This window comes from Pseudomonas sp. DE0157 (genome assembly GCF_007678615.1).
Taxonomy (GTDB): Bacteria; Pseudomonadota; Gammaproteobacteria; order Pseudomonadales; family Pseudomonadaceae; genus Aquipseudomonas; species Aquipseudomonas parafulva_B.
The window spans coordinates 57,672-111,899 of the sequence record NZ_VEJN01000006.1; the positions used below are offsets into that span (position 1 = coordinate 57,672).

The following is a 54,228-nucleotide window of genomic DNA, read 5'->3' on the forward strand; positions in this document are numbered from 1 at the left end:
GGATCACCGAAATCGCCCTTATGCACGCGCTCGATCATGTCCAGCGTGCCCGGCTCGCAGTGCAGGCGGTAGGCAACCATCAGCTTGGCACCCGTGCGTTTCGAAACCTCGATCATAGCTTTGCAATCGGCTTCGCTGATGCCCATGGGCTTTTCGAGCAACACATGGATACCGGCTTCGAGGGCCGGCACTACGAACTCACGGTGACGGAAATTGGGCGTTGCAATGTACAGTGCGTCCACCTCCCGCGCAGCGAGCATCTGAGCATACTGGTCGTAATGGTAGGTGCGCAGGGCATAACGCTCGCCCAACTGCCGAGCTTTTTCCTCATCTCCGGTGACCAGGACGGTAATTTCCGAGTTGTCGGTTTGCCCGATACCGGGCATGAACGCACCCTGGGAAATCGAACCGCCGGCCACTACACCATAACGGACCTTGCGTGCTGTGCTGGGCATGACACCCCTCCTCTAGAACATGATTCAAAGCAATACCTCTGAAGTGGGCAAGCCGAGGCCGGGTGAGGTTCAAAAAAACGTTGGCGTACGCGCTTTCATCGCAAGGCGTGTCTGGGAAAGAGGATCGATCTGAACCCGGCTTCGACTGGCCGGTCCCACGAACAAACCAGGACCGAGGACCGTTCGATGGAGGCTTGGATCGATTGGCTGGAATGGCCGGCCATGGTGTTGACGGTAGTGGCAGCATGGTGCATAGGCTCGCGGCGACCCGCCCGGCGCAAGGTCGGCTTCTGCTGCTTCATTGCAAGCAACCTGTTATGGGCGGCCTGGGGTTGGCAAGCCGAGGCTTGGGCGCTGATCATTCTGCAGTTCACGCTGTGCGTCATGAATCTGCGGGGATGGAAGAAGAATACGATGATGGAGCCGGGTTGACGTGGGGCTGCTCAGGGTCTGCTCAAGGCAACGCATTGCCAAGGGTGAGCGGTCTTGCCAGAGCGCCAGACCTGCCCCGAGAACTCAAGGTGCGAAGCTGCAATATCAGGGCGGCGCTCAAATCTTGGGGCCGCTTTGCGGCCCATCGCAGCAACAAGTCGCTGGCTTGAATTTCAGGAAAGCACAGCGCATGCAGCAAAACGACCCCATCGCTTAACGATTCAAGCGCTTCTCCACGTTTTCAGTCTGCTGCTCGATCGCCCGGGTCTGCTCCTCCAGCTCCTTGATGGAAGTCGGGGTGATAGCCTTGTCGATGGCCTCGGTGGCCGGATCAGGGCGTTCCAACACAGGATCAGGTGACTGCTCGCCTTTTTGCGCTTCCCCTGAAGAAATCGGACGCGGAACTTTGTCGCCGGTGTGGGTGTGAGTGTCTTTCATGAGCGTCTCCTACGTGAACAGGGTGTCTTTATGAGCAGAGCGCAACGCTGGGGAAAAGTTTGATCCGCTTCGCTCAGCCCAGGTAACTGCGAACCGACAACCCATCGCCGACAGCGGCGCCACTGGCCGTGTTGTCAAAGATGCACCAAGTGATCGCCCCTTGGGCATGGGCGCGTTTCAATTGGACGGCAAGTTGCCTTAGGCATTGATCGGTATAAGCGCTCCGATACACCACCGGTACGCCGTGCAGCCGCCAATACGCTATGCCTGACCAGCCAGAGGGCTGGCCGTCTAGCTCGAATCTGGAGGGGCTTGCCCCCACCTGCCCTACCTGAAGGTCGATCAGCAGCGGTTGGGCTGAACGCCATGTCTCATGCCGAGGTTCGACGACTACTGGCTTGTCGAACCTGCACCGCAGTGCTTCGAAAAAGCGCCTGACGACAGCCTCGTCAAACCCTAGCGACGGTGGTAACTGGACGAGCAAGCAGCCCAGCTTCTCCCCCAACTCCCCGCATTGGGCCAGAAAGCTGTCCAGCGCCGTCTCACACCCTTGCAGACGCATTTCATGGGTGATCGCCTTGGGCACCTTGACCGAGAAGCGAAAGTCCTCAGGCGTCGATGCGGCCCAGCGCGCATAGGTCTGCGGGCGATGGGGCCGGTAGAACGAACTGTTGATTTCCACAGCACTCAGGCGCGCGGCGTAGCGCTCCAGATGGCCGCCTGCTTCGGGAAAAGCCGGAGCATGCTCCTTGGGCAGGCTCCAGCCTGCACAGCCTAGGTAGATCATCTCAGTAGCCCCTTGACCTCACTCGATGGTGGAGTCGCGTGAGTGTTCAGGCGTTCCACTTGGCAGATTCGATGGAACACCCGGCAACGGGCTGGGCACTAACGCAGCACATCCCAAGAGGAATCCACCATGACCGCCCCCACTCAACCAGACCCCTATGTGGACAACGTACCGCACAATCCGGGTGATCCCATTGAAGCACCTGAGCAGGAACCCACCGAACCGGCTCCCGAATGGCCGGAAGGCCAGGTACCACCCGAAGAGCAATCTGACGGCTGACCCTTACACACTTGGCGGCGCACATTGCGTCACCTGAAACGCTGCAATCACCAGGAGGGATCCGATGAAGTTCGCGCAGTTCTGTCAGTGGCTGTCCAACCAGGCCGGCCGCCCCAGCACGTTCTTGATGGCCATCGTGCTCATCATCATGTGGGCGGTTTCCGGCCCATGGTTCCACTACAACGATACCTGGCAACTGATCATCAACACCTCGACCACTATCATCACCTTCCTGATGGTGTTTCTGATCCAGAACACCCAGAACCGAGACAACGACATCATTCACGTCAAGCTCGACGAGCTGATCCGCGCCACTCAATCGGCGCAACGTTCGGTGCTGGACCTGGAGGCCATGGACAGCAAGGCCCTGCGCGAGCTGCGCAAGGAATACCGTGCACTGGCCGCACGTACCGGCACACCGCTTGAAGACGACGCGCCGCAGCCATGATGTGCCGCATCAGCGCATCGCTGGACCGGGCCCCACTTGTTGTCCACCGTGGACCAATCAATGGCCTACACGCGCACGGGCCCCTACCCGACCCGCACAGTTCATCTTTGACCGACGCGCACGGATCTGATCGACGTGCACGGATCATCTGATAACCATTCGCAGGGCAATTGTTTTGCTCGACGCCTGACACCTCGAAACCTTTGCTAGAGGAGGCAAGCCTTCATGAGCGATCGCATCATCACACTGTTCACCGATACCACGTTCTTCGGTATCTCCATTCTCAACCTGTTACTCGCAGTCACTGTGGCCGTAATGACGTTCCTGGTCGCCAGGGCAGCCATCAGTTTCGTACAGCGGCGCGTCAAGCACTGGTCCTCGCATTCCGGGGCCTTGAGCCATGTGGTGGAGAAGGTCCTGTCAGGCACCAGTAACTCCCTGCTGTTTCTGGCTTCGCTGCTGGTGGGGTTGAGCATGCTCGACCTGCCGGAGCGTTGGTTGAGCCGGGTTGGCAGCCTCTGGTTCGTCGTCGCAGCGCTGCAGATCGGCCTGTGGGCCAACCGTGCCATCGGCCTGGGCCTGGATCGCTACTTCACCCGTCACAACCCGGACGGTTCCCAGCAGAGCAGTGCCCTGGCCACGTTGTCGGCCTGGGGTGCGCGGGTGCTGTTGTGGTCGATCGTGCTACTGGCCATGCTGTCGAACCTGGGCGTGAACATCACCGCCTTCGTCGCCAGCTTGGGTGTGGGCGGTATTGCGGTCGCTCTGGCTGTGCAGAACATTCTGGGTGACCTGTTCGCATCGCTGTCCATCGCCGTGGACAAACCGTTCGAGGTAGGTGACTTCATCGTCATTGGCCCCCTGGCCGGCACCGTCGAGCATGTTGGCCTGAAAACCACGCGCATCCGCAGCCTGGGCGGTGAGCAGATCGTCATGGCCAATGCCAGCATGATCAGCAGCACCATCCAGAACTACAAGCGCCTGCAAGAACGTCGCATCGTGTTCGAATTTGGTCTGTCCTACGATACGCCTACCGAGGCGGTGAAGAAGGCGCCCGGGATCGTCGAGGAAGCGATCAAGGCTCAAGCCCAAGCACGCTTCGACCGAGCGCACTTGCGTGGCTTCGGCAAGGAGGCGCTGGAGTTCGAATGCGTCTACATCGTGCAGGACCCAGGCTACAACCTGTACATGGACATCCAGCAGGCCATCAACTTCAAACTGCTTGAGCGGTTCTCGAAAATCGGCGCCAAGTTCGCCGTACCGGTGCGGGCCATCAAGGTCACGGCGTTGCCGCAGGAGGCGAACGTGCATGCGCAAGGGCGAGACAACATGGGTATGCGGGGGGCGTGAACGCGTGACATGTAACGCTTGAACGTAGCAGCGGACCCGACGGTCCGCTGCCCTGCCGGTTCATATAGGCTCATCACCATTGACCTTGCCCAATTCGGCACCGGTCATTGGCTGCAGGTCGGGATTGGACTGGGTTCTCAGCTTCATGGCCTCCACTGCGTCTGCACTGGCCCCATCGAGCTCCACCGACGCCATACCATTACCGCCATCGACGGCCGGTTGCGGCTGATCCACGTAGACCCAATCCTGGCCTTCGTTCCATGAGCCGCGCACCTCCCCGCCGTGGGACATGTTGAAGTAGGTGCGGTTGAACTCGGGATCACCCGGCATTTTGCCCTGCGGGAAGTTAAGTTGGATGGAATGCAGCGCTTTCTCGAAAGACATCTGATGGGCAATTTCTCGGCTCATCAGAAAACCGAGCGCATCCTTGATGCCGGGGTCATCGGTCACGTTGATCAGACGCTCATACACGATCTTGGCGCGGGCCTCGGCGGCAATGTTCGAGCGCAGATCTGCCGTCGGCTCTCCAATGGTGTCGATGTAGGCAGCGGTCCAGGGAATGCCACAGAGTTCACCAGCGCAGCGCCACCCCCATACAAAAGGCTGGTGACATGCGAGTCGTTACCCGCGCCGGTGAGTGATCGATACAGTTCACCCTCGGCTTCCACCCCTTCGGCCAGACGGCCTTTGGCACCTTTGTTGAGCATCACCACGATCGATCCGATGATCTCAAGGTGGCTGAGTTCTTCGGTGGCGATATCGAACAACATGTCCTTGCGCCCTGGGTCATCCTCGGTCACGGCCTGGGTGAAATAGCGCATCGCGGCGGCAAGCTCACCCTGAGGCCCGCCAAACTGTTCGAGCAACAGGTTCGCAAGGCCAGGGTTGGGCTGGGAGACACGGACGGTGTACTGCAGACGTTTGTTGTGCATGAACATCGGTAAATCCTCACCATCGTGCCGGGGCGGCGGTCACTGCCTCGGCCGGTTCAACGTTGATCAACGATTCTCATCGCTCGAGCGGCCACCGCCGTGGCTGTTCTTGCCGTCTTCGCGGCCCGCCTCGGCGGCTTTCTGCGGATCATTAGCGAAGTTGCCTGGGTTGGTATTAGAGCTGCCGTCTTGGTTTGCATGCTTGTTGTCATTGCTAGCCATGACGTTCACCTCTTATGTGTTCACACAGGTTGGTCTGTGTTCATGGGTGACCCGCAGCAAACGGCGGCTGGCCAAAGCAATTTACTCCAGCCTGACGAATTGCGCGAAGTACTGTTGGTCGAGCGTTTGGGACCCTTGAGCTTGTCGCAATGTTGAGGTGCACTCAGGACGAAGGCGGACAAATGACTGTCGTGCCAGTAGTTACGGGCTCAGCTAAGCCCGTTCGTCGATTACCGGGCACGGCCGGCAGTCCAACCTGACGAACACTACGAGGACACCTCATAAAAGGAGCTTCATCATGACAATGCTAAAACCTTCCTCCCTGCTGCTTGCGCTCTGCCTGGGCGCATCTGCGCCGGTGGTCATGGCAGCAACCAACATGAATGATCAACACACCCCCAGCATGCAATCGGGCGATCACGGCACCATGAATGGCAACAGCGGCGCCACCGGTTCTGGCACCCCGGGCGATGGCATGGGCACCGGAAGCGGCACCGGCAGCAACGGCACCGACGCCACGGGGGGCGATGGCACTGCTCCCGGCTCGGGTACCGGTACCGGTAATGGGGCGAACACGGGCGCCGGCGGCACCGGGAGCGGCTCGGGCATGGGCGGCACCGGGAGTGGCGACATGGGCGGTAGAGGCGACATGGGCGGCAGCGGCGGTACCGGCATGGGCAGCGGGACCGGGAGCGGCGGCTCAGGTAGCGGTGCCGGCGGCGCAGGCGGCTCGGGTGGTGGCAGCTGATCATCCGGTGCATGTGACTCGCGCTATGGCTAACCAAGCCTGACACGTGGAATACAAGGGCTGCTGTGCAGCCCTTCCTTCAAACGACAGCTACAACAGACTTGAGGCTGACGTGGCGACTGAATCCAGACACCACACACACGCCAGTAGTCACGACCAGCGCTTCTACGACACGGATATCCCCGCCCGCCTCGATCGACTGCCATGGACACGATTTCACACGTTGCTGGTGGTAGCGCTTGGCATCACCTGGCTACTGGACGGTCTGGAAGTCACCCTTGCCGGGTCGTTGGCCGGCGCCTTGAAGGACAGCCCTGCCCTGGCCATGAGCAACCGCGATGTCGGCCTGGCTGGTGCCATCTATATCGCCGGGGCAGTGCTCGGCGCGCTCTTTTTCGGCTGGCTGACCGACCGCCTGGGTCGGCGCAAGCTGTTTTTCATCACCCTGGCGCTCTACATCGGCGCCACCGCTGCCACGGCATTTTCCTGGAACCTGTGGAGCTTCATGGTCTTTCGCTTTCTCACAGGCGCGGGCATCGGTGGGGAATATACCGCTATCAACTCAACCATCCAGGAGTTCACTCCAGCGCGCTACCGTGGCTGGGTCGACCTGACCATCAACGGTACGTTCTGGCTAGGCGCTGCGCTGGGTGCAGTGGGTGCCATCGTGCTGCTGAACCCTTCGATGGCGCACGGTGATCTTGGATGGCGCCTATGCTTTGGCATTGGCGCTGCGTTGGGCCTGCTGATCATGCTCATGCGGCTGTGGGTGCCGGAAAGCCCGCGCTGGCTGATGATCCACAATCAACCCGAGGCGGCTGAACGCATTGTGGCCGACATCGAGCGCAGGTGCCGCGATCAAGGCTTGGCACTGCCTGCACTTGACAGCCCGCCCCTGCAATTGCGAGCCAGGCACCACACGCCTTCGGCCGAGGTATTTCACAGCCTGTTCGTCGTCCACAGGCGCCGGGCCATGGTAGGCCTGACGCTGCTCACGGTGCAGGCCTTTTTTTACAACGCCATCTTCTTCACCTACGCCCTGGTGCTGACCGACTTCTACGATGTGCCCTCCTCCAGCGTTGGCTGGTATGTCCTGCCGTTCGCGCTCGGCAACTTCTGTGGCCCCTTGTTGCTCGGGCGGCTGTTCGATGTGTTAGGGCGGCGCATCATGATCAGCACCACCTATGCCCTGTCAGGCGTATTGCTGACCCTGAGCGGCTATCTGTTCGAACAGGGGATGATCAATGCCGTCGAGCAAACGATCGCGTGGATGGTCATCTTCTTCTTTGCCTCGGCCGCGGCCAGCTCTGCTTACCTCACGGTGGCAGAAACCTTCCCGCTGGAGATCAGTGCCCTGGCCATTGCCGTGTTCTATGCATTCGGCACGGGGCTGGGTGGCATGGTGGGGCCGACGTTGTTCGGTGCCTTGATCGAATCGGGCGAGCGTACCCAAGTCTGGTATGGGTACCTGCTCGGCGCTGCGCTCATGCTGGCAGCGGCAGTCGTCCAGGCCGTTTACGGGGTAGCCGCAGAGCGCCGATCGCTGGAGCACGTCGCCCGCCCCCTCTCTCAGATGGAATCCGCCGATTAAAGGGCCTGCCGTCCGTCCGCCCATCGGCACTCGAGCGTGTGCTGGCCTTCAACCCTAATACCCATCCAATGAGGAGCGACCACCATGGCACGCGGCGACAAGGACAAGTACACCCAAGAGCAAAAGCGCAAAGCCGAGCACATCGAGCAAAGCTATGAGGACAAGGGTTTGCTCAAGGACAAGGCCGAGGCGCGGGCCTGGGCCACGGTGAACAAGCAATCCGGCGGGGGCGACAAGAAAGGTGGCTCCGGTAGCAAGACGAGCAGCACCGACAAGAAAACTGCACGCAGCGACTCTGCCAAGCGAGCCGCCAAGTCCCGCGAGGGACACCCGCGCAACAGCTCAGCCTCGCTGGAATCCCAGACCAAGGAGAGCCTGCTCAAGGAGGCGCGCAACAAGGACATCAAGGGCCGCTCGACCATGACCAAGGCCGAGTTGATCGAAGCGCTGCGCAAGCACGGTTGATCTGCAAGGGCTATTTATCCCGGTCAGCTGAACCGCTTCAAGTCCGTTGAAACTTTAGTCTTCCCTGCCAAGTCCAGAACTTATCCGAGACGCGGCAGGAGAAGACGATGAGCGGCACTGTAGGCGATTTTCTGGTCGAACGGCTGTACCAATGGGGCGTACGCCGCATCTTTGGTTATCCAGGCGACGGAATCAACGGTGTGTTCGGCGCCCTGAACCGCGCGGGCGGCAAGATCCAATTCATCCAGGCCCGGCACGAAGAGATGGCCGCCTTCATGGCCAGTGCCCACGCCAAGTTCACCGGCGAGTTGGGCGTGTGCATCGCCACGTCCGGGCCGGGTGCCTCGCACCTGCTCACCGGCCTGTACGACGCGCGCATGGACCATCAGCCGGTCCTAGCCATCGTGGGCCAGCAAGCGCGTGCCGCCTTGGGCGGTCATTATCAGCAGGAGCTGGACTTGGTCTCGATGTTCAAGGACGTCGCCGGTGCGTTTGTGCAGCAGGCATCCACGCCGCAACAGGTACGTCATCTGGTGGACCGCGCCGTACGCACAGCCGTTGGAGAGCGACGCGTGACGGCCGTGATCCTGCCCAACGACCTGCAGGACCTGTCCTACGAAGACCCGACCCGTGCCCATGGCACCGTGCATTCGGGCGTTGGTTACAGCAAACCTAAGGTAGTCCCCTTCGATGCCGACTTGCAGCGCGCCGCTGATGTGCTCAATGCAGGACGCAAGGTCGCCATCCTGGTCGGGGCCGGCGCGCTGGGGGCCAGCAAAGAGGTAGCCGCCGTGGCAGATCAACTGGGTGCCGGCGTTGCCAAGGCCCTGCTTGGCAAAGGCGTTCTGCCCGATGAACTGCCGTGGGTAACGGGCGCCATCGGCCTGCTGGGGACCGAGCCGAGTTATAAACTGATGGCCGAATGCGACACGTTGCTGATGATTGGTTCTGGCTTCCCGTATTCCGAATTTCTGCCCAAGGAAGGTCAGGCGCGCGGCGTTCAAATCGACCTGCAGCCAGACATGCTCAGCCTGCGCTATCCCATGGAGGTGAACCTGGTCGGTGACGCCGCGCAGACGTTGCAGGCATTACTTCCATTGCTGCACACGCGTCCAGACCACAGCTGGCGCAAGAAAATCGAGAAATGGCGCGCAAGCTGGGACAAGACATTGAGCAAACGTGCGCTGGTCAAGGCCGACCCGATCAACCCGCAGCGAGTGGTGCACGAGCTATCCCCGCGCCTGCCAGATCTGGCGATCATATCCAGTGATTCGGGTTCGTGTGCCAACTGGTACGCCCGCGACCTGATGATCCGTGAGGGGATGCAGTGCTCCTTGTCGGGCGGCCTGGCCTGCATGGGCGCGGCCGTACCTTACGCCATTGCTGCCAAGTTCGCCCACCCGACCCGGCCAGTGATCGCCCTGGTGGGCGACGGCGCCATGCAGATGAACAACCTCGCCGAACTGATCACCGTGGCCAAATACTGGCAGCAGTGGGAAAGCCCCACGTGGATCTGCGCGGTGTTCAACAACGAAGACCTCAATCAGGTGACCTGGGAGCAGCGCGTGATGGAGGGCGATCCGAAGTTCGAAGCCTCTCAATCGATACCCGACGTGCCTTATCACTTGTTCGCCATCTCGATTGGTCTTGAGGGCATCTACGTCGAGCGCGAGGAAGATGTCGCCCCCGCCTGGGAGCGCGCACTGGCAGCTGATCGCCCGGTGCTGATCGAGTTCAAGACTGACCCCAACGTAGCGCCACTGCCGCCGCACCTGAAACTCGAGCAGGCCAGGAAGTTCGCAACCACCTTGCTCAAGGGTGACCCGGATGAGGCCGGCGTGATCGTGCAGACCGCCAAGCAGGTGCTGAGCGCGGTACTGCCTGCCAAGAAATGACAAGGGCCTGGCGCTTGGGATGAACGTTCCGGGCGCTTGACCAGTCGCACTCCATAGACACAGCCCACTGTGCGCAATCGAACCGTGAGGACCTACCATGACTGCACTCCCTGAACAGGGCACTGCACAGCAGACCCTGAACTTCACCCTCAATGGCCAACCCCAGGCCCTGACGGTACAACCCTGGACCACCCTGCTCGACTTGCTGCGTGAGCAGCTGGACCTGGTGGGCACCAAGAAAGGTTGCGACCATGGCCAATGCGGGGCCTGTACCGTGCTGCGCGATGGCCGCCGGGTGAACGCTTGCCTGACCCTGGCGGTGATGTGCGAAGGTGCCGACCTCGTCACCATCGAAGGCTTGGCCGAGGGTGACCAACTGCACCCCATGCAGCAGGCATTCATCAGCCAGGATGCCTTCCAGTGCGGTTACTGCACACCTGGCCAGATCTGCTCGGCCGTGGGCCTGGCCAATGAAGGACACGCCCATACCCGTGCCGACATCCGCGAGCAGATGAGCGGCAACCTGTGCCGCTGCGGCGCCTACAGCAACATCGTAGCCGCCGTCGAGCAGGCCCTGCCGCTGATCAAGAGGGCGCGCACATGACCCCTTTCAGCTACCACAAGCCGGCCTCGGTGGAAGAGGCGCTGCGCCTGACCGATGGGTCCTCGCGCTTCATTGCAGGCGGGACCAACCTGGTCGACTTGATGAAGGAAAATGTCGAGCGGCCCGAGCGACTGATTGACATCACAGGGCTGGAACTCAACCGCATCGAACCCAGCGACGCGGGCGGTGTGGTGATCGGCGCATTGGTCAGCAACGCGGACCTGGCGTGGGACCCGCTCATCCGCCAGCGCTACCCATTGCTGTCGCAAGCGATCCTGGCCGGTGCATCGCCGCAGCTGCGCAACATGGCAAGCACCGGCGGCAACCTGTTGCAACGTACGCGCTGCTACTACTTCTACGACACCGGTACGCCTTGCAACAAACGTGAACCCGGCAGCGGTTGCCCAGCACGCAGCGGCTTGAATCGCATTCATGCGATTCTCGGCGCCAGCGAGGCGTGCGTGGCGACTCATCCTTCGGACATGTGCGTGGCACTGGCTGCCCTGAAGGCCGTGGTGCATGTGCAAGGGCCTGCCGACAAACGCCAGATTCCGTTCGCCGAGTTCCATCGTCTGCCCGGCGATACGCCGCAGCAGGACAACCACCTGGCGCCTGATGAACTGATTACCGCCATCGAGCTGCCCGACCAAGGCTTTGCCGAACATTTCCGCTATGTGAAGGTGCGTGATCGAGCCTCCTACGCCTTCGCGCTGGTCTCGGTTGCCGCTGCCCTGCGCATCGAAAACGGGTTAATTCAAGAGGCCCGCATCGCCCTGGGTGGCGTGGCCCACAAGCCATGGCGCAACGAAGCTGTGGAAGCCACGCTGCACGGCCAGGCGCCCAGCACCGAGCTGTTCACCCAAGCGGCCACTGCCCTGCTGCAAGGGGCACAGCCCCTGAGCCAGAACGGCTTCAAGGTGCAGCTGGCTCAACAAGCCATCATTCGGGCATTGAACGAGGCCGCCGCCGGCGGCAGCCTCGAGGGGGACGCACAATGAGCAAAGTAGTAGGAACCCCAGCGGACCGCGTCGACGGCGCGGCCAAGGTCACTGGGCAGGCGCGCTATGCCGCCGATTACCCGGAAGAAGGCCTGCTGCACGGCAGCGTCGTTTCCAGCACCATCGCCCGTGGCCGGGTGGTCAAGGTCAACAGCGAGAAAGCGCTGCAGGTACCAGGCGTGGTGGCGGTGCTGGACCACATCAACCGTCCGCGTATTTCCAGCTACGACGATGACTACAGCGACGATGATGCAGCCGAGGGCTCGCCCTTCAGACCGTTGTTCAACGACCGCGTGTTCTACAGCGGCCAGCCCGTTGCACTGGTCGTAGCACAGACGCTGGAAATCGCCCGTCATGCAGGTTCGCTGGTCGAGATCCACTACAGCCAGGAAAGCCATGAGTCCGACCTTGAGAAGGTGCTGGGTCAAGCGCACGATGCGCCGGCTGAAACGCCTGAGCCCCGTGGAGATTTCCCAGGCCAGTACGCCAGTGCCCCTACCCGCGTGGACGCTACCTACTGGACGGCCAACGAGCACCACAACCCGATGGAGCCCCATGCCTCCACCGTGTGCTACCAACTCGACGGTAGCCTGGTCATTCATGACAAAACCCAGGGCACGCAGAATTGCCAGGAATACGTGCACAACGTCTTTGGCCTGCCCAAGGAAAAATTGCGCGTCAAGGCAGCCTTCGTCGGCGGTGCCTTCGGTTCGGGCCTGCGTCCACAGTATCAGCTGCCTCTGGCGGTCATGGCTGCCCTGCACCTGATGCGCTCGGTTCGCGTGACCTTGACCCGCCAGCAGATGTTTACCTTTGGCTACCGACCACGCACACAGCAGCGCCTGCGCCTGGCGGCCGATGCACAAGGCCGCCTGTCTGCCATTGGTCACGACGCCATTGGCCAGACGTCACGTTTTGAAGATTTTGCCGAACACGTCGTCGAGTGGAGCGGCATGCTGTACCAGTGCGACAACGTTGCGTTGAGTTACCGCCTTGCGCCATTGGACGTCTACACCCCGTTGGACATGCGCGCGCCGGGTGCAGGTTCAGGCGTGCTGGCGCTGGAGTGCGCCATGGACGAGTTGGCCTGCGCAGCCGGGCTGGACCCGGTCGAGTTACGGCGACGCAACTTTGCCAGCCACAACGGCAACGAGGGCAAACCTTACTCGAGCAAAGAACTGCTGGCCTGTTACGCGCAAGGGGCCGAGCGTTTCGGTTGGCACAAGCGTCAGGCTACGCCCGGCTCGATGCGTGACGGTAACCAGCGCATAGGCTGGGGCATGGCCGGTGGTGTATGGGAAGCCATGCAAATGCAAGCCAGCGCCAAGGCGCGCCTGGGCTGCGACGGGCACCTGACCGTCAGCAGTGCCACCACCGACATTGGCACTGGCACCTATACCGTCATGACGCAGATCGCTGCCGACGCCGCGGGCCTCGACATGGCCGATGTGACGTTCCTGCTGGGCGATTCCTCCTTGCCCAAGGCGCCTTTGCAAGGCGGGTCATTCACCGTGTCTTCCGTCGGCTCTGCCGTACGCAAAGCTTGCCTGGAGCTGCGCAAGCAGGTTGTCGAGCAGGCCAGGCAACAGCTCCCGAGCCTGGCCAGCCTGGACGATTCCGCGTTCGTGATTGCAGGTGGCCAGGTGAGCGCCGGTGAGCATTGCTTCGCCCTTGCCGACCTGCTGCCCAGTGCCCAGCAAGCCTGCTTCGAGGTGCAGGTCGAGGCAGGCCCTGACGACAAGCGCAAGCCCTACTCCACCGCCACCCATTCGGCGGTGTTCGTCGAGGTATCGGTGGACGAAGACCTGGGCACCGTACGCGTCAACCGCGTAGTCAGTGCGGTGGCGGCAGGCAGGGTCGTCAACCCCAAGACAGCGCGCAGCCAGATTCTGGGGGGCGTGGTGTGGGGCATCGGCATGGCACTACACGAAGAAACCCAGACCGACCATGCACTGGGCCGCATCCTCAACCACAATCTGGCCGAGTACCACATACCGGTGAACGCCGACATTGGCGATATCGAGGTGATCTTCGTCGAAGAGCATGATGATGTCGTCAACGAACTGGGTTCCAAAGGGGTAGGCGAGATTGGCGTGGTGGGGGTAGCCGCGGCCGTGGCCAATGCCATTTACCATGCCACGGGCAAGCGGGTACGCGAGTTCCCGATCACCTTGGACAAACTGCTGTAAACGGGCCCAGCCCTCTGGAGTATTTGCATGCCACGCCTGGGTTTCGCCTGCATGTACCGGCACCCCCACCGCAGCTTGTCGGTCAAGGAGCTGGAGACCATCGAGCGGACGTTCAACCCGCGCAGCACGACGCTGCGCTGGGTCTCGGGCGCCTCCCGCGAGGCGGCCCGGAACAAGTTGCTGGAACTGGTTGAACACAATCTCCAGGCCCAGCTGCGCTTGCTCGACTACGTGGCCCAGCTGCCCCAGGCGCTGCGCATGCTGCGCCTGAGCAGCGACCTGCTACCGCTGTACAGCCACCCTAGCGTGGCCCACGTGTACCGCGAGGCGGATTTCCAAGCGCTGATGACCGAACGTTTCGCCGCCATCGGCGCTTTCGCACGCGCCCGGGAGATACGCCTGTCGTTTCACCCTGGGCAGTATTGCGTGCTGGGCTCAGACCGCCCCGATGTGGTGGACAACAGCTTGGCCGAGTTCGAATACCATGCCGACATGATCCGCATGATGGGCTACGGACAGGTCTTCCAGGACTTCAAATGCAATGTGCACATTGCCGGCCGGCTGGGCGGTGCGGGTATTCGCACCGTATGGCCGCGCCTGTCCGATGTGGCCCGCAACGTGATCACCTTCGAGAACGACGAGAAGACCTATGGGCTCGACGACTGTCTGGCGCTGGCGGACCTGGCGCCGGTGGTGCTGGATATCCACCATTGCTGGATCCATGAGGGTGACTACATCGACCCGAACGATGGGCGAGTGGAGCGGGTGATCGAGAGCTGGCGAGAGGTACGCCCGACCATGCACTATTCTCAGCCCCCGGAACATCTGCAGGCGCTGGGTTTCGACCCTGATCGCAAGCTGGTGATCGATGAGTTGCTGGAACAGGTGAACAAACGCGACCTGTATGCCCACAGCGCTCGCATGTGGAACCGCTGGACGAACCGCTACGCACTGCAGTTTCTGGACAGGTTCGACATCATGTTCGAATGCAAGGACAAGAACCTGGCCACGCTGGAGTTCTTCAACGACTACCTGGCTTGATCGGCCCGGGCATGCCCTCAGCCGCTTCTGGTCAGGTCATCGGCCACTTCGCAGCCGTTACGACAGCTGCACTCGTATTCAGCTTGTGCGCGAGTCGGCAGGTTTAGACTCAGCCTGACCTTGTCCTGAGTGTCGTACAGGTCGTAGCCCTCCCCCAACGAAGATAGAAAGCCGAGTCGCCGTGGCAGCCATTCTTTGGTTTGCGGTACAGCTGGAACCACAACGAAGCGCATCTGCATGATCATCCCTCATCGGCCGTTCCTTAGTATTAGTCATGCTAAGAGAAAGAATCAAGTAGGCTCATGCGTGTTTACGTCGATCATGAAGTCGAATACGTAGATGACGTGATTACGTCCCCAAGCTAGCAATCTCCTCGTCGGAGCGGCCCTTGTGCCGCGACGGGCCGCGAAGCGGCCCCGGCAACGTCAGCGGCAAAGCTGAAATCCTGGGGCCGCTTCGCGCCCCGTCGCGGCACAAGGGCCGCTCCCACTCGAAACCTCATAGCCCAGAGATAGGGACAGCACCCATCCTGACTAACTGGCTCAAGCTGACTTGCGGCTACGCCGACTCCCCAGCTCGATCCAGGTCGGAGCATGGTCACTGGCCTTGGGTTCATTGCGCACCCAGGCATCGACGCCCGCACGCTTGAGGTATGGCGCCAAATCCCGGTTGAGCAGCAAGTGGTCTATGCGCAGGCCCGCATTACGTGCCCAGTGGTTGCGGAAGTAGTCCCAGAACGTAAATACCTGTTGTTGCGGATGCAGGTGCCGGATGGCGTCGATCCAGCCGTTGGCCAGCAAGCGCTCGAAGCAATCGCGCGATTCGGGTTGCAGCAGAGCATCCTTGCGCCAGGACTTGGGGTCGTAGATATCAAGGTCCGTGGGCACGACATTGAAGTCCCCAGCCAGGACGGTGGGGTGACCACTGCCCTGCAACTGCCGGGCATGCTCGATCAGGCACTCGAACCAACGCAGCTTGTAGTCGAACTTCGGCCCTGGTTGCGGGTTGCCATTGGGCAGGTACAAACACCCGACCAACACACCCTGTACCGCTGCCTCCAAGTAGCGGCTCTGGGTGTCGTCCTCCATGCCCGGCAAGCCTCGCCGTACCTCGAGCGGCTCGCTGTCGCGCGCCAGGATCGCCACCCCGTTCCAGGCAGGCTGACCCAGGTGCAGGCAACCGTAGCCAGCGGCCTCCAGGGCCCCACCCGGGAACTGTTGGTCGGGTGCCTTGAGCTCCTGAAGGCAGACCACATCGGGCTTTTCACGTTCGAGCCAGGCCAGCAGTGCTGGCAGTCGGCTGCGAATGCCGTTGATGTTGAACGTGGCGATCCTCAGCGCTTTCATGTGTCAGGGTCGATCACATGGGCGTGCACGGCATCTTCGAGGGCATGCACATGCGCCTGGTCGGCCAAGGCCTTGAGCGCCAGCCAATCGTCCCAATCGATGATGCCATCGTCACGCAACGCTTCGGCGGTACGCACCAGTTCGTGGTGGTAGGCATCGGGCGACTCACGGCGGTAGCTGATGTCGTCGTACTGAGCGTACCAGGCCGCAAGTTCAGGGATACTGCGTTCGATACTCATCACACTGCTCCTGAGAAACCCTTTGGGTTTGTGAGCCTGCCTTGAGCGCATCGTTCAACTCAGACGCTTCGGGTCAGGCCCCCGTCGACCCGGATATTCTGCCCGGTGATGTAGGCGGCGCCATCACTGGCCAGAAACGCGACCGTGGCGGCGATTTCGTCGCTACTGCCATAGCGCTTGAGCGGCACGCTGTCGCGACGCTGCTCGGTGGCCGGCAAGCTGTCGATCCAACCCGGCAGCACGTTGTTCATGCGCACATTGTGAGGTGCGTAAGTGTCCGCGAAGAGTTTGCTGAACGCAGCCAGTCCGGCACGCATCACGGCGGATGTGGGAAACAAATCGCTGGGTTCGAAGGCCCAGGCACTGGAGATATTCACGATGACCCCGCCGCCCTGGCGCTGCATCACTGGCGTGACCAGGCGTGTGGGCCGGATGACGTTGAGCAGGTAGGTGTCCATGCCGGCATGCCAGTCGGCGTCGCTCAGCTCCAGCACCGGCCCCCGAGGTCCGTGGCCCGCGCTGTTGACCAGCACGTCGATGCGGCCCCACCGCTGCATGACCTCATCGACCAAACGCTCAAGGTCCTCCGTGCACTGATTGCTACCCGTCACGCCCAGCCCGCCCAGCGTCCTGGCCAAGGCCTCGCCCTTGCCAGAGGAGGAAAGAATCGCGACCTTGTAGCCATCGGCGGCCAGACGCCTGGCTGCCGCCGCGCCCATGCCGCTGCCGCCTGCGGTGATGATTGCAACCTTTTCGATTGTCATGCTGCCTCCTGTGATGGGTCATCGAGTAGGTACAGGGCTCAGGCTACCAAATGGCAGAAAAGCGAGGGAGACAGCTGCCAATGCGTTAGCCAGTAGTTTTGCTATCACCGGCATCAGACCTGAGCCAGTCGATGACCCACTGCAGCAGCTGCGTCTCTCGCCCTTTGCGGGGCCATACCAGGTAGAACGCCTTGTCTGGGCGCAGGTGCGATTCGGCGACCTGGACCAGGCGCCCGGCGTCGATGTCCTGCGCAACGAAGGCGCGTTCCGCCAGCGCAATGCCCTGCCCGCCAATGGCCGCGTCGATGGCAAGCGACGTCTGGTTGAACTGGACAGACCTTGCACAGACGGCGGGGTGACCGGGATAGACCTGCGCACGGTAAGACGGCCACCAATCATGAGCATCACTCAGGGCCACATAGCGCTCCAGGCTTGCGAAGTCTTCAGGCGGGCCAAGCGCCGCTACCAGGGAGGGGCTCGCCACCGCGATGATGTCCGAGGCCATCAACAGTGCCTGCTCAAGCCCTGGCCCAAAAGGCGGGCGCCCGTAGCGCACGGCAAGGTCGACGCCGTCGGTATGAAAATGCGACAGCCGATCGGTGGCCAGTATTCGCACATCCAATGTCGGGTGGCGCTCGGCCAGTCCGCCGAGCCTGGGTATCAGCCACTTGGCTGCGAAGGTAGGAGTCACGCTGACAGTGATATGGGAAGGCGCAGGTCGCAGCCGGCGCGTCGCCTCATTGAGCATGCCCATCGCAGTGCGCACGGTTTCGCTATACCCCCGGCCAGCGTCGGTCAATGCCAGGCCTCGGGGCAGGCGTTCGAACAAGCGTACCTCCAAGGCGCGCTCCAACCCCCGAATCTGCTGAGCCACGGCAGCCTGGGTAACCCCCAGCTCTGCAGCAGCCAGGCGAAAATTGAGGTGCCGTGCCACGACCTCGAATACCCGCAGGGCGCCAAGGGACGGCAAGTCGGAAAAAAGGGCAGGCATAGGACGTTGTTCGATCCAGGCTGGGCAGATTGGCACGAGGCTAGCCCCATCCATGCAGGAAGTCGATGAGCGTTCAGGCCAAAGTGTCCGTTCGGCCGAGCAGGACTGACCGGCAACTCCCTCGCTGCACGCTCAGGCGGGCATGGATACATTCCTTTGCAATTGCCAGAAACAAGCGCTGGTACTATGACCTCACCGCTTGCCCACACGGACCGTCAGCATGCAGATACGCACACTTTCCCGCCATGAATTCAATGAGGCCAGCGCCTAGGGCATGAATTGGCATGCGGACACGCTCGTGCCTCTTCTGCCTGCACAGGGCATGGCGACAGAGGCTGATTGACTGGCCGATGCAACAGGCCTTGAGCACGTGGTGCCTCACGCAGGCCAATGACGCTGAGATTTTTGATCAGATGGACACTCGTTGTGTCTATGTAAAGGCGGGCACTGCTGGTGCAGTACCAGGACTGCCACGCCATTCGTTTTTCCCGGAGACACTGCATGCTTCATATCTTTGAGCGTAGGCTCGACCCATTCCCTCCCGATGAGGTACCGCCGCCTCCCGTTGGCCTCGTGCCGTTTCTGTGGGCGTGCACCCGTGGGGCGCGCGGCTACATTCTGGCGCTGGCCCTGCTCAGTGCCGGCGTGTCCCTGTACGAAGCCTGGTTGTTCAGCTTCCTTGGCCAGGTGGTGGACCTGCTGTCGGCCTGGCAGGCCGGCGACACCGCTGCCGCCCAGGAAAGTCACGTATTGTGGGGAATTGGCATCGTCCTGGTGATCAGCATAGGCTTGGTGGCGCTACGCACCATGGTCCAGCACCAGATACTGGCCATCAACCTGCCGCTGCGCCTGCGCTGGGATTTTCACCGGCTGATGCTGCGCCAGAGCCTGTCGTTCTTCTCCGATGAGTTTTCCGGGCGGGTCACCACCAAGGTGATGCAGACTGCATTGGCCGTGCGCGAGGTACTGTTCACGGTCATTGAGATCCTGCCTGGCATTGGCGTCTATTTCATCGCCATCATCGCCCTGGCCGGCGGCTTTGCCTTGAAACTGATGCTGCCGTTCATTGCCTGGCTGGTGCTGTTCGGGCTGGCAATGGTCTATTTCGTTCCACGCCTGGGCGCAGTGGGTGAAGAGCAGGCCCATGCGCGCTCGTCGATGACTGGGCGCATTTCCGACGCCTATACCAACATCACCACGGTCAAGTTGTTCTCGCACTCCAAGCGCGAAGCCCATTTTGCCCGGGCGGCCATGGAGGACTTCAAGCAGACCGGTTTCCGGCAGATGCGTCTGGTGAGCCAGTTCGAGATCGTCAACCAGGCGTTGGTGGTAGGGCTGATTCTCGGTGCAGGCGGTTATGCGCTGTGGCTATGGCACCAGGGCCAGGTGGGCACCGGCGCTGTGGCGGCCATCACCGCCATGGCCCTGCGCATCAATGGTATGTCGCACTGGATCATGTGGCAGATGACCTCATTGTTCGAAAACATCGGCACACTTCAGGACGGCATGGCCACCCTGACGCGCGGCCCGAAAGTGCAGGACGCCCCGGACGCCACTGCGCTGGTGACCCGTGGTGGCGCGGTAACATTCGACAAGGTCAGTTTCAACTACAACGGTGAACGCCAGGTACTGACCGACCTCAGCCTAGACATCAAACCGGGTGAAAAAGTGGGCCTGGTCGGCCGCTCAGGTGCTGGCAAGTCGACGTTGATCAACCTGCTGCTGCGCTTTTACGACGTGGACAGTGGCCAGATCTGCATCGATGGTCAGGATATCGCGAAGGTCACTCAGGACAGCCTACGCAGCGCCATTGGCATGGTGACCCAGGATACGTCCCTGCTGCATCGCACCATTGGCGAGAACATCGCCTATGGTCGGCCAGATGCCACCGAGGCGCAAATCCAGGCGGCCGCCCGTGATGCGCAAGCTCACGGGTTCATCAGCCAGCTCAGCGACCAACACGGTCGCACCGGCTACGACACCATGGTCGGGGAGCGCGGCATCAAGCTGTCCGGTGGGCAACGTCAGCGCATCGCCATCGCCCGGGTGATGCTCAAGAACGCACCCATCCTGCTGCTCGACGAGGCGACCAGTGCACTGGATTCCGAGGTGGAGGTCGCCATCCAGGAAAGCCTGGACGAGATGATGGAAGGCAAGACCGTGATTGCGATCGCCCATCGCCTGTCCACGATCGCCGCCATGGACCGTCTGATCGTGATGGATGAAGGGCGCATCATCGAGCAGGGTACGCATGCCCAGTTGCTGGAGAAGAACGGCACCTATGCGCGCCTGTGGCAGCATCAGAGCGGTGGCTTCCTTGGCGAAGACCAGGGTATGGCGCACGCGCTCAACTGAATGGGCGCGCGCTGATCCGTTGCCTGGACAAATAATGTTAGAGCGTTGACCCATCGCCCCTGTGTGGTTGACTCAGGAGCGATGGGTTTGCAATTACAAAGGCGCTGTTTGCGCTCGTCGCTCACATCACTGGCATGAACGACTTGGTCCAAACTCTTCTAGACGGTATCCTCCGGTAGCTTAAAGCCACCAGTTAGGCGTTCATTGTAAGCCCTCAAGGAAGAGCCTTTGCCCAGTCGATCATCTCGTCACACCATCGCCCGCCAATGGGAACTCCTCAAGCTACTGCCGGGCCGCCATCCCGGCATGAGTTGCACGCAATTACAGGCAGCGCTGTCCAGCGCAGGTCATGCCACGACTAAGCGAACGGTCGAGCGTGACCTGGTCGAACTGGCAGGGCTGTTCCCGTTGCAGCGCAACAGCGCGTGCATGCCCTATAGCTGGCACTGGCAGCCCGGAAGCAAGTTGCGCGACGGGGCAACGACCACGCAAGGTGAGGCCCCTGTCCACGTGGAATTGCATGCCTGGGTCGACGAGTCGCTCTATCATCATCTGGAGACGCATCCGCTGGGTACGGGCATGCGCCTCACACGCCTGCCCAATGGCGGTGCCATTTTGGTGACGACGGTAGCGGATGATCGAGCGTTGATGGGCTGGCTGCTGTCCCAGGCCGGGGCGATCCGCGTTCAGGGACCGCAATCGGTGCGCCTGGCCTTGCTGGAACACCTGCGTCAGAGCCTGGCACTGCACGACACTGGCGCTTGAGTAACGCCTAGGACGGCCGCCGGCGGGACAGGCAGGCGTAACCCAGCGCCAGCACGCTCACCCCCAGAACAGCCAACAGCCCCATCAGCTCTGTGCTGTAGCGGGCAACCCAGGCCGGGAAGCCGGTGACCGACTGATACACCTGAATGTCCGCCGTGCCTTCGGCGTAGCTGATACCGACCCCACTCTGGCGTATCTGCGAATAATCAGCATCGAAATACACCCAGACCTTGCTGGCGCCACCGGCCTCTATCGCCGGGATCTCAAGCTGAGCAGTGGCAGCTTCAAGCAAGGTGTCATTGCCGGCCGAATCGCGGATTTGCACCAGGCCTTTGGACGGCAAGCGAATCCTCACCTGGTCCACGGGTGCATTGCCGGTGTTCTGCAACTCGATGAGCAAGCCAGTCCGGTGGTCGACCAGGCCGGCCTCGAAAGGTTTTGCAAACAGCTGGGCATAAGGCGCCTGGGCTATCTCCACCAGCCGGTCGACCTGATCTCGGCTCAGTTGCCCTTGGCCGATCGTGTTTATGCGTGCACTCAACTGCTCGTACTTGAGCTGCTCGCTGGCTTTGCTGATGCGCTCGCTGAACTGCCCTGGATAGGTCAGGTAGGCATAGGTCAGCGACGCTTCCAGGCGCGGGCTGCCCACCACTGCCTTGTAGACGAACAACAGGGCCGCCAGCCCGATCAGAACGGCTACGAGGAGTTTCCCCACCTTGTCCCAGCTCAATGCACTCTTCCTTTTGTCGAGTTACAGGCGATACGCGCCGCCAAGGGTGCCAAGTTCGCAGCCCCCAGGCAAGCGCCTGACCGCTATCGTTCGACATCGTCCTCACGAACATTGCGCAACGCCTGCAATTGCCCGTCGATAAGGGCCTTGGCCATGGCGGCCAGGTAGCAGGTGGCAAGCATCGCGTTTCTGCGGTCTGCGGGCTTGTCGATGGCCTTGCGGGTAAGCTCGGTGATGCAACCCATGATGGTGGATGCTTCCATCAAGGCAGTACGCAAGGGCAACGCTGGCTTCATCTGGACCAGGTCGGAACCGGCGCTTGCGAAACGTCGGGCTGCGTTGACCACGGTGGGGCCTTGGGTTGGTAGGGTGGGTTTGTTGTCCATGCTGTTTGCTCCCTGTCTGGAGACCCGAGACTAGGCAGGTGCTTCCGTGAGCACAACGACCAGCAAGTGCATGCGCGCATTTTCAGAAAGGGCCTACATGATCGCTGCCTCTTGACCGTTTGCCCTCGGTCACCGAGGATCGAAACCCCGCCTACAAGGATGTCAACATGCTGCGCATACTGGGCAAAGCCTCATCGATCAACGTTCGCAAGGTGCTGTGGGCGTGCGCGGAGTTTCAGGTCCCGTTCGTGCGTGAGGACTGGGGATCGGGCTTTCAGGCAACCGACAGCGAAGCGTTTCTTGCGCTCAACCCAAACGCCCTGATCCCCGTCATCCAGGACGGCGACTTCACCTTGTGGGAGTCCAACAGCATCATTCGCTACTTGGCCAACTGCTATGGCGCAGCAGCGTTCTACCCAGTGGAGGCCCGCACCCGGGCCAGGATCGACCAGTGGATCGACTGGCAGGCTTCGGACCTGAACGCCTCCTGGCGCTATGCGTTCCTGTCGCTGGTTCGGCATTCACCTGCCCATCAGGACCCGCATGCGCTGGCCAACGGCTGTGCCGAGTGGGGGCGCAACATGCTCATTCTCGAGCGCCAACTGGCCCGCACTGACGCCTACGTGGCAGGGCGCGACTTCACACTGGCCGACATTCCCATTGGCCTGTCGGTCAACCGCTGGTTCGAAACACCGCTCGAACACCCTCACCTGCCTGCCTTACGCGATTATTACGAGCGCCTGAGCGAGCGCCCGGCCTACCATGAACATGGGCGTAACGGCACGCCCTGACCGCTAGCAGAGGCCTTGGCGCAGGCCCATGCCTCAGACCGCGACCTGGGTAACCTGGTGGCGACCCCGCCAGGCGAACGTCAGCACCATTATCAAGCCCAGCCCCGCAGTGCCAGCGCCGGCCAACGCGATGGCCGAGTAACCGAGGCCGCCGTTGATCACGGCGCCCCCTAAGGCAGCGCCAGTGGCGTTGCCCAGGTTGAAAGCTCCGATGTTCACAGCCGATGCCAGGTTCGGTGCGTCCTTGGCGGCCTCCATCACGCGCATCTGCAGGGGCGGCACGAGGGCGAAGCTGGCTGCGCCCCAAACCAGGATTGCGCCAGCGGTCAGCAGGGACGAGCCCAGCACCAGTGGAAACACCAGCAGCACTGCGATCAGCACGGCGAGCGAGACGATCAGGGTTCGATCTACGGAACGGTCCGCCGCCTTACCGCCCCACACGTTACCCAGGGTCAGGCCAACACCAAACAGCACCAGCATGGACGTGACGAATGCAGTAGAGGCGCCGGCTTCGTTTTGCAGGATGGGCGCGATGTAGGTAAACACCGTGAACATCGCGCTGGAACCCACCACGGTCAGGAGCAAGGCAGCCAACACGGGCCCACGGGTCAGCACACGTATCTCGGCCAGTGCACCGTCGCCTTTGGGCGATGGCACATTTGGCAAGGCATACCACAGCGTAGTCATCGCCACCAGGCCGAGCCCGGCTATGCCCCAGAACGCCGTGCGCCAGCCGAGCAACTCGCCAAACCAGGTCGCCAGAGGGACACCGCCGATGGTGGCCAGCGTCAGGCCCATGAACATTGCAGCCACGGCGCCGGCACGTTTCTCAGCGGGCACCACGCTGGCCGCGACGATGGCACCTATACCGAAGAAGGCGCCGTGGTTGAGCGAGGTCACCACCCGTGCGACCAACAGGCTGGCGTAGTCACTGGCCAGGGCCGACATCAGGTTGCCCAAGGTGAAGATGGCCATCAGGCCGATCAGCAGGTATCGGCGCGGTACGCGTACGGTTGCCAGGGTCATGAGCGGGGCGCCGATCAGTACACCCAGTGCATAGGCGCTGACCAACAGACCCGCGGCCGGAATGGAAACGCCCAGATCAGTGGCGATGCTGGGCAGCATACCCATGGGGGCGAACTCGGTAACCCCGATACCGAATGCGCCCATGGCGAGCGCTACAAGGGGTGGGTTGATACGCATGGCTAAACTCCTTATCTGTGCCGTAAATGCTACGATCTGTTTCACCAAGGCACTAGATAGCGATTGTGCGAACCACCTTTGCGTACGAGGCACAAATGGATCTGACAGGACGATCAGGCGAGATGGAAGTGTTCACCAAAGTGGCGCAAGCAGGCAGCCTGTCCGCCGCCGCCCGTGCACTGGGCCTGACCCCCTCTGCTATCAGCCGCATATTGGCGCGTACCGAGCAGCGTCTGGGTACACGGCTGATGCTGCGCACCACTCGCGCGCTTACCCTCACGCCAGAAGGCGAGGCATACCTGCGAGGGGCACGACGTGTACTGACCGACCTTCAGGAAGTGGAGCAGGCCATTACCGACCAGGGCGTGCCGCGCGGTCGGGTTCGCGTCAGCGCTGCACTTGGGCATGGCCGGCTGCGCATCGTCCCCTTGGTGGCGGCGTTCAGCGTGCAGTACCCGCAGGTACTGGTTGATCTCACCCTCAGTGACGAAGTTGCCGACGTACTCGGCGGGCAGGCCGATGTGGCCGTGCGCTTCGGAGCGCTGCCAGACAGTTCGCTGAATGCTCGGCAAATCGATGAAACGGGCCAAGTGATCGTGGCCTCGCCGGACTATCTGAGCCGGCGGGGCACCCCTTTGCTGCCCGAAGACTTGGCCAAGCACAACTGCTTGCGGTTCAACTTCAGGCGCGCCACCTCGGACTGGCCGTTCGTACGTGACGGGCGCGGGTTCGCATTGAAAGTAAGCGGCAACATCGAATGCAGCAGCGGCGAGGCTCTGGCCCAGTTGGCCAGGCTGGGCGCAGGCATCGCCCGGATAGGCACCTTCACCGTCGCCGATGACCTGGCCAGCGGGCGCCTGGTGTCACTGCTCGAGGCCTTCAACCCAGGCGACCGTGAACCGATTCACGCCGTCTTTGCCGGTGGACCGAACATGCCCGCACGCGTGCGGGTGTTCGTGGACTTCCTGGTCGCCAACCATCAGGGGATGTGCACACTTCCCTCGTGACCGCTCTCGCGATAACGCGCTCGCAAAACGCCAGCCAGGCACTGCTTGGCCTCAGGCTCTCCGTGTATCAGGCGGATATGCGACGGCCAGGCCTGCATGCGTGTGACGAAACCGACCAGATCTGCCTGATCGGCGTGGGCTGAATAGCCCTCCACGCGCTCTATTGCGGCACGGATGTCTATGCGCTCGCCGTCCAGCATGACGTAGCCGCCTTCCGGGCCGTGGGTCAGGATGTCCCGGCCAGGTGTGCCATGGGCCTGGTAACCGACGAAGACCACATCGTGCCGGGCATCACCCAGCATCGCCTTGAGGTAGTTGACAATACGCCCACCCGAGCACATGCCATTGCCCGCGATGACGATGGCCGGCCGGGCCGTCTCGGCCAGGTGCTGAACGATGCGCTGGTGTTCCTCATGGCTGTCGATGGTGATCAGTTGCTTGAAGGACAGGGGCTTGCGTCCCTCCTTGATGCGATCCTGGGCTGATTCGTCCCAATACCCTTGCAGACCTTTGTAGACCTGCGTGAAACGGCTGGCCAGTGGTGAATCGAGGATGATCGGCAAGTGTGGCCAATCCACCTCGGGGCCGCTGTTGGTCTGGTCCTGCCCCGCCAGTTCATGCTCGTGGAGGATTTCCTCCAGCTCGTAGAGCAAGTCCTGGGTGCGGCCAATACAGAAAGACGGGATAAGCACCGTGCCCTGATTTTGCAAGGCGCGCTCGATGACGGCCTGCAAGCGTTCACGCCGGTGCTCCCGGTCGGCGTGGCGGCGGTCGCCGTAGGTGCTTTCCAGAATCAGCAGATCAGCGCGCTCGGGAGGGGTCAGGTCTGGCAAGAGCGGGGAATGCGGGGCTCCCAGGTCACCACTGAAGACCACGCGCTGGGCAGTGGCATCCGGCCCTGTCATTTCGAGTTCCACATAAGCCGAACCCAGCACATGGCCGGCCGGTTGCAGCCTGACTTTGCAATGGGCACCCTCGGTTTCGTGGAGCGTGAACCAGTTGCCGTAGGGCAAAGCGATGGTGCGCTGCTCCACCACCTTGAGATAGCGTTCCAGTTGCTCCGGATCGTCGCTGATACCTAGACGGAACGCGTCTTCGAGTACGATGGGCAACAGTTGGGCTGACGGTTCGCTGCACAGGATCGGCCCCTCGAAACCTGCAGCCAGCAAATGTGGGATTCGCCCGACGTGATCCAGATGCACATGGGTCACGATCAGGGCCTTGACGCCATCGATGGTGAAGTCGAGGGTCAAGCCCTCCCCGCCTTGCCCCTCGTCCTCGCCTTGGAAGGCGCCGCAGTCGATCAGCAAGCTGGCCGTCTGGTCCATCCAGACTTGATGGCAGGAGCCGGTCACGCCCTCGCGGGCGCCGTGGTGAATGATTTCCGGGTGATCCATGATGGCTAGCCTGCGTGAGCCTTGAGATACGTTGGGCATTGCCGGCTGGATGAGGGTTCAGAAAAGCTCGGGCGTCATGGTTGCTGGGGCCGCATTGCGGCCCGATGCCGGCGTATTTAGGCGCAGGTTCAGGCATTCAGGGCCCGTGCCAGTACTTCATAGATTCTCGCGTCGGCCGACTGCGCGACGTTAAAACGCACATAGTCGCCAGCCGTCTGGGACTGGCTGAAAGCATTCCCAGGCGCCAGCACCACGCCATCGTCCAAGCATACCTTGGCCAACGCGGCAGCGTCCTTGCCCTGCGGCAGACGGCACCACAGGTACAGCCCTGCCTGCGGCATCAGCCAAGGAACGATACCGAGCGCTTTGAGCTTTTCAGCCGTCCTGTCCCGTTCGATGGCAAGGCGCATCCTCACGTTCTCCATATGCCTGCGGTAGCCGCTGCCGGTGATCGCATGGTGAATGATGTCCGCTGCCAGGCGACCGCCACCGAACGTGGTGGCGATCTTCAGATCGACCAGGCTCTGAATCCAGTCGTGACGCGTGGCGATGTACCCACACCTGACCGAAGCGGAGACGGTCTTGGAAAAACTGCCAATCTGGATGACCCGCGCCAGGCCATCGAAGGCCGCGAGCCTGGGCGCTGGCGTATGCTCGAAATCGGCGAAGACGTCGTCCTCGACGATCAACAAGCTCGCGGCCTCAGCGAGCTTGAGCAGCCGGTGTGCAGTGCCCGGTGACAGGGAGGCACCTGTTGGGTTGTGAATACCGGAATTGGTGATGTAGAGCCGTGGCGAATGCGCCGCCAGGGCAGCACCAAATGCCTCGATGTCAGGGCCAGTAGGGGTCTGACGTACACCGACGACGTTGACGCTATGGGCCCTGAGCAAGGCATGGAAGTTGAAATAACAGGGATCGTCGAGCAGTACGGTGTCACCGGGTTGGAGCAGAAAACGGCAGATCAGGTCGATGGCGTGCGTGCCGGACTCGGTGAGCATGATCTGCTCTGCCGGCACGTCGATGCCAAAGCCTGCCAGTCGCCGCGACAGAAAATGACGCAGCGGCGGATGGCCCTGCGGCGATGCATACTCGACCACCTGCTCGGCTTGCGAGCGCGCAGTAGCCCTGAGCGCCTTGCGCACCCCGGCCTCGAACATCCATTGCGCAGGAAGCCAGCCGCACCCAGGTTTCAACGTGGCGCCAGCAGGTTCGAGCGCCTGGCGAGAAATCCACAGCGGGTCGACTTCGTGCTCAAGCTTGGGCCCCACCTCGGTCAGCACTAAGGGCGCCGCGACCCCTGCCACATAAAACCCGGCGCCACGGCGCGCATGGACTACGCCTTCGGCCACCAGTCGTTCGTAGGCCTCGACCACAGTCGACACCGAAACCTGCATGCTTTGCGCCATTGCCCGTACTGAAGGTATTCGTGCACCGGGCAAATAGGTACGGGCCGCGATGCGCGCATGGACTTCAGTCATGACTTTTCGAATGCGTGTGCTGTGCTCTTTCACTGAAATCCTCTCACCTGTACTGCCCATCGATACCTGACAGTTCCGCCAAACTGTACTGGATTGTACATGGCATCAAAGCGCACGTTGGTGCTGTACTGGCTTCATCAATGACAAGGAGTGCGAGATGCAGAAAACAGCAAGCGGCTGGATCAACGGTTTCATCGGCGTGGTGATTTTCGCAGGCTCCTTGCCCGCAACACGCGTTGCCGTGACGGCGTTCGAACCGACGTTCTTGACCTGCGCGAGGGCAACCATTGCCGCGTTAGTGGGTGCTTGTTGTCTGATTTTGCTGCGTCAGCCCCGGCCTGGGCGAGGCGATTGGTCATCCCTGGGCGTGACGGCACTCGGCGTCGTGGTCGGGTTCCCGCTACTGACTGCATTGGCCTTGCAGCACGTCAGCTCGGCCCACTCCATTGTGTTTGTGGGGCTGCTGCCGCTGTGCACCGCTGGTTTTGCCGTGCTGCGTGGCGGCGAGCGTCCCAGGCCGTTGTTTTGGGCATTTTCGTTGGCAGGTGCCGGGTTGGTGGCGGGGTACGCATCAACCTCTGCAGGGCAGGCTTCGCTACTGGGTGATGGGTTGATGGTCGCGGCAGTCGTGGTGTGCGGATTGGGGTACGCAGAAGGAGCACGCCTGTCCCGCACATTGGGCGGCTGGCAGGTGATCAGCTGGTCGTTGCTGCTTGCGCTACCAGCGATGCTGGTGTTGGCAATCATCACCATGCCCACGAGGGCGAACCTTACGCAAGTCGGCGCCTCTGCCTGGTTCAGCTTCGGTTATGTGGCGTTGTTCAGCATGTTCATTGGATTCGTGTTCTGGTATCGCGGGCTCGTCCAAGGCGGGATCGCGGCAGTAGGCCAATTGCAGTTGGTCCAGCCCTTCATCGGGTTGGGGTTGGCGGCGGTGTTATTGCACGAGCAGGTGAGCTGGGCCATGGTGGCGGTGACGGCGGGTGCGGTGCTGTGTGTTGCCGGGGCCAAGCGGTTCGCCCATTGACGCGCAATCCTGCGGTGGAACTGGAACCAGGCCACTGATCGCTCGACCAGTGGCCAGCCGCTTTGCTGCAACCTACCGCTGTCAGCGCAGCAGGGTCTGGATCTTGTCGTGCAACGTATCGAGGTCGAACGGCTTGGCCAGGATGGGCGCCTTGCGGGTGATCGGGCTGCCGGACTCCAGGATCTCCGCTGGATAGCCGCTGATGAAGATCACCTTGAGGTCCGGCCGCAACTTGACAGCCGGCTCAGCGATTTCCACCCCTGAAATGCCACCGGGCAAGCGAAAGTCAGTCACCATCAGGTCCAGGTGCGGCTTGCTGGCCAGGATGGCAAACGCCTGCTCGCCATCTTCGGCAACCAGCACGTGGTAGCCCTCCCCGGCCAAGTAGTCCCGCAAAATCATGCGAATGGCCGGCTCGTCCTCGACGACCAACACCACATCTTGTGCATCTTCACTCATATCGAAACCTTGGAAATTCTTGCAGTTTGCCATCAGACCCCGGGCTCACGCAGAGGTTGCCCGCGCCTGATCGTTTTGTTGCTCGCGCACGCCAAGCGGCAGTTGCAGGGTGAACGTGGCACCTTGGCCCTCCTCGCTCTCGACCAGAATGCGCCCGCGGTGGGCGTGGACGATCTGCTCGGAGATATAAAGCCCAAGCCCCAGGCCACCAGTAGCCTGATGGTTCGACACCCGCTCGAACTGCTGGAAGATGCGCTGCTGGTTGGCCGCACCAATGCCAATGCCGTTGTCTTGCACCTGCACGCATGCCATGCCGTCGAGCTCGAACACCCGCACGTGCACAGGTTTGCGCTCCCCGTAGCGCAGGGCGTTGGACAAAAGGTTGGCCAGCACTTGCTCGATGCGGAACTCGTCCCACTCGCCAGCCAGGCGCCCGTCACAATGCAGGTCGATTCGGGTATCCAGCGCGATCGCTTGCGCCGTGAAGTTCTCCACCAACCCCCGTACCAGCTGACTGAGGTCAAACAGCTTCGGGCGCAGCGACAGTTTACCGGTGCGGATGCGTGACACGTCGAGCATGTCTTCGATCAGCCGTATCAGGCTGTTGATCTGGCGCTCGTCGCGCTCGACCATGGCCTGTAGCTTTTCCTTACTGAAGGCCTCCAGGTTGCCCCTGGCCAGGTTCAGCTTGCGCAGCTGCGTTTCCAGGATCAAACCATTTAGGGGCGTTCTCACCTCATGGGAGACGATGGACATGAAATCGTCACGCATCCGCACAGCGTGCTCCAGCTCGCAGCGTGCGCTTTGCAGCTTGTCCAGCAAGGCTTCCTGCTCCTGCCGACTGCGCTCGAGCGCTTGCAGTTGCTGGTCGAGCACTTTGCGTTGACGGTAGAGATCGACAAAAACCGAGACTTTGCTTTTGACCGCCATGGTATCGAGCGGCTTGTAGAGAAAATCCACGGCACCGCTTTCGTAGCCCTTGAAGGCATAGTTCATCTCGCGCCCGGCCGCGGTCACGAACACGATGGGGATGTTGCGGGTTTTCTCGGTGCCGCGCATCAGCTCGGCCAGCTCGAACCCGTTCATGCCAGGCATCTGCACGTCCAGGATGGCCAAGGCGAATTCGTGCTCAAGCAGCAGGGACAGCGCCGCTTCGGCGGACTGGGCTTGGTGCACCTCGCGATGGTCACCCTGGATGAGGGCATCGAGGGCCAGGAGGTTTTCTGGCAGATCGTCGACGATCAGCAGTTTAGCGATGGTCTGGCTTAACATGCGCTGGATTCCAGAGTACCAAGCAACTGCTCGATACCACTCAAAGGAAGAATATGGTCGGGCCGGTGCAGGGCCAATGCGGCCTCCGGCATTAGCGCGACCTGTGCATCGCGGGGGTCCTGGACGATGGTCCGGCCGCCGCTGTTCTTGATGTAGGCAAGCCCTTGGGCGCCATCTTCGTTTGCGCCAGTGAGCAATATGCCGAGCAGCGCCTTGCCATAGGCATCGGCTGCCGACATGAACAGGTAGTCGATCGAAGGCCTGGAAAAATGCTGCGGCGGTTCCTGGCTCAAAGACAGGGTGAAGTCGCACTCTACCGAAAGGTGATAACCAGGGCCCGCCACAAAAATGCCGCCGTCTTGCAAAGACTGCTTGTCACGCGCTTCGAGCACCGGCCGGCCCAGGCGACGTTGCAGCACTTCAGCCAGATGGCTATGCCGGTCCTCGGGCAGATGCAACAGGCACACCACCGGAACCCTGCACGTCCCTGGCAACCCGCCGAGCACCTTGAACAGTGCAGTCACACCGCCCGCCGAAGCACCGATCACCACAGCCTGTATGCCCTTCATGACTTGCGGTAGATCCGTTCAGGTTTGACCCAGGGCTCGAAGCGCTGGCTATAGGCCGAGAAATCGACCGACTCCTTGCTGCCCAGCACCAGGAAACCCCGGTGGCAGAGGGACTCGTGGAACAGGCCCAGGGCCCGGTCCTGCAGCACCTTGTCGAAATAGATGAGCACGTTACGGCACGAGACGAGCTGGGTTTCCGAGAACACACTGTCGGTGGCCAGGCTGTGGTCGGCGAAGGTCACCTGCTCACGCAAGGTGCTGTCCATGATGGCATTGCCGTAGGCAGCGGTGTAGTACTCCGAAAAATCACGACGCCCACCGGCCAACCTGTAGTTCTCTTCGTATTCGCGCATGCTCGGCATGGTATAGATGCCCTGCTTGGCTTTTTCCAGTGAGTGCGGGTTGATGTCGGTGGCGTAGATGATGGTGCGCTCCAGCAAACCTTCCTCGCGCAGCAAGATGGCCATCGAATACACCTCTTCGCCCGTACTGCAGCCGGCAATCCAGATCTTTATCGATGGCCATGTGCGCAGCAGCGGGACCACTTCATTGCGCAGGGCAAGGAAGTGGCCAGGGTCGCGGAACATCTCGCTGACCGGAATCGTCAGGTACTGCAACAGCTGCATGAACATGCCTGGGTCATGCAGTACCCGCTCCTGAAGCGCAGACACGGTCTGGCAGTCGAACTGGCGCAGGGCATGCAGGATCCGGCGCTTGATCGAAGCGCCGGAATAGTTGCGAAAATCGTAGCTGTACTTGAGGTAGATGGCCTCGATGAGCAAGCGGATCTCGATGTCGGTATTGCGTTCGCTAATCAAATTCGCTCCAGTTGCGGCAACCACACACGTATCAGCGAGAACAGGCGGTCCAGGTCGATGGGCTTTGCCAGGTAATCATTGGCGCCGGCCTGCAGGCAGCGGTGCTGGTCGTCCTTCATCGCCTTGGCGGTCACGGCGATGATCGGCAGCTTGCGCCAGCGAGGCTGCTGGCGGATCAGCCGGGTCGCTTCGAAACCATCCATTTCCGGCATCATGACGTCCATCAGTACCAGGTCGATATCTTCATGCTGTTCGAGGCGTTCGATGGCCTCGCGGCCATTGCGGCCGATTTCGACGATGGCCCCCTTGTGCTCCAGGGCGCTGGTCAGGGCGAAGATGTTGCGCACATCGTCGTCTACCAACAGGATCTTGCGCCCCTCGAATACCTTGTCGCGGCTTCGCGCGGTCTTGAGCATGCGCTGACGCTCATGGGACAGCTGCGACTCCACCTTGTGCAGGAACAGGGTGACCTCATCGAGCAGACGCTCGGGCGAGCGTGCGCCCTTGATGATGATCGAGCGCGAATACTTGAGCAGGTCGGCCTCCTCTTCGCGCGTCAGGTTACGGCCTGTATAGACGATCACAGGCGGGAACGCGCGGATGTCTTCGGCCGTCATGCGCTTGAGCAACTCGTTGCCGAGCATGTCGGGTAACTTGAGGTCGATGATCATGCAGTCGTAGACGTGCTCGCGCAGCAGTGCCAAGGCCTCCTGGGCCAGGCCCACGGCGGTGATCTCGACGTCCTCATCGCCGATCAGCCGGGCAATGCTCTCTCGCTGCAGGTCATCGTCTTCGACCAGCAGGATGCGCTTTAGCTTCTGGGTCAGCTTGGCTTCCAGGCGCCCGAAGACTTCCTTGAGCTCCTCGCGACTGGTGGGTTTGACCGCGTAACCGACCGCGCCCATGTGCATGGCCGCCTCCACCCGATCCTCGACCGAAATGATATGCACCGGGATGTGGCGCGTCTCGGTCCGCTCCTTCAGGCGCTGCAGTACAGTGAGGCCGGAATGGTCCGGCAGTCGCATGTCCAGGAGTACGGCATCGGGCAGGAACCGAGCGGCCAACTCGAAACCTTCGTCCGCGCCATGGGCCACCAGGCAGCTGTAGCCCAGTTCATGGGCCAGATCGAAGAGAATACGGGCAAAGTTTGGCTCGTCCTCAATGACCAGAATGCAGCGGTTGGTAAACGGCGCCCGCTCGCGATCATCGGTGAAGGCCAGGATCGGGGGCTTGGCCGCCGCTGCTGGCGGCTGGATGACCGAGGGCATTGAAGTCACCGCAGGGCGCAGGGTAAGCGGCGCGACGGGCTGTTCGTCGACATCATGGCGCTCTGGCAGTACCAGGCTGAATACGCTGCCTTGGCCCGGCGTGCTCTGTACGGTGATCTGCCCGCCCAACAGGCGGGCCAGGTCGCGCGAGATGGACAGGCCCAGCCCGGTGCCTCCATAGCGGCGGTTACTGGTGCCATCGACTTGGTGAAATGCGCCGAAGATGGCTTGCTGCTGATCAGGCGCGATACCAATCCCGGTGTCGTGCACCGCGAAGACGATACCGGCCTCGGGCTGGTAACCGATATTCAGGCTGACCTGGCCACGCTCGGTGAACTTGATGGCATTGGACAACAGGTTCTTGAGGATCTGTTCAAGGCGCTGGCGATCGGTGAACAGGGTCGCAGGCACGTGGTCCTCAGCTGTGACCTCGAAGCCCAGCCCCTTCTGGGAGGCCAGTGGCGTGAACATGTCGCGCAAGCCCTCGACCAGACGATCGACGTGGGTCGTTTCGGGGCGCACCTCAAGCTTGCCGGCTTCGACCTTGGCGATGTCCAGGATGTCGTTGATGAGGTTGAGCAGGTCATTGCCTGCCGAGTAGATGGACTCGGCGAATTTGACCTGCTCCTGGCTCAGGTTGCCTTCACCGTTCTCGGCCAGCAGCTTGGCCAGGATCAGCGAGCTGTTGAGCGGCGTACGCAGCTCGTGGGACATGTTGGCGAGGAATTCGGACTTGTACTTGCTCGAACGCTGCAGCTCATCGGCGCGAGCCTGAAGCTCGGTCTGGGCGCGGCTGAGCTCCTCGTTCTTGAGGTCCAGTGCATCGGTGCGTTCGGACAGTTGCTCGTTGGTCTGCTCGAGCTCCGCCTGTTGGGTCTCCAGATAAGCCTGGGACTCCTTGAGCACCCGGGACTGCTCTTCGAGTTCTTCGTTGGCGGTCTTGAGCTCTTCCTGCTGGACCTGTAGCTCTTCGTTGAGCTGCTGGGTTTCGGCCAGCACCTCCTGCAGGCGTTGACGGTAGCGGGCGCTTTCGATCGACATACCCAGGTTGCCCGCCACGCGCTCGAGCATCTCCGCGTCGCGGTCCTGCAATGGGCGCAGCAGCCCCAGTTCAATGACGCCGTTAACCTGACCGTCCTCAAGGGCCGGCACGATCAGCCCGCTGCGCGGTAACCCCTTGCCCAGGCCCGACGCCAAACGGTAATAGTCCTGCGGCAAGGCATCGAGGCGGATAAGCCGTTCTTCACGTACCGCTTGCGCCAGCAAGCCGTGGTGATCACCCAGCACCTGCTCGCGGGCCTGCTCCTGGGCTTCGAGCCCATAACTGGCCACGCGCACCAGGCGGCCATGTTCATCCCGCACATACACGGCGCCCACCACGCTGCCCAGGTAGGCAGCGAAGAAGCGCAGGATCTTGTCACCCAGCATGGGCAGGGACAGTTGACCCAGCACCTGCTGGGCCAGTTGGGTCTGGCCGTTGCGCAGCCAGGCCTGATGCTCCAGGCGCTCCGCAGCGCGCTGCTGGGCCTGCAAGTTCTTGGTGTAGCTATCGGACAGGGCCAGCAGGTCGCGGCGCCCCAGATAAGCGAGTAATGCGCTGAGCCCGACCAGCAACACAACGAATGTGATGATGCCAGCGACGGTGACACTGCTGACCGTCTCGTTGCGGGTCATGCGCAGCTGTTGCTCGGCCCCGATCAGGTCCTCGAACTCCTTGCGGATTTCGTCGGTCAGGCGTTTGCCACGGCCATTACCGATCAGCTCGCGGTATCCCCCTTCGACGCGGCGCAGCTCGATCATCTGGCTGCCGAAGTCGTTCCACGCCCCCTGCAGCGCGATCAGCCGGTCGATGCGTTCGACCTGCTGGGGATTGTCCTCGACCATGCTCCGCAGGCTTTGCAGGCTGTTGAAGATCCTGGGCTTGGCCACCTCGTACGGGTCCAGGAAGCGTTCATCGCCCGTGATCAGAAACCCGCGCATGCCTGTTTCCATGTCGATCGAGAGCTTGAGCGTCTCGTTGGCATTGCCAATCACCTGATCGGTATGTTCCACCCACTGCATGGCAGATAGCAGGTAGTTGATAACGGCGACGAATGCCACGGCACCGAGCAGGCCGAGCCCCAGGGGCAGGCCGATGTTGCGGCTCAACAGCTTGCGAAAGCTACGTTGATCCATCGAGGCAGCTTGTATCATCTGAAAACGCCCGAGCAAATGAAGTCCATGAACAGCATGGTCAATCTTTCCTTATGGTGAGGGGCAGCCCCTGGCCTGGCGCAAGCCCTGATCAGTTGGCCCGGCATTTAGCCAGCATTTGAAACATACCTGTTCCAATCGTTCCATCGGATCGATCAGATCGGTATCCTTCGGGAACTTCTGGGCCTTGGCGAGGCACAGAGCAAAGACATTCATCAAGACAGGATCTGAACCATGTCCCTTCTGGTAGTCGAGGACGACGACATCGTACGCATGCTCATGGTCGAGGTCCTCGAAGATCTGAGCTACGCCGTGATCGAGGCGCATGACGCTGCGACCGCACTGAAAGTACTCGAAAATCCTGACCAAACGCTCGAACTCATGATAACCGATGTTGGCTTGCCGGACATGGATGGCCATGACCTGGCCAAGAGCGCACGCGGGCTGCGCCCTATGCTCCCTGTGCTGTTCGCCAGTGGGTATGGAGAAAACGTCGACGTGCCGGAAGGCATGTATAGAATTGGCAAGCCTTACTCCATCGATCAGTTGCGAGACACGGTGGCCTCCATTCTTGGCCCCCGCTCGGCGCAGTAGCCGGTCAGGTTGGTCAATCCGTAGTCGCGAACACTTCACGACGCAGCAAGTAGATGTCCATTATCCAACCCTTGCGCCGACGTTGACTTGCCCGGGCCTCCAGGATGCGTGCCTTGACCGCTTCCAGGGGCCCGGCGATCAGCATTTCGTCCGCGGTTCCCAGGTAAGCGCCCCAGAAGATCGTGAGCGCTGGATCCGACAGTGCAGCGAAGGCGCAGTGACTATCGAGCATTACCACAACATTATCGATGCGCCCGAGACTCGCCAGCCTCCGCCCCGGCACCACGATCAACGGCTCACCGACACGCGTGAGCGCGATCTGGTGACGGGCGGCCAACAGCTGCATGCTGCTTATTCCGGGTAGCACCTTCAAGGCAAGCGACACCCCCCGTTCACGCACCAGCTCCATCACACGCAGCGTGCTGTCGTACAAGCCAGGTTCACCCCACAGCAAAAATGCGCCGGTCTGCCCTGGCTGCAGTTCCATTTGCAGCGCGGCGGCATAGGCTGTCGCCCTCTGTTGGTGCCAGACTTCAATGGACGTTGCATACCCCGAGGGCTGTCTGGCGCGTGGCGGGTCGGTGATCTGCACGATGCGATAGCTGTGGTCTGGCAGGTAGCGTTGCAGAATCGCCTTGCGCAACCCCAGAAGGTCTTGCACCTCGGGGCCTTTGTCCATGACGAAAAACACGTCCACACCGCGCAGTGCATCGACCGCCTCATAGGTCAGGTGGCAAGGATCCCCAGCGCCGATGCCGATCAGCAGTACCTGTTTCATCTACCCTCCTCGTACGCTTTCGTCCGGTTGCCACAAAACAACCGGCGATGAACTTGATCGCGTCAGCGCCATGATGAAACCTCAACACTGGCTTCACACTTTTTTCACAGCGCCGCAGGCACCATGAACACAGCTAACGGACTAGCGACCCCATCACGCGCCCGCACATGCGGGCCTCTAATTCCAGCGCCCTGCCTTGAGCAGGGCGCTTTCATTTGCGCAATCGTTTCACTGCCGTATCATTAGCAGCCTGTCCGTTTCGCCGGGTCCTGGCACCCGGCCCCGTCTCAGGAGTTTCCATGAGCTTGCACGATCTGCAAACCGTTCCGGGTGTCACCGCACAGCCTGACGTTGCCACTGCCCAATTCGTCTTCAACCACACCATGCTGCGGGTCAAGGACATCCAGAAGTCGCTGGACTTCTATACGCGGGTGTTGGGTTTCCGCCTGGTGGACAAGCGTGATTTCCCAGAGGCTGCTTTCAGCCTGTACTTCCTGGCCCTGGTCGACCCCGCCCAGATTCCAGAGGACGACCATGCCCGCCATCAGTGGATGAAGTCGATCCCGGGCGTGCTTGAGCTTACGCACAACCATGGTACCGAACAGGATGCCGACTTCGCCTACCACGATGGCAATACCGATCCACGCGGCTTCGGCCACATCTGTGTATCGGTGCCGGACGTGCGTGAAGCATGCGCCCGTTTCGAAGCCTTAGGCGTGCCGTTCCAGAAACGCCTGCAAGACGGGCGTATGAACCACTTGGCCTTCATCAAGGACCCAGATGGTTACTGGGTCGAGGTCATCCAGCCTGGCGAGCTCAAAGCTTAAGGCTCACAGGCCACGCTCGTCGGGCGACCGCCTGCATGCCCTCTGCTGTGGTATATGAAGTAAAGGCTTCATTGCCACAGCGAGGTACCGATCATGCAATCGCTCCAGTGTGAATATCGCAAGCACCTCATCACAGCCAGCGTGATGCCTCACCCTGACTCGCCCTTACCCTTTGCAGCAGGCTGCCTGATCACGGCACCCGACGGCCATGTCAGCCGGCGGCTATCGATGCCCATGAAGTTCTTCAGCGACTTGGACAATGCTCAGCATGTGTCGCTGGCGTATGGTCGTGCGCTGGTTGACGAGCAATTGGATAAGGCCAGGCAAGCGTTCTAATCGCTGCAGCGACCAGCTCAACTTGCTGGTCGCTGAATAGTGCAGGATCTGCCCCTGGCTCAACCTTGGCGCGCGTAGCCCACGGCAGCCTGTACCTGCTCAGGGGTTGGTCTGATGCCGGTGTACAGGACAAATTGCTCCAACGCCTGCAATGCGATGACTTCAAGCCCGGTGATCACCTGCTTGCCAAGCTTCTCTGCATGCTCGATCAGAGGTGTTTGCACTGGCATGGCCACGACATCGAATACGCGCTCGGACGCAGCAATTGCCATCTCGCTGAACGCGAGCTGCTGCGCCTCTGGCCCACCGGCCATGCCCACCGGGGTGACGTTGATCAGCATCGGCGGGCAAAGGTCGTCAAGCTCAGGCAGCCAGCGGTAGCCGCACACATCGGCCAGCTCCCGCCCGGCCTGCTCGTTACGGGCGACAATGATGCCTTCGCCAAACCCTGCGTCCCGCAACGCGCTGGCCACCGCCTTGGCCATGCCACCGCTGCCACGCAAGGCGAACGCCGTAGTCGGGTCGACCTTGTGCTGCGTCAGCAACTGCCGGACTGCCAGGTAGTCCGTGTTATAGGCTTTGAGGTGGCCCTCGGTATTGACCAGGGTGTTGACTGAATCGATTGCCGCAGCCGACGGGTCGATTTCATCGACCAACGCCATGCACGCTTCCTTGTACGGCATCGAGACACCACAACCACGAATCCCAAGCGCCCGGATGCCTGCAACAGCTGCCGGCAAGTCATCGGTGCGCATGGCCTTGTAATAGAAATCCAGGCCAAGCTGCTCGTAGAGGTGATTGTGGAAGCGGACACCAAAGGTGCCTGGGCGGCCTGCCAGGGAAATGCACAGCACGGTATCCCTGCTGGGGGTAAGGGGCATACGCGATCCTTTTGCGGTGTACAGACGGCGAATGAGCCTAGCAGAGCCGTTGGCCCAAGCCTACCGGTTCGACACTGCGCGTCACGCTGTGCTCATCGGCCGTTGCACAACGTTGCCTGCACGTTAGGCAAAACTGATAAGCACTATTGAGCACATTGATTTCAGTCCCACCCGCGGCATCGGTACAGTAACCCCATGTTTTAGCGGAGGACAGCAGATGGCCACTATCGAGATCATGTCCGTTATCGGCTCGGCAGTACCGGCCAATTTGCGCGATCAGGGCCTGCTGGCTTGTTGGTACCTGGTCAGCAACGGCGAGCCGGTCAGCGGACCGATGCCGAGCCTGGCCAGTGCCCGCGCCCTGATTGAAAAGTTGCAACCCGGCACCCTCCTCGCCTGACACGAACATTTAGTGCTGCTCCCTGTTGCCCGCCACTGTGCGGGCTTTTTTTTGCCTCATGACCATGCACAGGCTGCCGGCTCTTGAGCCAGGCACTTGAGATGCCCACTGCTGCGTATTGGAAAACTCGTCCGAGCAGCGGGGATAGTCAATAACAGGGGTTGTACAAAGGGCGGCAATCTCACCAATAATTGTACAAACCGCACCGCTCATCCCCTCGAGGCAACAGGTCGGGCTCTGTGTCCTCGGAAAAGGCATAGACGGAATATGGTCAGCGGTGATGATTGGAAAACGGATTTTGGTCGTCGAAGACGAACCCGCTTTGCGAGAGTTCCTGTCTTTGATCATTGAAGAAACAGGCGCTCGGGTAATGGCGGTGGAAACCGCAACAGAAGGTATTCGGCAACTCGACAAGCAACCCTGGGCAGCGGTCGTGACCGATGTCCGTACGCCGGGCCCGTTCGATGGCTGGGACCTTGCCTGGATGGCTTACGAGCAATGTCCATGCTTGCCCGTGATCGTGATGAGTGGTGGCTACAGCAAGGTCGATATGCCTTTGCCACCCACTGCAGCGTTCATTGGCAAGCCTTGGTCGATTGACGACATGATCTGCTTATTGATGCGCTGTACCACTGCCGATCAGGGCACCTGTTGAGAGCCTGGGGTGAGAGTCTTGTGGGGTGGATTGAACAATTGCCATTGACCGGGCGCTGAATTATCTTTGCGATCTTTGGGTACCGCTGACGAAAATAGCTCGGCCTGGCATTCGGTATAAATGCCTGCCCAAGGATTCGTCATGTCGAAAAATACTTTATGGTCGATTTCGCTTCTGGCTGTCACGGCGGTGTGGGGCTGGAGCTTCGTGGCCAAACACGACACGCTGACCATCATGGCTGCCTCCACCTTGAATGCGTGGATGTTCAGCCTGGCAGCAGCGGCCTTGTTTCCCTTCTCGATTCGCTCGTTTCGACTGATGAACCTAGGCACGCTGTTGAATGCGGGCTTGGCCGGGGTCGTGTTGTTCATGGCTTTTTCGCTGCAGACCTCCGGGACCGCGCTGACTACGCCCTCCAATGCCGGCTTCATCACGGGCCTGTGCACTGTTTTTACACCAGTGCTGCTTTACCTCATGGGCAAGGGTCGCCCGAGCCTCAAGCAAGGGATCGGAACCGGGATCGCGGTGTTCGGACTTGGCCTGCTGAGCCTGGACGGGTTCACCCTGCACTACGGTGACTTGCTGGTGCTGGGGTGTGCCGTGTGCTTCGCCTTGCATATCGTGATGGTATCGACGTTCACCACGCCAGCGCTGGCCATGGCATCGGCTTCGATTCAACTGGGCGTCGTCGGCGTGCTTTCGTTGATATGGAGTGTGGCGAACAACGCGTTCTCCGTGCCCACCACGCTGCCTGTCACCGCCACCCTCCTGGCATTGGCGCTGCTGGCAACAGCCTTGGCTTACGCGATCCAGAACCGCGCACAGGCAGTGTTGGCTCCAGAAAAGGTGGCGTTGATATTGATATGCGAGCCAATTTTCGGTGGCCTGTTCGGCTACTTCCTGGCCGGTGATCGCTTACCTGCCGAGCGCCTGGCCGGCGCAGGCTTGATCCTGGTCGGGCTGGCCGTGACAGAGCTTCGACTCACAGGCATTGCCTGGCTTGCCTGGCGCAGGTCCTAAGGCTTTTGCGATACGCAAATAACAGCGGGCCTGTGGGTGCTGGGCCCGCTGCGAGGCATCATCTGATTCCCATCACTCAGGCTTGGGCGCATCTTCATCTTCATAGGTGAGGTCTACGACGAGCTTCACTGCATCCTCGTCATCTTCGAGCAATTGCACATCCCCCTGCTGATCCTCGACCTCGTAGAGCTCATCGAGATCGTCACGCTGATACCACTCCGGGATGTCGTCTCCGCGATACGTCCTCAACTTCACAACCATGCCTGGATCCTCCGTGTTCAAAGGTGACAGGGCTGGGTCCCATCGAGTTCACCTCAAATCAGTAAAACAGCCCAAGCGGCTCTAGGCGGTGGGCGACCAAGGGCCGTAGGGGCTGGACAGAGTCGGGGCAGCCAAATGGCTGTAGCCCTTCCCGCAGGATTAAATTCTCTTCACCTTGCGCCCATTGGTGATAAGGCAATCGACACGGCTTGAGCCATACTCCAGAATGCGCCGGCTTGGGGAAAACCCTCGCAATGCCAACGACATAGCCCCCTTTAGTGAGCCTCAACGTGAAAACGATCCTGTCTACCCTCAGCCTTTTGTTGTTGCTCACAGGTACCGTGACCCCCATCAGCGCCGCTGTCGCTGCACAGCCCACCGCCCAGCTGCAACGTGACCCTGCCAAGCTGCACCTGGCCTCCGGCAGCGCCCTGTTGATCGACCTCAACAGCAACAAGGAGCTGTACGCCAGTCACCCAGACCGCGTGCTGCCCATCGCGTCGGTGACCAAACTGATGACGGCCATGGTCGTGCTCGACGCCAAGCTGCCCATGGACGAAATGCTGACCATGACCATCGCCAACAACCCGGACATGAAAGGCGTCTACTCCAGGGTTCGGCTCGGCAGCCAGCTGAATAGACGCGAGACGCTGCTGATCACCCTGATGTCCTCGGAAAACCGCGCCGCGACCACCCTGGCCAACCACTACCCTGGCGGTTACCCGGCGTTCATCAAGGCAATGAACGCCAAGGCACGCAGCCTGGGCATGAGCCATACCCGCTACATCGAACCCACCGGTCTTTCGACTCAGAACGTCTCCACTGCACGCGACCTGACCAAGCTATTGATGGCGTCGCGCAAGTACCCCCTGTTGAGTACGCTGTCGACAACCCGTGAGAAAACCGTAGCGTTCAGCAAACCCAACTACACACTCGGGTTTCGCAACACCGACCACCTGGTGAACAAGAGCAACTGGGACATCAAGCTGACCAAGACCGGTTTCACCAACGAGGCTGGGCACTGCCTGGTGCTGTTGACCCGGATGGACAACCGGCCGGTCGCCATGGTCATTCTCGATGCATTCGGCAAGTACACCCACTTCGCCGACGCCAGCCGTATGCGCCAGTGGCTGGAAACGGGCGCGACCAAGCCGGCCCCGGCGGTGGCCATGCAGTACAAGGCCGATCGGCACAAGGCGCGATTGGCCGCTGACTGATTCCCAGGGTTTGGTCAGTGCCCGCTAGGCACGGGTGCTGACCAGGCCACCGGCACTGCCACCACCGCTTTGCTGCAACAGTTCCAGCAATTGTGCCGAGGCCGCGATGATCTGGCTGCTGAGCGTGGCAATGCTGCTCTGCTTGGTGCTGATGGCAGCCATCTTCGCGGTCTCTTCCATGTCACTGTTCATCAGAGCTGCCAGTTGTTTCTGCTCCTCTGCCAGCTGTTTCTGCAACGCCTTGATCAACTCGCGCAACTGCTTGACCGCCTCTGGCTCGTCGCTGTCCTCGCCCTGGGCCGCTTGTGCCTGGCCTGTGGCTGTGGCTTTGAGGCTGTCACCGGCGATGCTCAACGGGCCGGGCGCCTCGCCCGCCTGCACGCGCCGTTCGCGCTCGTCGGCAGCGTCAACGCGCAGCGTCTGGGCTGAGACGCCGTTGATCAACAGATTGCTGGAGGTGATTGCGACCATGATGATTCCCTGCTCCAAAACCGGTCCGTGCCCCTTTTATCGGCTACAACGGCCTGGTCTTGAGCCCTGCTAAATTCCCTCTCGGTTGGCTCGTTCCAGAAGATGTACCAGCGCGGTAGCCGGATCACCGGTGAGCGTCCACATCGACCTTATGGAATCGCGGCCATGACCCAAGCCTCACAGCAGGAAACCATCAAAGATCTGATCGGCGTAGGCTTCGGCCCGTCCAACCTGGCGCTGGCAATCGCCCTGGAAGAGCTGGCCGAAAGCCAAGGGCGTGCCCTGGACGCGCTATTTATCGAAAAACAGCGAGACTATCGCTGGCACGGTGAAACCCTGGCCACCCAAAGCGAGTTGCAGATCTCCTTCCTCAAGGACCTGGTATCCCTGCGCAACCCCACCAGCACCTACAGCTTCGTCAACTACCTGCACCAGAAGCAGCGCCTGGCCGACTTCATCAACCTGGGCACCTTCTACCCGTGCCGACTGGAATACAACGACTACCTGCGCTGGGCTGCCGAACACTTCGCGACCCAGGCGGTATACGGTGAAGAAGTGCTGCGCATCGAACCTGAACTCACCCAGGGCCGCGTCGAACACCTGCGCCTGGTGTCCCGTGATGCCGAAGGTCGGGAATACAGCCGCAGGGCCCGTTCGGTAGTTGTGGGTAGCGGCGGGACACCGAAGATTCCGGAAACGTTCGCAGCCTTCAAGAACGACCCGCGCGTGTTCCACCATTCCCGCTACCTCAGCAGCCTCAGCCAGCTGCCCTGCAACGCCGGCAAACCGATGCGCATCGCGGTCATCGGCTCAGGCCAGAGCGCAGCCGAGGCGTTCATCGACCTCAACGACAGCTACCCGTCGGTAAAGGTGGACATGATCCTGCGCGCCTCGGCACTCAAGCCGGCCGACGACAGCCCGTTCGTCAACGAGATCTTCGCACCCGACTACACCGACCTGGTCTATAACGAACCGGCCGATCAACGCAGCAAGTTGCTCGATGAATACCACAACACCAATTACTCGGTGGTCGACCTGAACCTGATCGAGCGCATCTACGCCATCCTCTATCGGCAGAAAGTGGCCCATCAGTTCCGCCACAATGTGCTGTGCCGGCGCCAGGTAGACGCCGTGGTGGGCAACGCAGAGGGCATCGAGCTGACGCTCAGCGACCTGGCCACCGGCCAACAACAGACCCACCGCTACGATGCCGTCATCCTGGCTACCGGCTATGAGCGCCGTTCGCACCGGGACTTGCTGGCCCCGCTGGCTGGCTACCTCGAGGATTTCAACGTTGATCGCAACTACCGCGTACTGACCAGCCCCGACCTCAAGGCGTCGGTGTACCTGCAAGGCTTCTGCGAGAACAGCCATGGCCTGAGCGACACCCTGTTATCAGTTCTGCCCTCGCGGGCCGCCGAGATTGGCCGTGCGCTTTATCAAGACCTGCCCTCGTTGCGCACCCTGCCCCTGCCAGAAGCGGTCCTGTCCCGCGCCTGACAGACGCTTTGCCACCGGCCCCCAGCTTCAGGCGCAGGGGCCGGCTCCCCAGCCTGAAACATTTCCTTGCATTTAAATCGACGGAATTTCGATTCTCATTCGTCCTTATCAATACAGCTCTCCAGGGTTGGGCTTAAGCTCGGCCCCTTATTGTGAAGATCGTCTGATGGCCAAAACTCCAAAGAAATCCAAGTCCAGGCTCTGGTTCCTGGTCCACAGCTGGCTCGCGCTGCCGATCTGGTTCTTTGTTCTCATCGTCTGTTTCACCGGCATGCTCGCGGTGGTCAGCCAGGAGATCGTCTGGCTGGCCGACCCTGCGGTGCGCGCCAACAAGCCCGATGCCGACGTGGACCGCCTGAGTTTCCAGCAAGTGCTCGATGCGCTGCACAAGGCTGAGCCCGACATGATCGTGGACATGCTTCGCCAGCCCGACGGCTCTCACTTCGCGGTCGTTGCCAACGTTACCCTGCCCGACGGCACCAGCCCTACGCTGTATGTAAACCCCTACACCGGAGCGATCCAGGGCAAGACGCCCGACTTCGACTTCGAAGCCTTCACCCGTGCCTTGCATGGATGGTGGCTGGTGCCGTTCACCAACGGTTACAGCTGGGGCTGGTACCTTGTTTCCCTGTTGGGCCTGCCCATGCTGGCATCCCTGGTCACGGGGCTTGTGGTGTACAAGAAATTCTGGAGAGGGTTCTTCAAGCCGGTGCGCACCGGTCACGGCTCGCGGATTTTCTGGGGGGACGTGCACCGCCTGGCCGGCGTCTGGTCCATCTGGTTCATTGCCGTCATTTCCATTACCGGTACCTGGTTCTTGATCCAAGCCATTCTGGGCGATAACCACGTCACGATTTCCACACGGCCCATCGTGCCGGTGATTGCACGCGAAGACGTGCCGCAGACCACCGACGGCACTCCCGCACCGCGCATCGACCTGGACGAAGCCGTGCGCATTGCCGGGCACGCGGTGCCGGGCCTTGAGGTCAGCTTCGTGATATTGCCCGCCACGGCCTACAGCCACATCAGCCTTTCGGGGCCGGGTTGGTACCCGCTGATGTTCCAGAACGCCTCGGTCAATCCCTACACCCGCCAGGTCGACAGCCAGTTCCGCATCAGCGACCGCACGCCCCTGGAGTTCGTCACCGAATCCATGCGTCCGCTGCACACCGGTGACTTCGGCGGGTTGCCGATCAAGCTGGTGTGGTTCTTCTTCGGCCTGGTGTTGACCTTGATGGTGTTCAGCGGCCTGCTCATCTGGACCAAGCGCACCGCCCAGGCCACCGCCGCCGCCCTCAAGCGCAGCGAGCGTGCGCCCCGCGTCGCGCAGCGCGAGCCTACCCTGGAGACCCAACCATGAGCCAGGCACACACCCTCGCGCAACGGCCATTGAAACAGTTCTGGTTGAAGTGGCGCTTTCACCTGAACATTCTGCTGATCCTGATCCCGCTGGGTTTCATGCCCCAGTACTTTGCCGATGCCAAGCTGTTTCGCGGCGAAGCCGGGCTCGGCGCGAACGTCATACGCGATATCAAGGTAGGGCCCTACAGCCTGGACCTGGCTGAAATGCGTGACGAAGCGCCCCAGGCCGATGGCCCGGCCGGCTATTTCAAGGTGTTCAATGCCGCCCTCTGCAAAGGCTGCGCCCAAGAGGTGAAGGCCACCTACCTGCGCATCGGCAAGCCGCGCAGCCTGCGCGCCGCCGGCACCATTTTCTTCGGGGCACCCTACCACATGGGTACCTCCCTTCCGATTGCGCCGCGTACTCGGCCAGATGCCCAGGTGTGGATCACCCTCGAAGGCTGGGACGGCAGCATGCATCAAGCCTCGGTGCCCTTGGCCCAGGCATCGCCAGCCACCGTGGCCTGGCTCAAGAAACAAGGAGGCAACAAATGAAACACCTCATGCGTAGGCTCATGCTCTCTTCACTGCTGTTAACCGCCACGGCTGCCATGGCCCACAACCCCATGTGCGAGTGTGAGGAAGTGCCGGGCAGTCAGATCAAATGCACCGGCGGCTTTTCGGACGGGAGCGGTGCACCCGGGGTCACCCTGGATGTGATCGGCTACGACGAGCAGGTGCTGGTCGGCGGTAAGCTCGGGGATGACTCCACCCTCACCTTCAAGCGCCCGGATGGCGAATTCTACGTGTTGTTCGACGCAGGCCCAGGCCATGTGGTCGAAGTCGACTACGCGGACATTTCGCAACCATGAGCCGGGTCCAGGTGATTCGCCCGGCCGGCGCCGGGCATGAAACGCTATATGTGCTTTTGGTCAGTGCATTGATCGTGGCCCTGGCAGCCAGCGTCGTACTGGTGCGCGGGGAGCGTGTCGACGATCAGCCGATCGCCAGCCATCAGATCGATGCTCGCCGGGACCTGACTCCAGCTGAGCAAGGCCTCTACACCGACCTGCGGGTGGCTTTCGACGAAATTCAGTACCTGCGCGATGAACAGGGCGCCGTGCCCGAGGTGCAGGCGCTGGCGGCCGAGGGGCTGCCGCCTTTCGTCATTGATGCCGGTAGCCAGAGCCGTGGCGATCACCAATGGTCGTTGCTGGCGGACGGCGCCTACCTGGGCCGCAGCCAGGCGCCGGAAATCGCCGGCCACCTGCTGATGATCCAGCCCTCCGAAGGTGGCGCCGAGGCCGAGGTCTGGCTCTACCGAGGCAACCCCAGCCCATCGGTCGATGACCTTGCCCCGGCAAGCCTGATCGCCGCAGGCTGGCGCCAGGTCGTCAGCCACTACGACGCCGGTGTCACCCGCGATCACCGTCACTGACTTAAGGAACGCCCCATGCTTCGCTCCGCCCTCGCCCTGCTCCTGGCCTGTGCCCTGCCCGCCTTTGCCCTGGCCGACCCCGGCAAGCCGCTGCGTATCGGCATCACCCTGCACCCTTACTACAGCTATGTGAGCAATATCGTTGGCGACAAGGCCGAGGTAGTGCCGTTGATCCCGGCTGGTTTCAACCCCCATGCCTACGAGCCTCGCGCCGAGGACATCAAGCGCATCGGGACGCTCGATGTGGTCGTGCTCAACGGCGTCGGTCATGACGACTTTGCCGACCGCATGATCGCGGCCAGCGAAAAACCGAACATCGCCACCATCGAATCGAACCAGAACGTGCCTCTGCTCGCGGCAACCGGCATTGCCGCACGCGGCGCTGGCAAGGTCGTCAATCCGCATACCTTCCTGTCCATCAGTACCACCATTGCACAGGTCAACAACATTGCCCGAGAACTGGGCAAGCTGGACCCGGAAAACGCGAAGCTCTACACGCAAAATGCGCGGGCTTATGCCAAGCGTCTGCGCGCCCTGCGTGCCGAGGCCCTGGCCAAGGTGAGTCAAGCACCTGGCGCCACCTTCCGTGTGGCCACGATCCACGCTGCCTACGATTATCTCGTGCGTGATTTTGGCCTTGAAGTGACCGCCGTGGTGGAGCCTGCCCACGGTATCGAGCCCAGCCCCGCTCAGTTGAAGAAAACCATCGACCAACTCAAAGCGCTGGATGTGCGGGTCATTTTTTCGGAGATGGACTTCCCCTCTGCCTATGTGGAAACGATCCAGCGCGAATCCGGCGTGCGCTTGTACCCGTTGACGCATATTTCCTATGGTGAATACACCAAGGACAAGTATGAAATCGAAATGAAGCGCAACCTCGACACGGTGGTGCGCGCCATCGAGGAGAACCGCGCATGACCGCCGCCACCCAGGTGCTGCCGGTTTGTGGGCCGCGCATCGAGTTCGAGGCGATCAATCTCGAACTGGGCCGTACGCGCATTCTCGAGCAGGTCAGTTTCAGCGTCGCGGCCGGCTCGGTGCATGCCATCGTCGGGCCCAATGGGGGCGGCAAGAGCTCGCTGATCAAGACACTGCTGGGGCAGATGCCGCATCAGGGTCGATTGGCCATGCATTGGCCCAGCGAGCGGGAGGTGATCGGCTACGTGCCGCAGGCGCTGGAGTTCGACCGCGGCCTGCCCATGACCGTAGACGACTTCATGGCCGCCATGTGCCAGCGCCAGCCCGCCTTTCTAGGGCTGTCCAAGCCGGTCCAGCCGGCCATCGAGGCAGCCCTGACCCACGTCGGCATGCTCGACAAGCGCAAGCGGCGCATGGGCGCGCTGTCAGGCGGTGAGCGTCAGCGGGTGCTGCTGGCGCAAGGGCTGATTCCCGAGCCGCAACTGCTGGTGCTGGACGAACCCATGTCGGCACTGGACGAAGCGGGTATTCGCGTGTTCGAGCACCTGCTGGCCAGCTGGCGCCGATCCGGCACCACTGTCTTGTGGATCGAACATGATCTTGAAGCCGTGCTGCGCCTGGCTGACCGGGTCACCGGCCTGAGTCGCCGCGTGCTGTTCGATGCTGCGCCTGCCCAGGCGCTCACCCCTGAGCGTCTGCTCGGCCTGTTCTCCGTCCATCCGCGCAGCGAGAGCCTTGCCTGATGAGTTTCGAATCCTTCCGTGAATTGGTTCAACAATGGGCCGTTCAAGGCTACTTGCCCGAGGCGCTGGCCTACGGCTTCGTGGTCAATGCTTTGCTGGCCGGGTTGATGATCGGGCCGGTGCTCGGTGGTCTTGGAACGCTGGTGGTGGTCAAGCGCTTTGCCTTCTTCTCCGAAGCGGTCGGCCACGCGGCGCTGACCGGCGTGGCCATCGGCATTCTGTTGGGCGAACCCTACACCGGCCCTTACGGCAGCCTGTTCGGCTATTGCCTGTTGTTCGGTATCTTGCTGAATTTCCTGCGCAACCGCACCGGCCTGTCACCTGACACGCTGATTGGTGTCTTCCTGTCGGTGTCCCTGGCGCTGGGGGCTAGCCTGCTGCTGATGCTGGCAGGCAAGATCAACGTGCACATTCTGGAAAACGTGCTGTTCGGTTCGGTGTTGACCGTCAGCGGTCAGGACCTGGTCGTGCTGGGAATCGTCGCTGTGCTGGTGCTGGCCTTGGCGCTGCCGCTTTACAACCGCATCATGCTGGCCAGCTTCAATCCGCAACTGGCAGCTGTACGCGGGGTGGCCGTCAAGACCCTGGACTACTTGTTCGTGGTGCTGGTGACCCTGGTCACGGTGGCTGCGGTCAAGGTGATTGGCGCCATCTTGGTGGGTGCGTTGCTGGTCATCCCCGCCGCTGCCGCGCGCCTGGTCAGCCAGTCATTGAAAGGCTTTTTCTTCATCTCGGTGTTTATCGCTACCCTGAGTACCCTGTTCGGCATTCTGCTGCCGATCGTCTTCGACCTGCCTGTACCGTCCGGCGCCGCGATCATACTGGTCGCCGGTCTCTGCTTCGCCCTGGCCGCCCTGGCCCGTGCGCTCGTCCCACGCCTGCAAGGAAACCCGGCATGAACCTCAAACGCCTGTGTCTGGCCCTCGCCCTTACCAGCCTGCCGTCCCTGGCCTCGGCCACCCAAGTGCTGACCACGCTGCCGGTCACCCACAGCCTGGCCAACACATTGCTCGAAGGCACTTCGGTTGAGCTCAAACGCGCTGCGCCGGCGAATTTGCCTGCCAGCCGCCAGCCGTCGTATTTCAGTGGCCGTGGCGAAGCCAGCCTGCACAAGGCGGCCCAGCAGGCTGACGCGGTGATCGGCGTACGCTCGATCTGGCGAGACGATCCGCTTTACCCGGTGGCGCGCCGCAGCAATATTCGCATCGTCGAAATCGACGCCGCTCGCCCGGTCGATGGTGCATTGCCAGGCATCGCCGTGACGGGGGCTGATGCCTACGCCGGCTACCCATGGCTCAGCCCCACCAATCTGGGACGCATGGCCGATGTCGTGGCCAATGATCTGGAGCGGCTGTCGCCCGCGGACAAGGCACGCATCCAGACCAACCTTGCCGGCTTCAAGCAGCAAGTATTGGCACTGGCCGCCAATAGCCAGACGCGCCTGGCCAAGGTGGAAAACCTGACCACCGTCAGCCTGTCGGAGCGACTGGGTTATCTGGCCAGCGGATTGAACCTGGACCTGGTAGATCAGCCGCTGCCCACCGAGTGGGATGCGGCTGCGCTCAAAGCCTTGGCCGATAACCTCAAAAACCAGGATGTGGCCCTGGTCTTGGATCATCGGCAACCAGAGGCTGCGGTGGCGCAGGTAATCAAAGACAGCGGCGCGAAACTGGTTGTCGTGCAGAGCGATAACGAGGACACACTGGCTGGGCTGAAGAGCAGCGTTGATCAGATTGTCGAGGCATTGGGTCAAGGCTGAAGGGGTCTGCGGACAGGCGAAGGTGACTTGGATTTGGGCTTGACCGCTATGCGGGATTCTACGAGCACTTCACAAGTCCAAGCTGTAACGCAGTACCCACGTGGGAGCGGCCTTGTGCCGCGATGGGCTGCGCAGCAGTCCCAGGACTTCAGCTTCGCACCTTATATAGCTGGGGCCGCTATGCGGCCCATCGCGGTACAAGACCGCTCCTACACGGCGCTACAGCTTGCACTTGTCAAGTGATCGCTATTTAGCTATCGAGCGCGCACCGCAGTGAGCCACCCACACCCAATCACCGACGCATACACCGCTCATAACGCCCATCCACCCGCTCGGCAAACCAGGCAGTGGTCAGCTTGCGGGTGATCTTGGGGCTTTTCAGCTCGATGCCCGGCAGCACGGCCCGCGGCAATGCACGGCCGGCCTTGGCATCGGCCAGGGCAAACACCTCCCGGTATAGCCGGGTATCTTCAAAATCCAGTTCAGTTCCCTGCTCCAGCTGACTGCGAATCTGCGGGTTACGCAGGCCCAGCTGACGACCCAGCTGACGTGCTGCCCTTTCGGTGGTGCCGGGCATGATCGACCCAGGCGCAATCAGGTCACCGTCCAGCGCCAGGTCTGTCCCGGTAACCTGGCTGAGCGCCGCTTGAAACGCCGCATTCCGGCTGGCGTACCAACCGGCGTTGAAGTCGGCGAACCGATAGAGCTGACGCTCGTAGTTGGCGGGATAGCCCAATAGATGCGCAATCCCGAAGTACAGGCCACCACGGCGCGTGAACACTTCCTGTCGCACGCTGCCCTCGCGCGTGTAGGGATAGGCTTGCGCATGTTTCTCGGCAAAGTCGATGCTCACCTGCATCGGGCCGCCGGTATGTACCGGGTTGAGCCCCCCCAGCAAGGTACGGCCCAAAGGCACCCGCGCGATCACTTCATCGTACAGTTCGCTCAGCTGCTTCTCGGTGCGCACTGCCTGCAAGCGCTGTGCATAGGTCTTGCCATTGCCTGACGGGGTTTGCAGCGCGCCGTCGACCAGCATCCTGGGCACATGCACACGGGCAGCCCGCCGATTGATTTCCTCCCGGGCGATACGGCCCAGCTGGGGCACCTGGGGGTCGGCGTTGAAGGTGGACTCCTGCTCGGTCACAGCCAGTACCGCGCACAGGTTGCGCCTGGAGGGCTCGATACCCTGTGCCTGGAACGCCTTCTGGATATCAGCGGCCCAGCCAGCGCGATCACCGGCATTGGCGGGCAATAGTCGCATCAGTTCGGCGCGCACCTGCGCAGGGTCAGCTTGGGGTACGGACGCTCGGTGCCCCGTACACCCTTGCAACATGGTCAAGGCCAGAACGCCTGCGACCAGCATGCGCCCGTTCAGAGGGATGCTCCTGCCAACGTGCGCACAGAGGGATCGATCAGCATGGTCTGTCCTGAGGGTTGAAATGCCCTAGCCTCGCCGACCCTGGGCAAGACGTCAATCAACCCGTCAGCCGCAGCGGTTCCAAGGCGCTGGTCAATGCCGCCAGCACGCCTGGCTCATGGTCATGGATGAAGAAGTGACCGCCAGGAAACATCTGCAGCGAAAAGGAGCCCTGTGTTTCGTGCTGCCAGGCCTGTAGCTGCTCGTGGCTGGCCCGATCCTCTTCGCCACCCAGTACGAGCAACGGGCAGCCAAGCGCGGGCCGCTGACGATACGCATAGGTCCCGCACAGCAGGAAGTCGGCCCGCAGTATCGGCAGTGTCAGGCTCATCAATTCGTCATTGGCAAGCACTTGTTCTGGAGTGCCTTGCAGCTCACGCAATTCATCGATCAGCTCGGTGTCGGACTTCGGCTCGCGCCAGCGCTGGCCGTCGTAGTCTTCCCGGCGAGTAGGCGCGGCAGTGCCGCAGGCGAACAGCGCCAGCGGTGGCGGGCAACCAAGCGCCTGCAGCTCATGGGCCAGTTCAAAGGCCAGCAGCGCACCCAGGCTATGGCCGAGCAAGGCATAGGGCGTACTGGTCGCCAACCGCTGCTCTTGGGCCAGCTGCCGGGCCAGTCCCTGCATGTCGGTGTGCAGCGCCTCGGCCATGCGTGCGCCGCGCCCGGGCAATTCCACTGGCCGAACCTGCAACCACGCCGGCAGCGCGCGGCGCCACCGGCTGTACACCATCGCACTGGCCCCCGAATACGGCAGGCACAGAAGATTGATCACCGTCACTGCGCGCCAGCTTCAGCCATTTTCTGACGCAGGCTGAGTGGGCGCATGTCGGTCCACACCTCGTCGATGTAGGCCAGGCAGTCCTTTTTCAGCCCTGCCTTGCCCACCGCCCGCCAGCCCTCGGGAATCGCCTTGTATTCCGGCCAGATCGAATACTGTTCTTCGTGATTGACCACGACCTGGAACTGGATGTCTTCACGGTCGAAAACTGAAGTCATGTTGCCTGCCTCCTTGAGTGGGATTACCCCTGCGCACGCGGTGCAGGGGAACTTTCAAGTAGACGTGCAGGGCGTGGAAAAAATTAGGCGACTGGGTGAGGCCGGTTCGGTCAGGTATCGCGCAGCAGATCGTGGGTATCGAGCAGGCGGAAGGCAACCTGCGGATTTCGTTCGAGCCCCTTGCGAATGGCCGCCGGTATGGCCTGGCGCGTCTTGCGGCACAACCCAGGCTGATCGTCCAGTTCGATGACGATCCCGCGCATGGTGCGCACTTCATGGTGGCCCGGTGCGATGTGCAGCCGGATGCCCAGGTTGTCATACAGCCGGCGTTGCAGGCGATAGAGGTCCTCGATGTCCTGAAGATTTTCCAGGCGTTCGAGCAGGCGCTTTTCTTCCTGCCGGGTGAGCAGCAGGATGCGCCGGGCCGGCTCGCACTCGGTGGCCAGCTGATCGCGACCGCAAATGCAGGCACCGGGCGGGCAAGGTTGGCGCAACGGGACAGGGTTGGTCATTGCCCAAGCATAGCCAGAATTGCGGCGCCTGCTCCAGGCCCGTTGGCATCAGGGCGCGACGCCCTCGACGATTATCACCTCGGCGCACGCCGCACCTTGGCGCAGGCCGCAGGCTTGCTGATAAAGGTCGGAGCGATAGCAGGCCACGGCCTGGTCATAGGAGTCGAATTCGATGACCACGCTGCGTTGCGGCGTAGGCCGCCCTTCCATGGCCTCACTGCGCCCGCCCCTG

Annotated in this window: 61 protein-coding genes and 1 pseudogene (2 of these 62 running past the window's edge); 33 read left to right on the forward strand and 29 right to left on the reverse strand. The window is 61.6% G+C overall.

Features of this window, described 5'->3' with window-relative positions; genetic code table 11:
• A protein-coding gene (locus tag FS777_RS09660) for a Gfo/Idh/MocA family protein (protein ID WP_058637276.1) crosses the window boundary here: on the reverse strand, window positions 1–455 show its 5' portion. The gene continues 655 nt to the left of window position 1, outside the view; the window shows 455 of its 1,110 coding nt (coding positions 1–455); its start codon is at window positions 453–455; the stop codon falls past the left edge of the window.
• Window positions 456–641: 186 nt separating this feature from the next.
• Between FS777_RS09660 and FS777_RS09665 the strand changes: the two genes are divergently transcribed.
• Window positions 642–887, forward strand: a complete 246-nt coding sequence (locus FS777_RS09665; RefSeq protein ID WP_058605215.1) for a hypothetical protein — start codon at window positions 642–644, stop codon at window positions 885–887.
• A gap of 213 nt (window positions 888–1,100) precedes the next feature.
• Here the strand turns inward: FS777_RS09665 and FS777_RS09670 are convergent, their stop codons facing one another.
• Window positions 1,101–1,325, reverse strand: a complete 225-nt coding sequence (locus tag FS777_RS09670; protein ID WP_145255242.1) for a hypothetical protein — start codon at window positions 1,323–1,325, stop codon at window positions 1,101–1,103.
• Between the two features lie 73 nt (window positions 1,326–1,398).
• Window positions 1,399–2,112 (reverse strand): DUF72 domain-containing protein, encoded by a 714-nt coding sequence (locus tag FS777_RS09675; RefSeq protein WP_145255245.1) that lies wholly within the window; start codon window positions 2,110–2,112, stop codon window positions 1,399–1,401.
• Window positions 2,113–2,241: 129 nt separating this feature from the next.
• Here FS777_RS09675 and FS777_RS21420 point away from each other — a divergent pair, with 129 nt between their 5' ends.
• The 3 genes from FS777_RS21420 to FS777_RS09685 all read left to right on the forward strand — a co-directional run bounded on the left by FS777_RS21420 (window position 2,242) and on the right by FS777_RS09685 (window position 4,189).
• Window positions 2,242–2,391, forward strand: coding sequence for a hypothetical protein (locus tag FS777_RS21420; protein WP_153302510.1), 150 nt, complete (start codon window positions 2,242–2,244; stop codon window positions 2,389–2,391).
• A gap of 64 nt (window positions 2,392–2,455) precedes the next feature.
• A complete protein-coding gene (locus tag FS777_RS09680; protein ID WP_058637281.1) occupies window positions 2,456–2,839 on the forward strand; it encodes a low affinity iron permease family protein in 384 nt (127 codons plus the stop codon).
• Window positions 2,840–3,064: 225 nt separating this feature from the next.
• Window positions 3,065–4,189: a mechanosensitive ion channel family protein gene (locus FS777_RS09685; RefSeq protein ID WP_058637282.1), complete on the forward strand. Its 1,125-nt coding sequence runs from the start codon at window positions 3,065–3,067 to the stop codon at window positions 4,187–4,189.
• Between the two features lie 60 nt (window positions 4,190–4,249).
• On the opposite strand, the pseudogene FS777_RS09690 reads toward FS777_RS09685, so the two are convergent.
• Window positions 4,250–5,127: pseudogene (locus tag FS777_RS09690) on the reverse strand (manganese catalase family protein).
• Window positions 5,128–5,187: 60 nt separating this feature from the next.
• Window positions 5,188–5,343: a general stress protein gene (locus FS777_RS09695; RefSeq protein ID WP_078478730.1), complete on the reverse strand. Its 156-nt coding sequence runs from the start codon at window positions 5,341–5,343 to the stop codon at window positions 5,188–5,190.
• A gap of 298 nt (window positions 5,344–5,641) precedes the next feature.
• Here FS777_RS09695 and FS777_RS09700 point away from each other — a divergent pair, with 298 nt between their 5' ends.
• The 8 genes from FS777_RS09700 to FS777_RS09735 all read left to right on the forward strand — a co-directional run bounded on the left by FS777_RS09700 (window position 5,642) and on the right by FS777_RS09735 (window position 14,874).
• Window positions 5,642–6,091, forward strand: a complete 450-nt coding sequence (locus tag FS777_RS09700) for a hypothetical protein (RefSeq protein ID WP_058637284.1) — start codon at window positions 5,642–5,644, stop codon at window positions 6,089–6,091.
• Window positions 6,092–6,203: 112 nt separating this feature from the next.
• Complete coding sequence (locus FS777_RS09705; protein WP_145255249.1) at window positions 6,204–7,682, forward strand: MFS transporter; 1,479 nt, start codon at window positions 6,204–6,206, stop codon at window positions 7,680–7,682.
• 84 nt (window positions 7,683–7,766) lie between these two features.
• Window positions 7,767–8,147 carry a termination factor Rho gene (locus FS777_RS09710; RefSeq protein ID WP_145255252.1) on the forward strand — a complete coding sequence of 127 codons (381 nt, stop codon included), beginning with the start codon at window positions 7,767–7,769 and terminating at the stop codon, window positions 8,145–8,147.
• Between the two features lie 107 nt (window positions 8,148–8,254).
• A complete protein-coding gene (locus tag FS777_RS09715) occupies window positions 8,255–10,042 on the forward strand; it encodes a thiamine pyrophosphate-requiring protein (protein ID WP_145255255.1) in 1,788 nt (595 codons plus the stop codon).
• 97 nt (window positions 10,043–10,139) lie between these two features.
• Window positions 10,140–10,646, forward strand: a complete 507-nt coding sequence (locus tag FS777_RS09720; RefSeq protein WP_058603931.1) for a (2Fe-2S)-binding protein — start codon at window positions 10,140–10,142, stop codon at window positions 10,644–10,646.
• Window positions 10,643–11,644, forward strand: coding sequence for a xanthine dehydrogenase family protein subunit M (locus FS777_RS09725; RefSeq protein WP_145255258.1), 1,002 nt, complete (start codon window positions 10,643–10,645; stop codon window positions 11,642–11,644). Before FS777_RS09720 ends, FS777_RS09725 begins: the two co-directional genes overlap by 4 nt.
• On the forward strand, window positions 11,641–13,833 hold the full coding sequence (locus FS777_RS09730; protein WP_058637289.1) for a xanthine dehydrogenase family protein molybdopterin-binding subunit: 2,193 nt from the start codon (window positions 11,641–11,643) through the stop codon (window positions 13,831–13,833). Before FS777_RS09725 ends, FS777_RS09730 begins: the two co-directional genes overlap by 4 nt.
• Window positions 13,834–13,860: 27 nt before the next feature.
• Window positions 13,861–14,874, forward strand: a complete 1,014-nt coding sequence (locus FS777_RS09735; protein ID WP_078478734.1) for a UV damage endonuclease UvsE — start codon at window positions 13,861–13,863, stop codon at window positions 14,872–14,874.
• A gap of 17 nt (window positions 14,875–14,891) precedes the next feature.
• On the opposite strand, the gene FS777_RS21680 is transcribed toward FS777_RS09735, so the two are convergent.
• The 5 genes from FS777_RS21680 to FS777_RS09760 form a co-directional block, all read right to left on the reverse strand.
• Window positions 14,892–15,119, reverse strand: a complete 228-nt coding sequence (locus FS777_RS21680) for a hypothetical protein (RefSeq protein ID WP_078478735.1) — start codon at window positions 15,117–15,119, stop codon at window positions 14,892–14,894.
• 297 nt (window positions 15,120–15,416) lie between these two features.
• Window positions 15,417–16,220 (reverse strand): exodeoxyribonuclease III, encoded by an 804-nt coding sequence (gene xth, locus FS777_RS09745; protein WP_145255261.1) that lies wholly within the window; start codon window positions 16,218–16,220, stop codon window positions 15,417–15,419.
• A complete protein-coding gene (locus tag FS777_RS09750) occupies window positions 16,217–16,459 on the reverse strand; it encodes a hypothetical protein (RefSeq protein ID WP_058637293.1) in 243 nt (80 codons plus the stop codon). The genes xth and FS777_RS09750 overlap by 4 nt, the downstream gene beginning before the upstream one ends.
• 59 nt (window positions 16,460–16,518) lie before the next feature.
• A complete protein-coding gene (locus FS777_RS09755) occupies window positions 16,519–17,223 on the reverse strand; it encodes an SDR family oxidoreductase (protein ID WP_058637294.1) in 705 nt (234 codons plus the stop codon).
• A gap of 85 nt (window positions 17,224–17,308) precedes the next feature.
• A complete protein-coding gene (locus tag FS777_RS09760; protein ID WP_058637295.1) occupies window positions 17,309–18,214 on the reverse strand; it encodes a LysR substrate-binding domain-containing protein in 906 nt (301 codons plus the stop codon).
• A 501-nt stretch (window positions 18,215–18,715) separates the two neighbouring features.
• Between FS777_RS09760 and FS777_RS09765 the strand changes: the two genes are divergently transcribed.
• On the forward strand, window positions 18,716–20,569 hold the full coding sequence (locus FS777_RS09765; RefSeq protein ID WP_145255264.1) for an ABC transporter ATP-binding protein: 1,854 nt from the start codon (window positions 18,716–18,718) through the stop codon (window positions 20,567–20,569).
• Between the two features lie 228 nt (window positions 20,570–20,797).
• On the forward strand, window positions 20,798–21,334 hold the full coding sequence (locus FS777_RS09770; protein ID WP_145255267.1) for a WYL domain-containing protein: 537 nt from the start codon (window positions 20,798–20,800) through the stop codon (window positions 21,332–21,334).
• Between the two features lie 7 nt (window positions 21,335–21,341).
• Here FS777_RS09770 and FS777_RS09775 read toward each other — a convergent pair whose 3' ends face one another.
• Both FS777_RS09775 and FS777_RS09780 read right to left on the reverse strand, forming a co-directional pair.
• On the reverse strand, window positions 21,342–22,064 hold the full coding sequence (locus FS777_RS09775) for a hypothetical protein (RefSeq protein WP_058637298.1): 723 nt from the start codon (window positions 22,062–22,064) through the stop codon (window positions 21,342–21,344).
• 83 nt (window positions 22,065–22,147) lie between these two features.
• A complete protein-coding gene (locus tag FS777_RS09780; RefSeq protein WP_058637299.1) occupies window positions 22,148–22,450 on the reverse strand; it encodes a DUF3077 domain-containing protein in 303 nt (100 codons plus the stop codon).
• A gap of 167 nt (window positions 22,451–22,617) precedes the next feature.
• Here FS777_RS09780 and FS777_RS09785 point away from each other — a divergent pair, with 167 nt between their 5' ends.
• On the forward strand, window positions 22,618–23,241 hold the full coding sequence (locus FS777_RS09785) for a glutathione S-transferase family protein (protein WP_058637300.1): 624 nt from the start codon (window positions 22,618–22,620) through the stop codon (window positions 23,239–23,241).
• A gap of 33 nt (window positions 23,242–23,274) precedes the next feature.
• Here FS777_RS09785 and FS777_RS09790 read toward each other — a convergent pair whose 3' ends face one another.
• On the reverse strand, window positions 23,275–24,444 hold the full coding sequence (locus FS777_RS09790; RefSeq protein ID WP_145255270.1) for an MFS transporter: 1,170 nt from the start codon (window positions 24,442–24,444) through the stop codon (window positions 23,275–23,277).
• Between the two features lie 95 nt (window positions 24,445–24,539).
• Here FS777_RS09790 and FS777_RS09795 point away from each other — a divergent pair, with 95 nt between their 5' ends.
• Window positions 24,540–25,451 carry a LysR family transcriptional regulator gene (locus tag FS777_RS09795; protein ID WP_058637302.1) on the forward strand — a complete coding sequence of 304 codons (912 nt, stop codon included), beginning with the start codon at window positions 24,540–24,542 and terminating at the stop codon, window positions 25,449–25,451.
• Here the strand turns inward: FS777_RS09795 and FS777_RS09800 are convergent.
• Together FS777_RS09800 and FS777_RS09805 are read right to left on the reverse strand one after the other, a co-directional pair.
• A complete protein-coding gene (locus FS777_RS09800) occupies window positions 25,424–26,848 on the reverse strand; it encodes an MBL fold metallo-hydrolase RNA specificity domain-containing protein (RefSeq protein WP_178091260.1) in 1,425 nt (474 codons plus the stop codon). The two genes, FS777_RS09795 and FS777_RS09800, sit on opposite strands and share 28 nt — an antisense overlap.
• A 128-nt stretch (window positions 26,849–26,976) precedes the next feature.
• Window positions 26,977–28,359: a PLP-dependent aminotransferase family protein gene (locus tag FS777_RS09805; protein WP_078478743.1), complete on the reverse strand. Its 1,383-nt coding sequence runs from the start codon at window positions 28,357–28,359 to the stop codon at window positions 26,977–26,979.
• A 124-nt stretch (window positions 28,360–28,483) separates the two neighbouring features.
• Between FS777_RS09805 and FS777_RS09810 the strand changes: the two genes are divergently transcribed.
• Window positions 28,484–29,353 carry a DMT family transporter gene (locus tag FS777_RS09810; protein WP_078478744.1) on the forward strand — a complete coding sequence of 290 codons (870 nt, stop codon included), beginning with the start codon at window positions 28,484–28,486 and terminating at the stop codon, window positions 29,351–29,353.
• An 81-nt stretch (window positions 29,354–29,434) separates the two neighbouring features.
• On the opposite strand, the gene FS777_RS09815 is transcribed toward FS777_RS09810, so the two are convergent.
• Genes FS777_RS09815 through FS777_RS09835 form a run of 5 tightly spaced genes read right to left on the reverse strand, consistent with a single transcriptional unit; the run spans window position 29,435 to window position 35,932 of the window.
• Window positions 29,435–29,812 carry a response regulator gene (locus FS777_RS09815; protein ID WP_027914716.1) on the reverse strand — a complete coding sequence of 126 codons (378 nt, stop codon included), beginning with the start codon at window positions 29,810–29,812 and terminating at the stop codon, window positions 29,435–29,437.
• A 45-nt stretch (window positions 29,813–29,857) separates the two neighbouring features.
• Window positions 29,858–31,084: a hybrid sensor histidine kinase/response regulator gene (locus FS777_RS09820; protein ID WP_078478745.1), complete on the reverse strand. Its 1,227-nt coding sequence runs from the start codon at window positions 31,082–31,084 to the stop codon at window positions 29,858–29,860.
• Entirely contained in the window at window positions 31,078–31,653 is a 576-nt protein-coding gene (locus tag FS777_RS09825) for a chemotaxis protein CheB (protein ID WP_058603912.1), read from the reverse strand. The genes FS777_RS09820 and FS777_RS09825 overlap by 7 nt, the downstream gene beginning before the upstream one ends.
• Complete coding sequence (locus tag FS777_RS09830; RefSeq protein ID WP_078478746.1) at window positions 31,650–32,471, reverse strand: protein-glutamate O-methyltransferase CheR; 822 nt, start codon at window positions 32,469–32,471, stop codon at window positions 31,650–31,652. Before FS777_RS09830 ends, FS777_RS09825 begins: the two co-directional genes overlap by 4 nt.
• On the reverse strand, window positions 32,468–35,932 hold the full coding sequence (locus FS777_RS09835; protein WP_078478747.1) for a response regulator: 3,465 nt from the start codon (window positions 35,930–35,932) through the stop codon (window positions 32,468–32,470). The genes FS777_RS09830 and FS777_RS09835 overlap by 4 nt, the downstream gene beginning before the upstream one ends.
• A 234-nt stretch (window positions 35,933–36,166) precedes the next feature.
• Here FS777_RS09835 and FS777_RS09840 point away from each other — a divergent pair, with 234 nt between their 5' ends.
• Window positions 36,167–36,526, forward strand: coding sequence for a response regulator (locus tag FS777_RS09840; RefSeq protein ID WP_058637307.1), 360 nt, complete (start codon window positions 36,167–36,169; stop codon window positions 36,524–36,526).
• A gap of 13 nt (window positions 36,527–36,539) precedes the next feature.
• On the opposite strand, the gene cobF is transcribed toward FS777_RS09840, so the two are convergent.
• A complete protein-coding gene (gene cobF / locus FS777_RS09845) occupies window positions 36,540–37,304 on the reverse strand; it encodes a precorrin-6A synthase (deacetylating) (RefSeq protein ID WP_078478748.1) in 765 nt (254 codons plus the stop codon).
• A 299-nt stretch (window positions 37,305–37,603) separates the two neighbouring features.
• Between cobF and gloA the strand changes: the two genes are divergently transcribed.
• Entirely contained in the window at window positions 37,604–38,131 is a 528-nt protein-coding gene (gene gloA / locus FS777_RS09850; protein ID WP_058637309.1) for a lactoylglutathione lyase, read from the forward strand.
• A gap of 93 nt (window positions 38,132–38,224) precedes the next feature.
• Complete coding sequence (locus tag FS777_RS09855; protein ID WP_058637310.1) at window positions 38,225–38,467, forward strand: hypothetical protein; 243 nt, start codon at window positions 38,225–38,227, stop codon at window positions 38,465–38,467.
• A gap of 59 nt (window positions 38,468–38,526) precedes the next feature.
• On the opposite strand, the gene FS777_RS09860 is transcribed toward FS777_RS09855, so the two are convergent.
• Window positions 38,527–39,348: a shikimate 5-dehydrogenase gene (locus tag FS777_RS09860; protein WP_058637311.1), complete on the reverse strand. Its 822-nt coding sequence runs from the start codon at window positions 39,346–39,348 to the stop codon at window positions 38,527–38,529.
• 217 nt (window positions 39,349–39,565) lie between these two features.
• Here FS777_RS09860 and FS777_RS09865 point away from each other — a divergent pair, with 217 nt between their 5' ends.
• The 3 genes from FS777_RS09865 to FS777_RS09875 all read left to right on the forward strand — a co-directional run bounded on the left by FS777_RS09865 (window position 39,566) and on the right by FS777_RS09875 (window position 41,423).
• Window positions 39,566–39,748 carry a hypothetical protein gene (locus FS777_RS09865; RefSeq protein ID WP_078478749.1) on the forward strand — a complete coding sequence of 61 codons (183 nt, stop codon included), beginning with the start codon at window positions 39,566–39,568 and terminating at the stop codon, window positions 39,746–39,748.
• Between the two features lie 280 nt (window positions 39,749–40,028).
• Window positions 40,029–40,403 (forward strand): response regulator, encoded by a 375-nt coding sequence (locus tag FS777_RS09870; RefSeq protein ID WP_078478750.1) that lies wholly within the window; start codon window positions 40,029–40,031, stop codon window positions 40,401–40,403.
• A 141-nt stretch (window positions 40,404–40,544) separates the two neighbouring features.
• Window positions 40,545–41,423, forward strand: coding sequence for a DMT family transporter (locus FS777_RS09875; protein ID WP_058637314.1), 879 nt, complete (start codon window positions 40,545–40,547; stop codon window positions 41,421–41,423).
• Between the two features lie 72 nt (window positions 41,424–41,495).
• Here the strand turns inward: FS777_RS09875 and FS777_RS09880 are convergent, their stop codons facing one another.
• Window positions 41,496–41,684, reverse strand: a complete 189-nt coding sequence (locus FS777_RS09880; protein WP_058637315.1) for a hypothetical protein — start codon at window positions 41,682–41,684, stop codon at window positions 41,496–41,498.
• 290 nt (window positions 41,685–41,974) lie between these two features.
• Between FS777_RS09880 and pbpG the strand changes: the two genes are divergently transcribed.
• Window positions 41,975–42,901, forward strand: a complete 927-nt coding sequence (pbpG, locus tag FS777_RS09885) for a D-alanyl-D-alanine endopeptidase (protein WP_058637316.1) — start codon at window positions 41,975–41,977, stop codon at window positions 42,899–42,901.
• A gap of 24 nt (window positions 42,902–42,925) precedes the next feature.
• Here the strand turns inward: pbpG and FS777_RS09890 are convergent, their stop codons facing one another.
• Entirely contained in the window at window positions 42,926–43,372 is a 447-nt protein-coding gene (locus tag FS777_RS09890; protein WP_145255273.1) for a hypothetical protein, read from the reverse strand.
• A gap of 165 nt (window positions 43,373–43,537) precedes the next feature.
• Here FS777_RS09890 and FS777_RS09895 point away from each other — a divergent pair, with 165 nt between their 5' ends.
• The 9 genes from FS777_RS09895 to FS777_RS09935 all read left to right on the forward strand — a co-directional run bounded on the left by FS777_RS09895 (window position 43,538) and on the right by FS777_RS09935 (window position 51,071).
• Window positions 43,538–44,872: a lysine N(6)-hydroxylase/L-ornithine N(5)-oxygenase family protein gene (locus FS777_RS09895; RefSeq protein WP_145255276.1), complete on the forward strand. Its 1,335-nt coding sequence runs from the start codon at window positions 43,538–43,540 to the stop codon at window positions 44,870–44,872.
• A gap of 166 nt (window positions 44,873–45,038) precedes the next feature.
• A complete protein-coding gene (locus tag FS777_RS09900) occupies window positions 45,039–46,232 on the forward strand; it encodes a PepSY domain-containing protein (protein WP_058603898.1) in 1,194 nt (397 codons plus the stop codon).
• The gene (locus FS777_RS09905; protein ID WP_058637319.1) at window positions 46,229–46,768 is read left to right on the forward strand and encodes a hypothetical protein; all 540 of its coding nucleotides are present in this window, start codon (window positions 46,229–46,231) and stop codon (window positions 46,766–46,768) included. Before FS777_RS09900 ends, FS777_RS09905 begins: the two co-directional genes overlap by 4 nt.
• Window positions 46,765–47,085 carry a hypothetical protein gene (locus FS777_RS09910; RefSeq protein WP_058603896.1) on the forward strand — a complete coding sequence of 107 codons (321 nt, stop codon included), beginning with the start codon at window positions 46,765–46,767 and terminating at the stop codon, window positions 47,083–47,085. The genes FS777_RS09905 and FS777_RS09910 overlap by 4 nt, the downstream gene beginning before the upstream one ends.
• Window positions 47,082–47,651, forward strand: a complete 570-nt coding sequence (locus tag FS777_RS09915) for a DUF6162 family protein (RefSeq protein WP_058637320.1) — start codon at window positions 47,082–47,084, stop codon at window positions 47,649–47,651. Before FS777_RS09910 ends, FS777_RS09915 begins: the two co-directional genes overlap by 4 nt.
• Window positions 47,652–47,666: 15 nt before the next feature.
• Window positions 47,667–48,569 (forward strand): metal ABC transporter substrate-binding protein, encoded by a 903-nt coding sequence (locus tag FS777_RS09920; protein WP_058637321.1) that lies wholly within the window; start codon window positions 47,667–47,669, stop codon window positions 48,567–48,569.
• Window positions 48,566–49,312, forward strand: a complete 747-nt coding sequence (locus tag FS777_RS09925) for a metal ABC transporter ATP-binding protein (RefSeq protein ID WP_145255279.1) — start codon at window positions 48,566–48,568, stop codon at window positions 49,310–49,312. The genes FS777_RS09920 and FS777_RS09925 overlap by 4 nt, the downstream gene beginning before the upstream one ends.
• Window positions 49,312–50,211, forward strand: a complete 900-nt coding sequence (locus FS777_RS09930; protein WP_058637323.1) for a metal ABC transporter permease — start codon at window positions 49,312–49,314, stop codon at window positions 50,209–50,211. The genes FS777_RS09925 and FS777_RS09930 overlap by 1 nt, the downstream gene beginning before the upstream one ends.
• Complete coding sequence (locus FS777_RS09935; RefSeq protein WP_145255283.1) at window positions 50,208–51,071, forward strand: metal ABC transporter solute-binding protein, Zn/Mn family; 864 nt, start codon at window positions 50,208–50,210, stop codon at window positions 51,069–51,071. The genes FS777_RS09930 and FS777_RS09935 overlap by 4 nt, the downstream gene beginning before the upstream one ends.
• Before the next feature lie 292 nt (window positions 51,072–51,363).
• On the opposite strand, the gene FS777_RS09940 is transcribed toward FS777_RS09935, so the two are convergent.
• From FS777_RS09940 to FS777_RS09960, 5 genes are all read right to left on the reverse strand, one after another.
• The gene (locus FS777_RS09940; RefSeq protein ID WP_372239217.1) at window positions 51,364–52,434 is read right to left on the reverse strand and encodes a DUF1615 domain-containing protein; all 1,071 of its coding nucleotides are present in this window, start codon (window positions 52,432–52,434) and stop codon (window positions 51,364–51,366) included.
• 112 nt (window positions 52,435–52,546) lie between these two features.
• On the reverse strand, window positions 52,547–53,266 hold the full coding sequence (locus FS777_RS09945; protein ID WP_058637325.1) for a thioesterase II family protein: 720 nt from the start codon (window positions 53,264–53,266) through the stop codon (window positions 52,547–52,549).
• Entirely contained in the window at window positions 53,263–53,484 is a 222-nt protein-coding gene (locus tag FS777_RS09950; protein WP_028686977.1) for an MbtH family protein, read from the reverse strand. The genes FS777_RS09945 and FS777_RS09950 overlap by 4 nt, the downstream gene beginning before the upstream one ends.
• A gap of 110 nt (window positions 53,485–53,594) precedes the next feature.
• Window positions 53,595–53,996, reverse strand: coding sequence for a hypothetical protein (locus FS777_RS09955; protein ID WP_023536132.1), 402 nt, complete (start codon window positions 53,994–53,996; stop codon window positions 53,595–53,597).
• A gap of 48 nt (window positions 53,997–54,044) precedes the next feature.
• Window positions 54,045–54,228, reverse strand: partial view of a DUF1330 domain-containing protein gene (locus FS777_RS09960; RefSeq protein WP_078478755.1) — the 3' portion only. 110 nt of this gene lie beyond the right edge of the window; 184 of the gene's 294 nt are visible here — the last part of the coding sequence; its start codon lies beyond the right edge, outside the window; its stop codon occupies window positions 54,045–54,047.

What these genes read in the sequence shown, in the direction of transcription:
- FS777_RS09665 (WP_058605215.1), top strand. Translation starts at nt 642, where the DNA reads ATGGAGGCTTGGATCGATTGGCTGGAATGGCCGGCCATGGTGTTGACG.
- FS777_RS09670 (WP_145255242.1), bottom strand. Translation starts at nt 1,325, where the DNA reads ATGAAAGACACTCACACCCACACCGGCGACAAAGTTCCGCGTCCGATT.
- FS777_RS09675 (WP_145255245.1), bottom strand. Translation starts at nt 2,112, where the DNA reads ATGATCTACCTAGGCTGTGCAGGCTGGAGCCTGCCCAAGGAGCATGCT.
- FS777_RS21420 (WP_153302510.1), top strand. Translation starts at nt 2,242, where the DNA reads ATGACCGCCCCCACTCAACCAGACCCCTATGTGGACAACGTACCGCAC.
- FS777_RS09680 (WP_058637281.1), top strand. Translation starts at nt 2,456, where the DNA reads ATGAAGTTCGCGCAGTTCTGTCAGTGGCTGTCCAACCAGGCCGGCCGC.
- FS777_RS09685 (WP_058637282.1), top strand. Translation starts at nt 3,065, where the DNA reads ATGAGCGATCGCATCATCACACTGTTCACCGATACCACGTTCTTCGGT.
- FS777_RS09695 (WP_078478730.1), bottom strand. Translation starts at nt 5,343, where the DNA reads ATGGCTAGCAATGACAACAAGCATGCAAACCAAGACGGCAGCTCTAAT.
- FS777_RS09700 (WP_058637284.1), top strand. Translation starts at nt 5,642, where the DNA reads ATGACAATGCTAAAACCTTCCTCCCTGCTGCTTGCGCTCTGCCTGGGC.
- FS777_RS09710 (WP_145255252.1), top strand. Translation starts at nt 7,767, where the DNA reads ATGGCACGCGGCGACAAGGACAAGTACACCCAAGAGCAAAAGCGCAAA.
- FS777_RS09715 (WP_145255255.1), top strand. Translation starts at nt 8,255, where the DNA reads ATGAGCGGCACTGTAGGCGATTTTCTGGTCGAACGGCTGTACCAATGG.
- FS777_RS09720 (WP_058603931.1), top strand. Translation starts at nt 10,140, where the DNA reads ATGACTGCACTCCCTGAACAGGGCACTGCACAGCAGACCCTGAACTTC.
- FS777_RS09725 (WP_145255258.1), top strand. Translation starts at nt 10,643, where the DNA reads ATGACCCCTTTCAGCTACCACAAGCCGGCCTCGGTGGAAGAGGCGCTG.
- FS777_RS09730 (WP_058637289.1), top strand. Translation starts at nt 11,641, where the DNA reads ATGAGCAAAGTAGTAGGAACCCCAGCGGACCGCGTCGACGGCGCGGCC.
- FS777_RS09735 (WP_078478734.1), top strand. Translation starts at nt 13,861, where the DNA reads ATGCCACGCCTGGGTTTCGCCTGCATGTACCGGCACCCCCACCGCAGC.
- FS777_RS21680 (WP_078478735.1), bottom strand. Translation starts at nt 15,119, where the DNA reads ATGATCATGCAGATGCGCTTCGTTGTGGTTCCAGCTGTACCGCAAACC.
- xth (WP_145255261.1), bottom strand. Translation starts at nt 16,220, where the DNA reads ATGAAAGCGCTGAGGATCGCCACGTTCAACATCAACGGCATTCGCAGC.
- FS777_RS09750 (WP_058637293.1), bottom strand. Translation starts at nt 16,459, where the DNA reads ATGAGTATCGAACGCAGTATCCCTGAACTTGCGGCCTGGTACGCTCAG.
- FS777_RS09755 (WP_058637294.1), bottom strand. Translation starts at nt 17,223, where the DNA reads ATGACAATCGAAAAGGTTGCAATCATCACCGCAGGCGGCAGCGGCATG.
- FS777_RS09760 (WP_058637295.1), bottom strand. Translation starts at nt 18,214, where the DNA reads ATGCCTGCCCTTTTTTCCGACTTGCCGTCCCTTGGCGCCCTGCGGGTA.
- FS777_RS09765 (WP_145255264.1), top strand. Translation starts at nt 18,716, where the DNA reads ATGCTTCATATCTTTGAGCGTAGGCTCGACCCATTCCCTCCCGATGAG.
- FS777_RS09780 (WP_058637299.1), bottom strand. Translation starts at nt 22,450, where the DNA reads ATGGACAACAAACCCACCCTACCAACCCAAGGCCCCACCGTGGTCAAC.
- FS777_RS09785 (WP_058637300.1), top strand. Translation starts at nt 22,618, where the DNA reads ATGCTGCGCATACTGGGCAAAGCCTCATCGATCAACGTTCGCAAGGTG.
- FS777_RS09790 (WP_145255270.1), bottom strand. Translation starts at nt 24,444, where the DNA reads ATGCGTATCAACCCACCCCTTGTAGCGCTCGCCATGGGCGCATTCGGT.
- FS777_RS09795 (WP_058637302.1), top strand. Translation starts at nt 24,540, where the DNA reads ATGGATCTGACAGGACGATCAGGCGAGATGGAAGTGTTCACCAAAGTG.
- FS777_RS09800 (WP_178091260.1), bottom strand. Translation starts at nt 26,848, where the DNA reads ATGGATCACCCGGAAATCATTCACCACGGCGCCCGCGAGGGCGTGACC.
- FS777_RS09810 (WP_078478744.1), top strand. Translation starts at nt 28,484, where the DNA reads ATGCAGAAAACAGCAAGCGGCTGGATCAACGGTTTCATCGGCGTGGTG.
- FS777_RS09815 (WP_027914716.1), bottom strand. Translation starts at nt 29,812, where the DNA reads ATGAGTGAAGATGCACAAGATGTGGTGTTGGTCGTCGAGGACGAGCCG.
- FS777_RS09820 (WP_078478745.1), bottom strand. Translation starts at nt 31,084, where the DNA reads ATGTTAAGCCAGACCATCGCTAAACTGCTGATCGTCGACGATCTGCCA.
- FS777_RS09825 (WP_058603912.1), bottom strand. Translation starts at nt 31,653, where the DNA reads ATGAAGGGCATACAGGCTGTGGTGATCGGTGCTTCGGCGGGCGGTGTG.
- FS777_RS09835 (WP_078478747.1), bottom strand. Translation starts at nt 35,932, where the DNA reads ATGATACAAGCTGCCTCGATGGATCAACGTAGCTTTCGCAAGCTGTTG.
- FS777_RS09840 (WP_058637307.1), top strand. Translation starts at nt 36,167, where the DNA reads ATGTCCCTTCTGGTAGTCGAGGACGACGACATCGTACGCATGCTCATG.
- cobF (WP_078478748.1), bottom strand. Translation starts at nt 37,304, where the DNA reads ATGAAACAGGTACTGCTGATCGGCATCGGCGCTGGGGATCCTTGCCAC.
- gloA (WP_058637309.1), top strand. Translation starts at nt 37,604, where the DNA reads ATGAGCTTGCACGATCTGCAAACCGTTCCGGGTGTCACCGCACAGCCT.
- FS777_RS09855 (WP_058637310.1), top strand. Translation starts at nt 38,225, where the DNA reads ATGCAATCGCTCCAGTGTGAATATCGCAAGCACCTCATCACAGCCAGC.
- FS777_RS09860 (WP_058637311.1), bottom strand. Translation starts at nt 39,348, where the DNA reads ATGCCCCTTACCCCCAGCAGGGATACCGTGCTGTGCATTTCCCTGGCA.
- FS777_RS09865 (WP_078478749.1), top strand. Translation starts at nt 39,566, where the DNA reads ATGGCCACTATCGAGATCATGTCCGTTATCGGCTCGGCAGTACCGGCC.
- FS777_RS09870 (WP_078478750.1), top strand. Translation starts at nt 40,029, where the DNA reads ATGATTGGAAAACGGATTTTGGTCGTCGAAGACGAACCCGCTTTGCGA.
- FS777_RS09875 (WP_058637314.1), top strand. Translation starts at nt 40,545, where the DNA reads ATGTCGAAAAATACTTTATGGTCGATTTCGCTTCTGGCTGTCACGGCG.
- FS777_RS09880 (WP_058637315.1), bottom strand. Translation starts at nt 41,684, where the DNA reads ATGGTTGTGAAGTTGAGGACGTATCGCGGAGACGACATCCCGGAGTGG.
- FS777_RS09890 (WP_145255273.1), bottom strand. Translation starts at nt 43,372, where the DNA reads ATGGTCGCAATCACCTCCAGCAATCTGTTGATCAACGGCGTCTCAGCC.
- FS777_RS09895 (WP_145255276.1), top strand. Translation starts at nt 43,538, where the DNA reads ATGACCCAAGCCTCACAGCAGGAAACCATCAAAGATCTGATCGGCGTA.
- FS777_RS09900 (WP_058603898.1), top strand. Translation starts at nt 45,039, where the DNA reads ATGGCCAAAACTCCAAAGAAATCCAAGTCCAGGCTCTGGTTCCTGGTC.
- FS777_RS09905 (WP_058637319.1), top strand. Translation starts at nt 46,229, where the DNA reads ATGAGCCAGGCACACACCCTCGCGCAACGGCCATTGAAACAGTTCTGG.
- FS777_RS09910 (WP_058603896.1), top strand. Translation starts at nt 46,765, where the DNA reads ATGAAACACCTCATGCGTAGGCTCATGCTCTCTTCACTGCTGTTAACC.
- FS777_RS09915 (WP_058637320.1), top strand. Translation starts at nt 47,082, where the DNA reads ATGAGCCGGGTCCAGGTGATTCGCCCGGCCGGCGCCGGGCATGAAACG.
- FS777_RS09920 (WP_058637321.1), top strand. Translation starts at nt 47,667, where the DNA reads ATGCTTCGCTCCGCCCTCGCCCTGCTCCTGGCCTGTGCCCTGCCCGCC.
- FS777_RS09925 (WP_145255279.1), top strand. Translation starts at nt 48,566, where the DNA reads ATGACCGCCGCCACCCAGGTGCTGCCGGTTTGTGGGCCGCGCATCGAG.
- FS777_RS09930 (WP_058637323.1), top strand. Translation starts at nt 49,312, where the DNA reads ATGAGTTTCGAATCCTTCCGTGAATTGGTTCAACAATGGGCCGTTCAA.
- FS777_RS09935 (WP_145255283.1), top strand. Translation starts at nt 50,208, where the DNA reads ATGAACCTCAAACGCCTGTGTCTGGCCCTCGCCCTTACCAGCCTGCCG.
- FS777_RS09940 (WP_372239217.1), bottom strand. Translation starts at nt 52,434, where the DNA reads ATGCTGGTCGCAGGCGTTCTGGCCTTGACCATGTTGCAAGGGTGTACG.
- FS777_RS09950 (WP_028686977.1), bottom strand. Translation starts at nt 53,484, where the DNA reads ATGACTTCAGTTTTCGACCGTGAAGACATCCAGTTCCAGGTCGTGGTC.
- FS777_RS09955 (WP_023536132.1), bottom strand. Translation starts at nt 53,996, where the DNA reads ATGACCAACCCTGTCCCGTTGCGCCAACCTTGCCCGCCCGGTGCCTGC.